This window comes from Pigmentiphaga litoralis (assembly GCF_013408655.1).
GTDB lineage: Bacteria > Pseudomonadota > Gammaproteobacteria > Burkholderiales > Burkholderiaceae_B > Pigmentiphaga > Pigmentiphaga litoralis_A.
In genome coordinates this window covers 634,388-691,837 of the sequence record NZ_JACCBP010000001.1, presented here as the reverse complement: position 1 = coordinate 691,837, position 57,450 = coordinate 634,388, and the positions used below count along the sequence as shown (strand labels likewise).

The following is a 57,450-nucleotide window of genomic DNA, read 5'->3' as shown; positions in this document are numbered from 1 at the left end:
GGACGCTGCCTTCGAGCAGTGGGTGGCGCAAGTGGTCGGAATGGTCGACGCACCCGGCCTGGGGCTGAACTTGCCGCTCGATGTTCGTGGGACGGCTTTCCAGGAACGGGTGTGGCGCGCGCTGCGCAAGATCCCGGCCGGCACAACGATCAGCTACACCGAACTGGCGTCGCGCATCGGGTCCCCGTCGTCGGTGCGTGCGGTGGCGCAGGCGTGTGGCGCGAATCGGCTGGCCGTGGCGATCCCTTGCCATCGGGTGGTTCGGATGGGCGGGGACCTTGCCGGCTATCGCTGGGGAATCGAGCGCAAGAAAGAGCTGCTGCGCAAGGAAGCGGTGGAAGGTAAACCGGAGATTTGACGCGGCGCTCGGGTACCCGGCGGCGGGGTCCGCGAACACGTTCCGTCATCAATTTGACGAGATCACCAATGTTATTATCCTACAAAGGAGACAAGCATGGCCTCGGCAGTTGATGTCCACCCCCGCAACGAACCTAACCTGACCGACCGCATTACCCAGCGGTTAATGGACGAGATCACCGGTGGGCAATACCACGTCGGGGATGTGCTGCCGCCCGAGCAGGCCATTGCGGACCGATTCGGCGTGTCGCGCACGGTGCTGCGCGAAGCCGTCTCGCGGTTGAAGTCCGAAGGAATCGTCTCGAGCAAGCAAGGCCGTGGTCTCCAGGTCATCGCCAATGCGCCCTTGTCTGTGCTGCGGATCCAGGCAGCCGGTCATGACACCGCACAGATTCTGGGGATAGTCGAACTGCGCCGCGGTGTGGAAATCGAAGCTGCCGCCCTCGCAGCTGAACGCCGCACTGCAACGGATCTGATCGACATTCGTGCAGCGCTCGATGCCATGGCAGAAGCGATCGCGACCGGCGACGTGACCTTGGGCGTCGAAGCCGATCTGGGCTTTCACCGTGCCATCGCGCGCGCGACGCGCAATGACAACTACATCCTCTTCTTTGACTTCATGGCTGTGCTGCTGCGCAAGAACATCGAAGTCTCGCGCCGCCGTTCGTCGAAGGTATCAGGCCGCGGCGCGCAGGCGCAAAAGGAACACGCCAAGGTGTTCGCGGCGATCGAAAAAGGTGACCCCGACATGGCTCGGCAGTTCGCTCGCATTCATATCGTGAACACCGAAGCCAGGCTGCGGTCTGCGGGGCAGGAATAACCGCAGTGATAAGGGGCTCTCTTTACACAGAAGGCCTGCGGGCGCACCCCTACTGGCCTCCTTGGCCAACAGTCAGGCATAGGCGAACACTGAAGAGCCGGGCGCAAAGCTTGCTGGCAAGAGGCCGAGCAGCGCGGCCCCATCGGTAGCCGCACGCCGGTGCAGCGCGCTGCGACGCTTATTGTCTTTCGCTCGCGAGGCGTCCGATGGCTTACCGATGAGTAGCGCTTCCCAACCTGATTCCTCTTCTCCCGGCTCGGACCCGGCCGGCATCACGCCTGGCCCAGTGGGTGGCTCGCCCGCTGGGGGCGGCCCGTCTGGCGCCACGCCGTCGGGTGGTCAGGGCGCGCCGACCGGGGCTGGTTCAACGAATGGGCCGGGCGCCCCACACGGCCCTGGCTCAGCCAACGGCTCCGGCTCGTCGGGCCCTCCTCAGCATCCCAGCCCGCTCATGCGCGCGAGCATGAACCGCGAGCTGCTGCGCGACTTGTGGGACGCCATCTGGAAATTTCGCTTCCAGACCCTGACGGCGACTGCCCTGATGGTGGCCGCGAAACTGGCGGGCGTGTCGGTTCCGCTGGTCTTGCGCAGCGTCATTGACGACCTGGCCCACCCTGCCCAGCTTGCGCTCTTCCCGGTATTCCTCGTGCTGGCCTACGCACTGCTGCGCTTCCTGTCGGATGCATTGAGCGAAGCGCGCGACGTTGTCTTCAGCATCGTGACGCAGCGAACGGTGGCGGCCTTTACGTCCCGCACCTTTACCCGACTGCATGCGCTGGGCGCACGATTTCATGCAAAGCGCGAGACGGGCGCGATCGTGCGCGACGTGCAGAAAGGGTCGGATGGCATTGCGTTCCTGCTTGGCGTGGCGCTGTTCACGATCCTGCCGGCACTTGTCGAGATCGGCAGCATCGTGGTCATCATGGCCAGCAACTACACGATGGGCTTCATCGCCGCGATCTTTGCGACCTTCGTCAGCTATGGCCTGTGGACCAACATCTTTACGCGGCGGCGCATGCTGGTGCAGCGCGAGGTCAACAGTCTGGAATCCCAGTCCGATAGTCGTATTGTCGACAGCCTGCTCAACCACGACACGGTCAAATACTTCGCATCCGAAGACACCGAAACGGCGCGACTGAACCAGGTGCTGGAAAAGTGGGTGGATGCCCGCCAGCGCAATCAACGCGCGCTGACGACGCTGCATGTCGGGCAAAGCGCGATCATTGCCGCAGGCATCACGGCGGTGATGCTGCTGGCGGTGCAGCACGTGGCGGTGGGCCGCATGACGGTGGGTGACCTGGTGCTGGTCAACGCCTATATCCTGCAGGTCTGCATGCCCCTGAACACGCTGGGTTTTGTCTTCCGCGAGACCAATGACGCGATCGTGAACGTCGAGCGGATGTTCGCGATCCTGCGGGCCGAAGGCAAGCCTGGCGAGGACGTGGATCAGCCCGATGCTCAACCCTTGCGCGCCGCGACGGGCGACATCGTGTTCGACCATGTGCACTTCGGCTATGAGCCGACCCGGCCCATCCTGCATGACGTCAGCTTCCGCGCGTATTCCGGCAAGACGATTGCGGTAGTTGGGGGCAGCGGGTCGGGCAAGTCGACCCTGGTCAAGCTGCTGTTCAGGCTGTATGAGCCGAGCAGCGGCACCGTCAGCATCGATGGGCAAGACCTGCGGGAGGTCACTCAGCGCAGCTTGCGGCAGGCGATCGGCATCGTGCCGCAGGACACGATTCTGTTCAACGACACCATCGCCTACAACATCGCCTACGGCACGCCTTCTGCGACGCGGGCCGACGTGGTGCGGGCTGCGCGCGCGGCGCAACTGGATGAATTCATCGAGCGCCTGCCGGACCATTACGACACCCGCGTCGGCGAACGGGGTGTGCGGCTGTCGGGCGGTGAACGGCAACGTATCGCCATCGCGCGCGCGATCCTGAAGGACCCGCGCGTGATCGTGTTCGATGAAGCCACGTCGGCACTCGACACCCGGTCGGAACGGGCGATCCAGAACGAGCTGCATCGGCTGGCGCATGGGCGCACGTCGATCGTGATTGCGCACCGCTTGTCGACTGTCGTGGACGCGGACTGGATCCTGGTCATGGAACATGGCCGGGTGGTCGAACAAGGCACGCATGACGAACTGATTGCCCAAGGCGGCGTGTACACGCAGATGTGGACCTTGCAACGTCAACAAGGCGAACTGGAGCATACGCAGCGCAAGCTGTCGGGCGAAGCCGTGGCGCTGGACGAGTTGACGCATGGCGTCGCCGAGGTACTGCAGGAACAGCTGGCCGACCGGCACGTGGATCTGCATACGGTGGTGACCGATCCGGAGCTAGGAACAACCGCCAACCGCGCCGATCTGCGCGACGCCATTGCCACGATCGCGCGCAGCGAGATCATGCAGGCGTCGCCCGGCGATCGCATCGAACTCCGGCTGGAACGGCAGGACAACAAGGCGCTGCTCAGCATTGTGGGATCGGGCACGGAGTTGCCGCGCTTGTCGGCCAAGGCCGCCGACGATGCGCAGGCCACCTTGGCGGCCTTTGGCGGCAGCCTGACACTGATGCAGATCGATGGCCGCGCGGCCTATGCCGCCGTGTTGCCGCTGCGGCCGGTCATGGATCCGCCGCCGCCCGTGGACATGGCGGCGTCCGCGCTATCCGAGTCCGAGCTGGACTTTCCGCTGGATGACAGCACGCCCGCGGCCGCTGCACCGGTCGTGAACCGCGAGCCTTTGCGGGGCTGTTCGCTGCTCATTGTTGATGACGAAGAAGAGTCGCGCGATGCACTCGAACTGCTGTTGGGCGACTTTGGCGCCGACGTGCACCTGGCGGCCTCGTCGCGCGAAACGCTCGACTTCCTTGATGCACGCCCGCATTCGAAATGGCCCACCACCCTGCTCTGCGACATCATGCTGGACGACGATGCCGACGGCTACGACGTCCTGCGGGAAATCCGGGAGCGCGAAACGGCGCTGGGCGTGCCACGCGAGGACCGGATGCAGGCGATTGCCATGACCGGCTTTGCCGACGCGGACCACCATGAACGTGCATTGGTGGCGGGCTTCAAGGCCAGTCTGACCAAACCCGCGCCGCTTGAGCGCATGATCGAAGAGATCCTTCGGACAACACCGCCCAGCCCCTACTTCACCGAGGGCCGCGCAAGACCGTCCAGTTGACGTCCGCAACCATACGGCACAGCCGCCGCGTGACGAACCCCTTTACAAGGGGCACCTTCACCGCGCCCACCTTCAACGTGCGCACCTTCACCGCGCACTGTCACAGCGCGCACATGGCCTTGGCTGTCCTGACCACGGCCTGCACGAACGGCGCGACCGTGGGCGGCAGTTCGCGGCCCTTGCGCACGATCCGGTAGAACGCCAGATCGACCAGCGGCGCCTGCAGGCGCGCCACCTCCACACCAAAACGCAAGGCGACGGGCAGCGCGAACGAAGGCACGATGCCGACCCCGAAACCCCTTGCGGCCATCGCGATGATCAGCTGCATGCTGTGATAGGTCGGCCGTTCTTCATTGGCGCGGCCGATCTGCGCCAATTGCGCATCGATCAACATTTGCGTCGTATCGGTGGCAGGGGCCGCCAGGATGGGCAGGTCTGGCAACTGCTTCCAGCGCGTGCGCGGCAATGCGTCCCCCGCGCGGTGCGTCAGTGTCAGGCGTCCGGGCTGGGCCACGCACAGCAGGTGGCAGTTGAACAGCGCAACGCGGTCGATACCGGCGGCCGGATTCAGAAAGGATCCGAAGCCCACGTCGACCTCGCCGCTCTCGATCATGGCGGGCATCTGCTCCTTGTTCACGTCATGCAGCTTGACCGTGACGTCGGGATGCTGGCTCGCAAAGTCCTCGCATACCTCGGGAAAGAAACTGGACGCCACCACCGGCGACACGGCGACCGACAGTTGCCGCTTCGCCGCTGCCGCCGTGTTGCCCATGCGCAGTGCCGCAAAGTTCAGTTCACTGAGCATCCGCTCGGCGCTGGGCACCAGTTGTGCGCCCTCGGGCGTCAGCGCGACCACGCGGGTGGTGCGGTCGAACAGGCGGCATCCGAACTGGGTTTCCAGGTCGCGCATCATGGCGCTCAGGCCCGCCTGGCTGATGTGCAATTGTTCGGCCGCCCGCGTAAAGCTGCGCAGCCGGGCAAGGGTCAGAAAACAGCGCAATTGGCGTGCTGAAACGTTCATAACTGCTGCTTGTGAATCCATAAGATAGTGTGACTTTACTTGTCACACTGCGGCTCGTCTAATCGCACGCATCTGAATGACGAAGTTGAGCCGCATGCCGACAACCCAACTTTCACCCGATGCTGCTGCGGCGTTTGTCTACGCCGAAGCGCTCTGCCTTGATGAGCAGCGCTGGCAGGACTGGCTGGCCTTGTACGCCGACGACGCCGTGTACTGGATTCCCAGCTGGAAAGACGATCACGTGACGACGGAAGATCCGGCCACCGAAGTGTCCTTCATGCACGCGGCCGGGCGTGGCCGTCTTGAAGAACGCGTCAAGCGCGCCAGTGGCACCAAGTCGGTTGCGTCGATGCCGCTGCCGCGCACCCTCCATTGCATCAGCAACGTCATCGTCAGCCCGGTTGCCGATACTGCCGATGCCGCCATTGCCGACACCACTGCCACCGGCACCACCGCCGGCACGGCTTCCGGCCCCGCCCGGTGGCGCGTGCAATCGAACTGCGTGACGCAGATCTACGACCTGCGCAACGACGGCCTGAAAGTGATGGCCTGCCGCTACGACCACCTGCTGACCGAGGTGGACGGCGCACTGCGCATTGCCCGCAAGAAGATTGTGTTGATCAACGATAACGTCCCGACCGTGCTGGACTTCTATTGCGTCTGACGCGCCAGGAAATACGATGACCGCCCCCTGTACTCCAGACTCTTCTGCCGCGATGAACGGCACGACCGATATCGACATCAACGACCTGCTGGATGACCGGCCCGCCGAGCAGGTGTTTCGTGTGCATCGCGACGCCTACACCGATCCCCACGTCTTCGAACGCGAACAGCAAGATATCTTCGAATCGACCTGGGTATTTGTCGGACTGGCAAACCAGTTGCCCAGGCCCCACGACTTTTTCACCGTCACCCTGGGGCGCCAACCGGTGATCGTCAGCCGCAATGGCGATGGCGAGATCCGCTGCCTGCTCAACTCGTGCCGGCACCGGGGCATGGTGGTCTGCCCGCAGCGCAGCGGCAATCGCAAGACGCACACCTGCCGGTACCACGGCTGGGTCTATGGCAGCGGTGGCGAAAACATGTTCGTGACCGACCAGGCCGAAGGCCGCTACCCGGCCTGGTTTGCGAAAGACAACCACGACCTCGTGCCGGTCGCGCGCTTCGGCAACTACCGTGGCTTTCTGTTCGCGAGCCTGTCGCCCGACGTGCCGCCGCTGGAAACGCATCTGGGGGACGCCAGGTTCTTTCTGGACCTGATTCTGGATCAGGCGCCCCAAGGCCTGGAATACGTGCCGGGCGACATCCGCTACACCTTCAATGCCAACTGGAAGCTGCAGATCGAGAACTCGCTGGACATGTACCACTTCGCGTCCACACACGCGTCGTATGTCGAGCTGCTGGCACGCCGCAAGCCCGACGCTTTTGCCGGGGGCATGCCGCCCTCGCCTGCCGATGCGGCTGAACAGGGCACCTTCAGCTTTGGACGCGGTCATGCCGTCATGTGGCGCGGCAAGAGCCGGGCATCCCCCGAATTGCTGGCGCGCCGCCGCGCAGGCTATGTCGCAGACATCTCGGAACTCCGCGCAAAATGGGCAGGATCCGCGCGCAATGTGACGATATTTCCGAATCTGCAGATCGTTGACAACGTCACCAGTGTGATGTTGCGGGTGCTCCATCCACTGGCCGTCGACAAGACCGAAATGCACACGCACTGCCTGGCGCCGGTGGGGGAAGACGCCGACCTGCGCGCCGCTCGCATCCGCGATTACGAAGACTTCTTCAACCCCAGCGGCCTGGCCACGCCCGACGACAACGTCATCTACGAACACAGCCAGGCCGGCTTCAAGGCGATGGCCGCCGGATGGACCGCCGGGCACCTGCGCGGCATCAATCCGGAAGGCGCACCGGCGGCGAACAAGTATGCGCAAGAGCTGGGCTTGACCAATGCGGACTGGAGTCTGGGGTCGCGCGCCCTGGGCGACGAGACGTGTTTTCACGATGCCTACCGCGAATGGCGCAGGTTGCTCACGCAACACCGCCCGGGCTAATCAAGCCGCGCAACGGTGCCAAGAACGACGACAACTACAACGACCCGCTTTCCACCGAGGAGACCTCGATGTCCACCATGACCTTCAAGACGCTGTTGCACCGGGCAAGCCCGCTTGCCTTCGTGGCCACCCTGGCCCTGACACTGACCAGCACCGCCTGTCTGGCCGCCAGCCCCGCGGGGCAGACCGCGCGCGACTATCCGCACGGCCCGGTATCCATGATCGTTCCCTTCCCCCCGGGCGGCCCGACCGACATCCTGGCGCGTATCGTCAGCCAGCAACTGTCGGAGACCTGGAAGGCGCCCGTGGTCGTCGACTACAAACCGGGTGCAAGCACCATGCTCGGCGTTGCCGCAACGGCCCGCGCCACGCCCGACGGGCAGACCCTGGGCATCATCAACTCGGCCTATGTGATCAACCCGAGCCTGCAGAAAAAGATGATGTACCGGAACGAAGACTTGGTCGCCATCACCCAGCTGATCCGCGTGCCGCTCGCCATCGCCGCCACGCCCAACGCCCCGTTCAACACCTTGTCGGAAATGATCGCGTACGCCAAACGCAATCCGGGCACCGTCACCTTTGCGAGCCCCGGGACCGGCGGCACGTCCCACCTGGCAGGCGAACTGCTCGCCCGCCGCGCCGGCGTCGAATTGACCCATGTGCCGTACAAAGGCAGCTCGCCTGCGCATACCGACGTGATCGGCGGCCGGGTCATGCTGATGATCGACCCCCTGTTCTCGCTTATGCCCAACGTCAAGGCCGGCCGCATGAAGCTTCTTGCCACGACCGGCGCCACGCGGTCGGCGCCCTACAAGGAATTTGAAGCGGTCGCCGAACAGTTTCCGGGTTTTGAGGTGCAGGCCTTCATCGGCATGATCGCCCCCGCCGGCACACCTGCCGACGTGGTTGCCAAGGTCCAGCGGGATGCCGCCGCCGTCATGGCCCAGCCCGCCGTGAAGCAGAAGGTGGAAGACCTGGGCATGGAAATCGTGGCGTCCGATCCCGCTGCCTTCCAGAAGCGCGTGACCGACGAAACCGCGCAATGGTCGAAGATCATTCGCGACGCGCGCATCGAATTGCAGGAATGACGCGCTGACAGCGCCCCGCGCCGCGATGGCCGATAATGGCGGCATTGCACTCCCGCCATCATCGCCCTACGAGCCGCCGCATGACCTACGAAGAATATCTGGACGAAGTCGCCACACTGCTGACCGAGAACCACGACCTGACCGAATCCGCCGCCATCAAGTGCGTCGTCCGCGCCCAGGCGGCGGATTACTTCATTCCCCACGACGACAACCCCGACCTGCGAACGGTAGCCAACGCCGTCAAGGACGCCGAGGCCCTGTTCGAGCAACGCGTTGCCGCGGCCGCCGCGGCCAAGGGCAAGCCGGGACGCGGCAAGCACTGAGGGGGCGTCACGACGCGCTCATCATCTGCTGCAACAACTCGATCAGACGCGACGCCGCCGGCGACAGGGATTGGCCGGGCAAGGTAACCACGGCCATTTCCCGCACCAGGGGCGGATCGACGATCCGCAGCTTCTGCACGGAAGGATCGAGTTGGGCGGGAATGACGATGTTCGGCAAGACCGCCGCTCCCAGGCCGGCCGACGCCATCGAAATCAAGGTCTGCGCCTGGATGAACTGGTAGCGCGTCTGCACCGTCAAGCCCTGTTCGGCCATCGCATCCTCCACGTTCTTGCGCAGCGCCGTCCCCTGCTCCAGCAGCAGCAACGGCATGGCCGACAGAGCCTTCAGGGTGATGGTCTTTCGATCGCGCGGGATGCGGCTGCGCGGCACCAACGCATACAGGGGGTCCGTCAGGATCCGCTGGAACCGGAATTCCGGACTGTCGATCACGACACTGATTCCGAAGTCCACCTCACGCTGGCGCACGCTTTCGAATAGCGCGGCGGCGGTAATTTCGCGCACCGACACGCGGATGCCTGGATAGTGCTGCTCGAACGCGGCAAGAACGCTGCCCAGGCGGGTACCCGCGACGGTGGGCGCGCAGGCCAGGGAGATGCGGCCACGCTGGATATCGGCCGATTCCTGGATCTGCTGCAACCCTTCTTCAATGTCGTGCAGGGCGCGACGCACGCACACCAGCAGTTGCTCGCCTTCCTGAGTCAGGCGAACCTGCCGTGTGGTCCGATGAAACAGGGCCACGCCAAGCTGGTCTTCAAGCTTGCGTATCTGGCTGCTGACCGCCGAGCCCGAACGATGCGCACGATCGGCAGCGCCGCGGAAACTCTGCGCCTCGCCCACCAGCAAGAAGGTATTCAACAGCTTGAGGTTGACGTGGGTGCGCCAATCGACCGGTCGTGTCATCGCCCATCCCCTTTTGAAAACCGACGGGCGATTGTACGGAAAACCTTCGTAATCGCTTCGATAATCGCGATTGTTGTGCTTGCAGACCGCTCCTACACTTTGTCTCATCAGGCCCTGGCAGACGCCGGCGACCTGAACGAACATGCCGGCGCGCCATGACCGTGACCGGCCAGACAGGAGACATTCCATGCCCCAGGCCTCGTCATTTCCATGGCGGTTTGCCGCCCCACGCACCGTTGTCCGACTCGCCATTGCCGCCCTGATGACGGTCAGTCCATTCATGGCGTCGGCTCAACCGGCGTACCCCAGCAAGCCTATCCGCATCGTCGCGCCGTTCCCGCCAGGTAACTCGTCCGACGTCGCAGCCCGCTTTTTATCGGAGCAGCTTTCCGAAAAGCTCGGACAGTCGGTGGTTGTTGAAAAAAAGGTCGGCGCGGCTGGGCAACTGGGCGCAAGCTACGTCGCCAAATCCGACCCTGACGGCTACACCTTGCTGATGACGTCGACGTCCGCGGCCATCAGCCCGGCCATCTACAAGTCGCTGCCCTTCGACATCGTGGAAGACTTCACCCCAATTGTTCAGGTGGCGGTCTCGCCCATGGTCCTGCTGACGCGCGCCGACTTCCCGCAGGGCAAGCTGGAAGATTTCGTCGCAGAGATCCGCAAGAATCCGAAGTCCTACAGCTACGCCACGGCAGGCACCGGAACCATCCAGCATCTGACCATGGCCGCGTTCCTGTCGCGGCTCGGTGTGGACGTGCTGGGCGTGCCCTACAAGGGCAGTCCCCAGGCCCTGACCGACCTGATCGGCGGACAGGTGCAGTTCATGTTCGACGCCGTGCTGTCGGCCAAGCCCCATTTCGAGTCTGGCCGACTGAAGCCGATTGCTGTGGCCAGCGCAGCCCCTACCCCGCAACTGCCAGGGATCCCCGCGGCGGCGCAGTCAGCGGTTCCGGAACTGAAGGACTTCGTCATCGAAGGGTGGGTGGGCCTGCTCGGGCCGAAGGGCATGCCGGCCGACATCGCCCGCCGTCTGAATCAGGAGATCGTGACGATCATCACTTCGCCCGCCATGCAGGACCGCCTCGCAAAAGCCAATATTGCCGTCGCACCGGCCAACAGCCCGCAACAGTTCGGGACCTTCCTGCGCACCGACGTGAAACGCTGGCAGGACATTGCATCGGCCGCTCGGATCCCGAAAGAATGAACAAGCTCAAGCCATTGGACGAAACCGAAGCGATGACACGTCCGGTCATGAGCCGGCTCGCGGATAGCCTCAGATCCGGATCGGCAGCCGCTGCCTACGAGGCCGCTGGCAAGCGGGGAGACGTGGCGCCCTGCATTCGAGCGATGGTGTCCAACGTGTTGTGTGTCGGCCCGGCATTCACCGTGCGGGCGCCGCCCGGCTATGGCGACGACATTACCGAGGCGACCGACACCGCCCCCCCTGGTTCCGTGATCGTCATCGACATTGGTGCCGCCCAGACGGCATGTACGTGGGGCGGAACTGGCACGGCCATCGCACAGCGCCGCGGCATTGCCGGCGTGGTCAGCAACGGGCATGTGCGCGACATTGTGGACATTCGCCAGCTCGGTTTTCCGGTGTTTGCCGCGGGCACGGTTGTCAGCGGATGGCGGCGCGGCCAGCGCGGCGCGCTGCAGGTGCCCGTTTGCATAGGCGGGCAAGTGGTGCACCCCGGCGACCTGGTGTGCGCCGACGACGACGGCGTGGTGATCCTTGCGCAAGGCGGGTTTGAGGCGGCCGATGCCGCCCTGGCGGCCAGGCTGCGGTTCGAACGCGAGGCTCACGCCATCGTGCAGGCAGGCGGATCGTATGCCGACATCATCCAGCGCAAGCCGGGCTGATCCCCCAAACGCTTTGTACGATTATTGGACGCAAAAGGCATGAACGCCCCTTTCCCTTCTCCCGCTCGCGCGCCCATGACGGCGGCTGAAAAAGTGCTGGCCGCGGCAAGCGGCGTCTTGTCCGTCCGCCCCGGCGACGTGGTGTCTCCCGATCCCGAACTGGTCATCATCCACGATGGATACGTCGAGTCCGCATACAACGAGCTCAGCCAGCTTGGCTACAAGCGGATCTGGCGGCCTGAGCGTGTGGTGTTCGTGACGGACCATGAAGTCGCCTACGCTAGTCCGGCCAGCGCGCTGCGGGGCACGCGCATCCGCCGCATCGCTCGTGAATGGGGGATCACCCAGTTCTACGACGCAGGCCGTGGCGGGCACGGGCACCTGTTTCCCCTTGAACAGGGCCTGGTCCGTCCCGGAATGTTCCTGTCCTGCTACGACATGCACTGCACCAATTTCGGCGCAGTTGGCGCGTTGGCCGTGGCAGCCGGAGCGGAAATCGTGTCCGTCCTGGCGACGGGCAGTGTGTGGGAACAGGTGCCGCATACCGTCAGAATCCTGCTTGAAGGACAGCAAGGTGCAGGCGTCATGGCGCGCGACGTCGGTTTCCACCTGAGCACGCTGTTCGCCGCAGGCAAGCTCCCGGCCGCGCACGATAATCGCATTATCGAATTTTCGGGCGACTACGTGGAGCGGCTGCCGCTGGCAGGCCGGGTCGCCCTGTGCAACTCCTTGACCGAAATTGGCGTTGCCAATGTCTGGTTCACGCCAACGGCCTCGGATCTTGGCAAAGGCGGGATTGGAGTGACTGGCGATGCCGACGCGCATTACGAAGCCACGCTGCACGTCGACATCTCGCATCTGGCGCCGCAAGTCGCCCTGCCCGGCGGACCGCAGTTCGGGGTCGACGTTGACGAGGTGGCTGGCACACATGTCGATCATGCCTACCTTGGCGCCTGTGGCTCGGGCATGTACGAGGATTTTGCCAGTGCCGCGGCGGTGCTTCGTGACCGCGCGGTGGCACGTCATGTTCGTTTCTTTGTGGTGCCAGGCACGGTCGCGACCGTGCAGCGACTTGCGAATGATGGCCTGCTGCAGGTGTTCCAGGCGGCAGGCGCCATCGTGCTGCCGCCGGGGTGCGGGCCGTGCGCAGGCGGAGTCATGGGCCCGCTGGCCGATGGCGAGACGTCGATCTCGACTGCTGCCACCAACCACGCTGGCCGCTTCGGATCGAAGACCGCGCAGGCCTATCTGGGCAGTCCGGTCACAGTCGCGGCATCGGCCATTGCCGGCTGCATTGCAGACAGCCGTTCGTTGACCTTATCTCCTAAGGGTGCACGATGACAGCGCGACTGCTGCGGCGCGGCCGCTGCCATGTCTTTGGCGACGATATTCCCCTGGACGAAGGGCTGATTCCATTCGATATGGCGATCCGCCGCATTGACGATCCGTCCATCCTGGTCCCGGAACTGTTCCGCCAGATCGATCCGGCCTTTCATGATCGAGTCCGGCCCGGCGACATCATTGTTGCGGGACGCAACTTCTGCTGTGGCAAACCGCATCTGCAAGGCTTTATCGCCATGGCATCGCTGGGTTTGTCGGTCATCTGCACAAGCATGCCCTACAAGGCGATGCGAGGTGCCGTGGCGAAAGGCGTCGCCGTCATGACGGGGGTCGACATTCAGGCGTTCCCCTTCAAGACGGGGGACGATGTCGAAGTCGACTACACGGACGGAACGGTCAGGAATGTAAGCCAGACGGTAACGCTTACCGGCGAGGCGCTTTCCGCCACGTTGACCGATATTGTTGCCGAGGGCGGGACGCGTGGCCAACTGCGGACCTGGCTTCGGGACCATCCCATCATGTCCACCGAATTGCCCCGGCCCGATTGACTCGCGCACTCCAGGACAAAAGGGAACACGGTGGGGGCGGCGCCGAGCGAGTCCAGCGCCCGATGCGGATGGCTCAACAGTCGGGAGCGGCGCTTGCTGAGTGTCAGGCACGCTTCGCATGAATGGCGCCCTGACGCGATTCAGCGAACCCCCTGATCACCGGCTGCCGCGGCACCCTCCGCTGCGCGCCACCCTTTCCTGGAGCTGCCATGTCTGATTGGACCCTGTCTGACCTGTCGAAGAAGATGCAAGGCATTGATTTCGCGATGCTCAATACCCGCGCCGAAGGCGGCGAGATTGCTGCCCGGCCCATGAGCAACAACGGCGATGTGGAATACGAAGGCGACTCCTACTACTTCACGTGGGAAAAGTCGCGGATGGTGGATGACATCAAGCGTGACCCGCAAGTCGGCCTGTCATTCAGCGGCAGCAAAGGATTGCTGGGCAAGCCGCCGATTTTCATCGGCGTGGAAGGCCAGGCCGAGCTGATCCGCGACAAGGCGGAATTCGAAGCTCACTGGACGAAGGAGCTGGATCGCTGGTTCGAGCAAGGCATCGACACCCCAGGGGTCGTGATGATCAAGGTCCACGCCTCGCGCATCCACTACTGGGATGGCGAGGACGATGGTGAGATCAAGGTCTGACCTGCGCCCTGCCTAGTCCAGTCTGACTCGGCGGATTGCGAGTCCGCCCAGCAATAGCATCAGCAGTCCCGATGCCGCGACGCGTGCCCAGCCGGGCACATCAGCCGTCGCGGCATTTTTTGCGTCGTTCCTACCCACTTCGACCCCCGGAGCATCGACGGTGGACAACGCCAACGGCGTGTCGACGGGTTCACCGAACCGGGGCAGCCTGGCCACGTCATGCCGGGTGAAACGAACGTCGTTGAACACGAACGGGTAGTAGAACGCCCGCAACCGATCGTGGAACGCCGTGACGCGGTCCTGATAGGCCAGTTGCGCCCGCAGATCTGTCTCGGCCAATCGCTGCAACGCAACTTGCACTGCCACGCCCGGCAATACCCATCCCAGGTGTTCCGACCACGTCTGACGCGTCAGCAGCCCGTCGCGGTAGGCCTGCGCATCGGCCGCGACGGCTTCATCACCGAGCTGATGGAAGGCGAAGTACCACTTCCAATGAAACTTTTCCGGCAGCGCCGCGGTGGCGGACCACTGCGGGTGCGTCTGGAAAAACGCCTGCATGGTTTCGTCGCGCGGCCGGTCCCAGGCGGCGTTGATGTGCTCGCGCTGGGTCAGGGTCAGGTCGACCCCTTGGCCGACGGGCGCGGCGCGCGACGAGGCAAGATTTGCCAGACCCGGTAAGACCAGGGTCAGCACCGCCCACACGCCCATCAGCGCAATGGCGTGCGTGGCGGCGCGCCAGGGGCGCGCGCCCACGATCAGGGCGAGGCCGACCCAGAACGCGAGATAGGCCGCGACGACGGTCAGCACCTCTGCCACCGCAGGCAACGGCAGGCCCTGTACCCCGCTGCCGACGATGACGGGCATGGCCACGCACGCGAACAAGGCCAGGTAACGTAGCGCCGCGCGCCGCCACCACAACGCGGCGACGGGTCCGGGCAAGGTCAGCAACAGCCGCAAGCGCCCCGACTGGCGTTCGTCGGATACCAGGTCGTGCAGCAAGGCGATGACGAACAGGGGCGCAAGATAGGTCAACACAAATGCCAGGTCGAACCGGCCAAGCACCGTGACTTCCGGGTTCAGGGTCTCGCCATCGTGCAACTGGCTTTGCAAGGCCAGCGCCCGCACGCGCAGCACATAGGGCGATACGTCGCGCATGCCAGCAGCCAGGAAGCTGGCGGCCGACGGTGATTGCCAGGTCGGAAAGAAGGTGTAGTACGCCACGTAGCCTGCGTCCCCACCGTGCGTGGGGTCGCGGGCAGTGGACGCGGCCGTGTCGTGCATCGCCGTGAGCCGCGCGATGGTGGCGGCTTCGGTTCTGACCTGGGCAATGCCGGCGCCGACGGCCAACGCGGTCAGCACGAGCAACAGCAGCAATGCCGCGACGGTCAGCCGTGACCGCATCAGCAAGCGCCATTCATGTTTGAGCATGCTCATGATGCAGCCTCCGTGGAACGGGTGTCTGGCACTCGGGCGCGGCGCATCGCGGATGACACGCGACCGTCCAACGTCCTGGCGGCTGCCGCCAGCGCGCCGCCCGCTAGCAGCAGCCAGACCAGCAGCACCATTGCCGGCTGCCCTGCCCGCGCAATCACCGTTTGCGGTGCTTCGGCGTCGAACACGAAGTCGGGGATGCTTTCCCAGTTGGACTGCGCAATACGCGTCGGCCCGGCGCCTTTGCGTTCGTTGACGTAGTCCACTTTCTCGGCCTGCATCTGGTTCAGCGATTGCACCAGGCGATAGCGATAGGCCTCGGCCTGTTCGACAAATCGGCGATAGCTCGGCAGGTCCGTTTGCGTCAGCGTCATCGACAGGCGCCGCACGGCGAGGGTTGGCGCCAGCCACGCCAGGGAATCGACCGTGGCGCTCTGCGCCGCCTGCCGCTCGAACGAGGCCGTCGCGTAACGGTTGAACAGCGCACTGGTCAGCCGCTCGCCCTCGATGGCGACCAGTCCCCGGTAGTTGACCGGCAGGTCTTCCAGCCGGGTGACCCCATGGCGCTTGAGCACATCGGCCTTGAAGCGGGCAAAGTGCGGATCGTCCGGACGATGGCTGTCGCCAATGGCGGCCAGGTCACGTGCAATGGCAATGTCGGTTTCGAAGCGTGTCGTCAACGGAGCACGCGCGTCGGCCCATGCCGCGCCCAGGCGCGGCAGCAGGATCACGACCGTGACCCATACCGCCAACAGCGCCATCAGGCCATCACGTGGCCGGGCGCACAACGTCGACACGGCCACGATTCCGAGCGCCCATATCGCCAGCCACAAGGTATATCCCGCTGTCAGCAGGCTTGCCGACACCATGGCCTGCACATCACCGAAGGCAAGAAAGAACAACGCCATGGCGGCCGGCAGCAGCACCGCAGCCGCTGCGCCCAGCAAGGCCAGCGCCTTGCCGGCGGCGATCTGACGGCCACTGACACCCTGGGTGATCAGGATGCGCAGGGTGCCCGCCGCCCGCTCGCGCGCGACCAGGCCAAAGCCCAGAAACACCAGCAGCAGCGGCGCCAGCGTTTGCATGACGAATGCAGGCGTCAGTTGCCCGAAGCGTAGCAAGGACGACGATTGCCTTGCATCCCCGAAGTTCGCGGTGTTCTGCCGGTGACCTTCCAGGAAGATCATGGTGCCCGTGTAGGCGTCGATGCCGCTGTCGAATGCGGCAAGCGGGCTCAGCGGCCGGAAGACGAATTGTCCGTAGTGCACCATACGATGCGGATGCCGGTCGGGCTGTGCATCGAACTGCTGATCGACATCCGCCTGGTAGCGCTCGCGCTGCGCCATCGCGTCGCGCTGGCGTTCATGCGAGGTGGCCGCGGCGATGACCGTCAGCACCAGCAACAGCAGCGCGCCGACCACGGCGACGCGGTCGCGCAGCATGTGCCGCCACGCGTCGCGGGCGATCAGGAAGATGACGCGCATGGCTCGCTCCCGGCGGTGTAGCGGCGATACAGCGCACGGACGTCGAATCGTTCGGCGCCTGCCGAACTCACGACTTCGGACAGGCAGCCTTTGGAAAGAAACCCGATGCGGTCCGCCACGTCGGCCGCGCTGAGCAAGTCGTGGGTCACCATCAGGATCGCCACGCCCCGTTCGCGCAGCACCTGGAGGGCGGTATGGAATTCGGCCGTGGCCTGCGGATCCAGGCCGGAGGTGGGCTCGTCCAGCAGCAAGGCGGGCACGCGCCGGGCCAATGCCAGCGCGATCGCCACCTTTTGCCGCATGCCTTTGGAAAAGCCCGCAACGCGGCGGTCCCAGGCTGATTCGGCCAGCCCGGCCGCCGTCAAGGCAGGCCCGATGGCAGCGTGTGCACCCTCCTGCCTTGCCAGGTCCAGCAGGTAGGCCAGGTTTTCCCGGGCCGTCAGGTGCTCGTACAGCGCGACGTTTTCCGGGATGTAGGCCAGGTGGCGGCGCGCCAGTCCCGGCTCGGCGGACGGGTCGATCCCGTTGACGTTCAGGGAGCCCGAGTACGGGGCGATCAGACCAAGCAGCAAGCTTAGCGTGGTGGTCTTGCCTGCACCGTTGCCCCCCAGCAGCGCATAGATTTCGCCGGCATGGACGGCCAGATCCAGGCCATGAAGAATGGTCTTGTCCCGATAGCCCGCGGTGACGGCCCGGGCTTCGAGCACGGGCTCTTTCTGGCGAGGCGCGACGGCGTGAAGCAGTGCGTTCATGGGGTCTCCTTAAAAATTTGCATGGAGGCCGACGATGACCGTGCGCGACGCGCCCGGAGCCACCCACAGACGGTTGTAGGAACTGACGTAGGTGGTCTTATCGAACAGGTTATGAACGTCAACCGACAGCTTCATCTTGGGATTGACGCGCCAGTAGGCGCTGAGCCGCGCCACGGTATAGGCAGGCAGCATGAAGGCTGGCGCGCCTTCGTTGGCCTGCGCCTGCGTGCGGGCTTCACCCAGCCGCTTGCCCACGTGGGTCACGCCCCCACCCAGGCCATAGCGGTCGCCGTTGCCCAGCACGTTTTCGTACATCGTCAGCACACTGGCGGTGATGGCGGGCGTGTTCAGCAGACGGCCGCCGACTTCCAGCGAGTTGTCCTTGCGCACTTCGACCTCGTTGACCGTCAGGCTGGCGTTGACCCGCCAGTGGCGCGAGACCTGGCCGTTCGCCTCGGCCTCGACGCCTCGGCTGCGCACTTCACCGGCCGAGATCGAAAAGCCGGGATTGAGCGGATCGCCGGTCAGCACATTGCGTTTGCGGATGTCGAACAAGGATGCCGTCGCGCCCAGCGTCTGGTCGGCGTTTTCCCACTTGGTGCCAAGTTCGACCGCGCGGCCTTCTTCGGGCGCGAAGCTGCGCGTGGCAACGTCGGCGCCCGCATTGGGCCGGAATGACGTGCCGGCATTCGCATACACCGTCCACTGGCGATCGGGCAGCCAGCTGATGCCCAGCTTGGGCGAGGTGGCCGTCGGGTCCTGCGACGTCGTCACGCCAGTCCGGCGATTGAGCAGCGACTGGCGCGTCGTGTCTACGCGCATGCCGCCCAACAATCGCCACTGCGGCGCCAGCTCGATGGCGTCCTGCAGGTAGAGCGCCGTGCCGCGCTGGCGTTCCAGCGTCGCCGTGTTCGGGAGCAACGCGGGTTGCGGCTGGCCATAGACAGGCTGGTAGATGTCGATGGCATACGGTGCGGCCGTGGTCGGGTTGGCCCGCAGCGCCAGCGTGTCCATGTTGTAGTGGAAGGTTTCGACGCCGATCAGCAGGTCATGCTTGATGCTGCCCGTGCTGAAGTTGCCCTGCACTTCGGCCTGCAGGCCGACATCATGCGACTGGTAATTCCGGAAGCGCCGTTGGCGGTTCAGGATGCCATTGGCCGACAGACTGCTGGCTTCGGTTGAAAACCCGTCGAGCGACGTGTCCCGATACGACAGGCCCACGCGGCTGCGCCACGTGTCGTTCCACTGATGCGAGAGCACGAGCTGGTGGCTTTGGTTCTTGATCGTCATCCGGCCGTCGGATGGTTCGCCCAGGAACCGTGACCGCGGAATCGTGCCCAGACGGTTGTTGATCGCAACGACCCCGCGATCCAGGTTGGCGGAATGACGGAGCACTTCGCCCACGTATTCCAGCATCGTGTCATTGCTGAGCTTCCACGTCAGCGCGGGCGCAAACACCTGACGGTTGCTGTTCACGTGGTCGCGAAAGGTATTGCCCCCTTCGGCCGCGACGTTGAGGCGATAGGCCACCGAACTGCTGAGCGGCCCTGTGCTGTCGATTGCGCCGCGCGCAAAGCCCTGGCTGCTGATCTGTGTGTCGAGCACGTTGGCGGCGGTCCATCGTGGCCGCTTGGAAACGATATTGAGCGTGCCGCCCGGCTCGCTGCTGCCGTACAAGGCGGCGGCCGGTCCCTTCAGGAATTCGATCCGTTCCACCCCCGCCAGGTCACGCGGCGCATTGAAGCCGCGGTTGCCGGCAAATCCATTCAGCAAGGTGGCGGACCCGGTGTTTTCATTGCCAGGCAGGCCGCGGATCGCCACGTTGTCCCACAGGCCGCCAAAGTTGTGCTGCCTTGATACGCCCGCCACCGTGTCGATCACATCGTCCAGGCGTGTCGCGCCCAGGTCGTCCAGCGTCTCGCGCGACATGATCCGCACCGATTGCGGCAGCTCGCGCAGCGGCAGATCCGTCTTGGCCGCGCGCACGTCGTCCGGCTGGTAGGCGCCTCCGGGGGCTCCGCCACCGATGACGTCGACTGTCGGCAGCAGCACGCCCACCGGCGCGTCGGAAGTCTGTGCGGCCGACGGGCCGGGAGGCGTTTGGGCGGCGGCGGGAGGGAATGCCCAGAGGGCGCTCAGGGCGAGTGCGAGCGGAACCGGCGCGAAGAACGCCGGAGAGGGGGACGTGGACATGGCAAGGCTCGAGAATGCGGCCCCGCGCCGGCGTCGGGCGACGGTCAGGGGCGTGGCAAGGAAAGGTCCGCACGACGCATCAGCGCCGTCATGGCGTCATGACGTCATGACGTCATGACGAGAGCGGGTGAGTCGTGCAGGCGGGAAGACGCGGTGCGTGGCCAGGGCCAGCACGCAGGAAGATCAGGCGCGCGGAGGATCGCGGGCAGCAAAGGGCCGGTGCCCTGCCGCGGCTATTTCCGGGGAAACGTAGGAAGGAAGGTCGCACAGCGATGCCGGGGCGGCAGGCGGCGCGGCCGGCCAGATGACATAGGCCGTGGCGTGCAGGTGATGCGCTGCGCAGACCGCGCAGGATTCGGCGGCGGTATGCGGATCCGGCCGGGTGTCGGGGGCGCTGCGGCCAGACGCCAGTGACGATTCCTGCGCCTGGTCGAACAGCCCGCCAAGGTTGGACGGACGGTTCGGGCTGCTGCCGTTCAAGCCGCCGCCGCTGCCGCTGCCGTTTAAGCCGCTGCCGCCGGAGCCGCTGCCGCCGTCAAGGCTGCCTGCTCGTGCCAACCCCTGCCCCGCCCCGTTTCCGCTCTTCAAGTGTTCCGCCGCGTGCAGGGGCACGCCGATCGCGGTGTTGAAGAACACGGCGATCATCACATAGGCGATGAACTGGCGGAAAAACGGCATGAAGGACCTGCAAAACCGAAGGTGCAACTATATTGCATTTTCAGCTTAACGCAATCCGGTTGCAGCTTGTTGACAGGGCTTTTTTTGGCATCAGAAACGACAAAGCCGCCTTGCGGCGGCCTTGTCTTACCTGATCACAGACCGATGCGTCTTATTTGACGGCGTCGATCGTGGCGTTCAAGGTGGTGCTGGGGCGCATGGCCTTTTCGGTCAGCGCGGTGTCCGGACGGTAGTAACCGCCGATCTGCACCGGCTTGCCCTGGGCAGCCGTCAGCTCTTCCAGGATCTTCGCTTCGTTGCCTTCCAGCTCCCTGGCGACGCTCGTGAATTGCTGCTGCAGTTCCTTGTCTTCCGTCTGTGCGGCCAGTGCCTGCGCCCAGTACAAGCCCAGGTAGAAGTGGCTGCCACGGTTGTCCAGACCGCCAACCTTGCGCGAAGGCGACTTGTCTTCGTCCAGGAACTTGCCGGTTGCCTGGTCCAGCGTCTTGGCCAGCACGTTGGCCTTGGGGTTGCCGTACGTGTTGCCCAGATGTTCCAGCGACGCGGCCAGGGCCAGGAATTCACCCAGCGAATCCCAACGCAGGAAGCCTTCTTCAACGAACTGCTGAACGTGCTTGGGGGCCGAGCCGCCCGCGCCGGTTTCGAACAGGCCGCCGCCGGCCATCAGCGGAACGATGGACAGCATCTTGGCGCTGGTACCGACTTCCAGGATCGGGAACAGGTCGGTCAGGTAGTCGCGCAGCACGTTGCCGGTGACCGAGATCGTGTCCTTGCCCTGACGGATACGGTCGATCGAGAACTGCGTGGCTTCGACCGGCGACATGATCTGGATGTCCAGACCGTTGGTGTCGTGGTCCTTCAGGTAATGGTTGACCTTGGCAATGATCTGCGCGTCGTGGGCGCGGTTCTTGTCCAGCCAGAAGATGGCAGGAACGCCGGTCGCGCGGGCGCGGTTGACAGCCAGCTTGACCCAGTCTTGGACCGGCGCGTCCTTGGTCTGGCACATGCGCCAGAGGTCGCCTTCCTGTACTTTCTGTTCCAGCAGGACCTTGCCCGACGTGTCGGTCACGGTGACGGTGCCGGCGGTCGGGATCTGGAAGGTCTTGTCGTGCGAACCGTATTCTTCGGCGGCCTGAGCCATCAGGCCCACGTTCGGCACCGAACCCATCGTGACCGGATCGAACGGACCGTTCTTTTTGCAGTCGTCGATGGTGGTCTGGTAGACGCCGGCATAGCAGCGATCGGGGATCACGGCCTTGGCGTCCTGCAGCTTGCCTTCGGCGTCCCACATCTTGCCCGACTCGCGGATCATGGCAGGCATGGACGCGTCGACGATCACGTCGCTGGGCACATGCAGGCTGGTGATGCCCTTGTCGGAGTTGACCATGGCCAGTTGCGGACGGCTTTCGTACAGCGCCTTCATGTCGGCTTCGATCGCGGCTTGCGTATCGGCTGGCAGCGACTTGAGCTTGGCGTACAGGTCACCGATCCCGTTGTTGGGGTCGAAACCGGCCTGCTTGAGCGCGTCGGCGTACTTGGTCAGCACGTCCTTGTAGAACACCGAGACGACCGTACCGAAGATGATCGGGTCGGAGACCTTCATCATGGTGGCCTTCAGGTGGACCGAGAACAGCACGTTCTTGGCCTTGGCGTCGGCGATCTGGGCTTCGATGAAGCTGGTCAGGGCCTGCTTGCTCATGACGGACGCGTCGATGATCTCGCCTGCCTTGACGGCGGTCTTTTCCTTCAGCACGGTCTTGGTGCCGTCGGCGGCGGTCAGTTCGATCTTGACGGCGCCGGCATCGGCGATCAGGGCCGACTTTTCGCTACCGTAGAAATCGCCCTGGTCCATGTGCGCGACGTGGGCCTTCGAATCGGCGCTCCAGGCACCCATCTTGTGCGGGTGCTTGCGGGCGTAGTTCTTGACCGACAGCGGCGCGCGGCGGTCGGAGTTGCCTTCACGCAGCACGGGGTTGACCGCGCTGCCCTTGATCTTGTCGTAGCGGGACTTGACGTCCTTGTCGGCGTCGGTCTTGGCTTCGTCGGGGTAGTTCGGGAGCTTGTAGCCCTGGTCCTGCAGTTCCTTGATCGCGGCCTTGAGCTGCGGAATCGAGGCGCTGATGTTGGGCAGCTTGATGATGTTGGCTTCGGGCTTCGTGGCCAGTTCACCGAGTTCGGCCAGCGCCGCGCCGATCTTTTGCGAGTCGTCCAGGAAATCCGGGAAGGCGGAGATGATGCGGCCGGCGAGCGAGATGTCGCGCGTTTCCACGTCGATGCCCGACGAGCGGGTGAACGCCTTGACGATCGGCAACAGCGAATAGGTCGCCAGTGCGGGAGCCTCGTCGGTAAGCGTATAAATGATTTTGGATGTAGTAGCCACTGTCTCTAACCTCGCTGCATTTCAGGGATAGCAAAACTTGTCTGGCTTCGCGCGCTTCAAGCGCCGCACGAAAACGCACCGCCTTCGATATTAGACGATATGGGGCTTCCAACAGAAGCACCCGCTTGGGTCGCCCGCCAAATCAGGCGTCGCCCAGCAGGTCGCGGGCGTTCAGCAGCGCATAGACGATCTCGGGATTTTTTTCCAGGGACCGGCGGATCGCGGCGGGAATCGTCTGCCGCGTCTTGCGGCAAAGGCCGGGGCGCGCTTCGACTTCAATGGCGATGCCGCGGGCCGTCCGCACCTCGCGCGCGCCAGGCTCGACCCGAATGACGATGCCCAGCTGGGCCCGGATCCGTTCTTCGAAACGCCGCAACTCGGCCAGGTCGGCCAGGTTTTCCAGCCGCGCCACCAGCTTCTTTTCCTCTTCCTTGGTCAGCATCAGCACGCGCAGGTCGGCTTCGGGATCGGCCAGCAGGCGTTCCCGGTCGCACTCGCAGGCGCCGGGCGGACATTCGGTCCGGATCGGAAAGCTGGGACTCATGCGGCCGCCTGATCCCGCAACACGATCAGCGCGTTGCGGCGCGCAAGCGTGCCGTCCGCCAGCAGGTCATCGATGCCGGCGGCCAGCAGCTTGCGCAGCGGCGCGCTGGTCGACTTGAAGCCCAGCAGCCGCGCCACGGCCAACACGATCTCTTCATCCGCGGCGCCCAGGTGGTCGCCCACGACCTGGACGATGCCCGCCGCGATCTCGGCCGGCGCGATCATTTCGGGCTTGCGCAGTCCGGCCGACAGCGCGTTGCGCCGATCGCGCAGCACCGGCGTCTTGCCGGGCTGCAGCAGGAAATCGCCGTTGCGTTCGATTGCGCCGTCGGCCAGGGCCTGCTGCACGCCCTGCCCCACGGCCGCTTCGATGCGCGCCCCGGCCCGTTGCAGGCCCCATGCCCCGCGGATCCGTACGATGACCTCATCAATGTGTACCGGCGATTCGACCGCAACCACCTGTCGGACCAGATCGGCCATCACCCGCGCCGGGGTGTCATGCAATTCATAGGCGCCGGGGCGATCCAGGGTGGCTTCAACGTAGAACGCGTCGGGCGACGTTGCGTCAAGCGAATCGACCAGTCCGATGGCGGTCATGTCCCCCCGGTCCACCGTCACGATGTCGACGGGAACGGCACGGCGCGCCGTGGCAGGCTGCGCGGGCGCGTGGCCTTCCTGGCCTGCGGTCCCGGTCGACGCGCGGCGTGCCGCCTCGTCCGCCAGTTCCGCCTTGGCAGCCTCGATCGCGGCAACCACCTGGTCCAGCTGTTCCTGCGGTCGCTGGAACCAGTCCACGCTCCAGACACGATGCACCCGCCAGCCATGGTCTTCGAGCACCGATTGCCGCAAGCGGTCGCGATCCCGTGCCGACCGCGCCGACCGGTAGGCCGTCCCGTCGCATTCGATGCCCAGCAGATAGCGGCCGGGATACGCCGGATCGGCCACGGCCAGGTCGATGAAAATGCCGGCGATACCGACGCGCGGGTACACCTGATAGCCCTTGGCCTGCAAGGCGGTCGCCACCTGCGCTTCGAACACGTGCTGCGCATCGCGGGCGGTGTTCTGCCCCAGATCGAGCCTGCCCGTGCGCGCGTAGTGCAAGAACAGCTTGAAGGCAAAGACCCCCTTGCCCTTGGCGCGTTCCAGGTCGATGTCTTCATCAGTGATCGACGCAAAGACTTCGCACCGACGCTTGGCCCGGCTGATCAGCACGTTCAGCCGGCGTTCGCCGCCTTCCGCGCCCAACGGGCCGAAGCGCATGGTCAGGTTGCCCTGCGTGTTCCGCGCGTAGCCGACCGAGATCATGATCACGTCGCGTTCGTCGCCCTGGACGTTTTCCAGGTTCTTCACAAAGAACGGTTCGCTTGGGTGCGCGCCGAAAAAGCCTTCGGTCGCCGGATGCGCGCGCCGCAAGGCTTCCAGCTCATCCGTAATCGCCTTGCGCTGCGACACCGAAAACGTCGCCACGCCCAAGGACAGCTCGGGCGACTGCTGCGCATGCGCCAGGATGGCCGCGGCGACCCCCTTTGCTTCGATGAGATTGGCGCCCGTGCCGCCCGAATCGAACACGCCGTCGGGCACATGATGGAAGCGCAAGCCCATCCCGGCTTCCTGCGTGTACGGGCTCGGGACGATGTACAGCTTGTTTTCGTAGAACTGCGTGTTCGAGATCGCAATCAATGATTGATGCCGGCTGCGGTAATGCCAGCGCAGCATGCGCTGCGGCAGCCCCCGCGCGGTGAACAGGCCCAGGATGCTTTCGATGTCGGACACCTGCGTGTCGTCGTCTTCGTCATCCGCCTGCGACTCGGTAATCTTGGAAAAGAACTTGGTGGGCGGCAACTGGCGTTCGTCGCCCACGACGACCACCTGCTTGCAGCGAGCAATTGCGCCCATCGCGTCCACGGGCTGGATCTGGCTGGCCTCATCCATGACCAGCAGATCGAAGGTCAGGCTGCCCGGTGACAGGAATTGCGCCACCGACAAGGGGCTCATCATCATGACGGGCTTGATCGCCTGGATCGCCGGACCGGCCTTCAACACCAGTTGGCGAATCGGCAAGTGCGCGCGGCGTTTGGCCATCTCGGCCCGCAAAACGCCCACGGCGCCGATGCCGCCATCGCGCGGCGGAATGCGGCGGTAATGCGCGCTGGCCACCTGAATGCGGGCGCCGGCGATGCGTTCGCGATCCAGGTTGGCGAACTCCTGCACATGGCGGCTGTGCAGCGCGCCATCGAAGCGGCCCAGTTCCGGGGCCTGCGCGATCATCTCGCCCAGAATGGCTTCGTGATAGGCCATGTCAAAGGTCGTGCCGGCGTCGTCTGGCGCCAGGCCGCCATCGGCCAGACGGTCCGCCAAGGACGCCAGACCAGCCTTGCGGGCCGTGTCCGCCCGTTCGCGATAGGCCACCCATTTGGACAGCTGCTCGGTGTTCGGGAGCCAGCTCGTCAGCTTGGCCGAGACGCTGTCCAGCGCAGCCTGGCGGGTTTGCGCCGCATGCAACACCACTGCGGGCTCGGCTTTCAGTTCGGCCAGGATGGCGTCGATCGCGTCAGCCAGCGCGGCAGCAATCGCGCTTTCCGCTTTCGCATCACGGACCAATCCCTTGCGATCAGGCTGCGCCGCCGCGACGTGGCGCAGATCGCCATGCGCCGTGATCCAGTCGTAGCCGCTGACCAATTGCGGCCAATCGGACGCCTGCGCGAGCCAGGCGCCGCTGAAGGCGGCCGCACCCAGTTCCGACTGCGCGGCCACGGCGGCATGCGCCGCGTGCAGGGTGGCCAATTGACTGACCTGCGTGACGCGGGCGCTCAAGTCCAGCGGAGGATCCACGAACCACTGCCTTGTCAGGTCATCGATCTGGACCAAGGCCGCCGCGCGCTGGCCGACCACCGCCAGGCTGGCATGGTCCAGCGTGGCGGCGCCGTCGAAAGCGTCGGCCACATTGGCGGCATAGGCCTGGCCCAACTGCTGCATGGCAGGCCGCGCCTGGTCGATCAGCTGGCGCAACTGCGCGGCCCGCGCGCCCACGGCCGATCGTTCGGCCAGCCGGCCCGCGAGCAAGCGCGGTTCGTCGCCGAGGCCCTGCAAGGTACGCATCCATTCGACCAGCGCCAGCAGCGGCGCGCTCGTGGAGCGTTCACCGCGCCAATCGCCGCCGAACGCCGACAAGCCAAAGCTGTGATCGGCGCGGATGCGTGCTGCCGCGGCTTGCCCGCGCAGCAGAATGTCGAACAAGGCAACGATGTCTTCCACCGGCAATTGCGGGTCGCGAACCAGGGACCGGGCCAGCGCACGCGCCTTGCGCCAGTCACCGTTGAGCATCTTGAACATGCCGGTGTGGGTTGCAAGCGCCTGGCGGGCAGCGGCCACGTCGGCGGTCCAGGCGGACTCCAGCAATTGTTCGCCGATGGCCGCGCGGCTCTGCTCCAGCGTGGCAACGGCCTGCGCCAGGTCGTTGGCCTGCTCGACACCGTGGCTCCAGACCGTCGCGGCAAACGCTTCGGGACTGGCATCCGGCGCATTGGCGACCCGTTCGGCGGTCGTGGCCAGGCGCGCAATGGCGGCAAACGTATCGGTATGCGCGGTGCTGCCCAGCTCGGCGGCCAGCCGCTGCGCCTCGAGGGTCAGGCGCGGCAACGCGGCCAGCAGGTCGCGCGCAGCGGCAATGGCAGGCAGAGGAAACCCGGCCGGCAAGCTCGCCAACGCTGCCTGCAAGGGGTGCAGGTCGTTGCGGGTGATCGCGTCAGCCTGAAGCATCGGGCGCAGCGCGGCTTCCTGTCCGGCATAGGCCAGGCCCTGGTCCAGCAGGGCCCGGATGTCGGCCGCCCGCTCGTCCCAGACAGGCGATGACAAGGCCTCGGCGGACAGGAAGGCAGGCACGGTTGCAAGCAACTCGGCCTTGTCGGTCAACCGCTGCACGTCGTCGAAGGACGCGACCGCCGGGTCCAGCGCCAGCGCGGTTTCCAATGCGTGGACCTTGGCCTGCAATTGGCCCATGCGGTCGGACAGGTCCTGCAGCCGCGGCGTCAGCCGTTCGACAAAAGTCGGCAAGACCATGTCCAGGCCGATGCCGTACCACGGGTGCGCGGCCGGGCGGCCAATGTCATCGATGCGCTGGCTCAGTTCATGGACCAGCCGCGCGCGGTCCCGCACATCGTCGGGCGTCCAGGCCGTCGCGCCTTCCAGTTGCAGGTCCACGGGGCGCTGGCCCTCGCGGCGCAAGCGCACCATCTGCCCGACCACATCGAACGGCGACAGCACCGACGGTTCCAGCGGCGTATGCATCCGCGTCACGTGGCCGTTCAAGCCGTCGCGCGCGGCCTGCAGGCGCGTCACCACATTGCTCGGAAAGTCGGCGCGCGGCGCGCCCAGTTCCCACGTGCGCCGCAGTTCCTGCAGCAAGGCGCGCTTGTTGGCCTTGTTGCTGTGCAGTTCCAGGCAGGCATCGCCCACCCCTGCACTGTCGAGCCGGCGCTTCACGACTTCGAGCGCGGCCATTTTTTCGGCCACGAACAACACGGTCTTGCCATCGGCCACGGCAGCTGCAATCACGTTGGCGATGGTCTGCGACTTGCCTGTGCCGGGCGGCCCCTGGATCACCAGGTTGCGGCCCTTGCGCACGTCGTGGATCGCCAGCGTCTGCGAGCTGTCGGCATCGACAATATGCAGCATGTCGGCCGGCGCGATCAGATCGTCGATGGCGACGTCATCCGACACGGACTCGCCATCGCTCTCGAAACCCTCGCCCAGCAGCGACCGCACGACGGGCTGGTTCAAGATGCCCTGATCAGGCCAGTTGGCCGGATCCAGGTCGCGGTACATCAGGAATTTGGCGAACGAAAAAAAGCCCAGCACGATGTCATCAGGCTCGACCTGCCAGCCGGCCTTGGTCGAGATGGCCTGGCTCACGGCCGCCAGATAAACGACCGGATCGAAGTCGTCGGTGGCATCGAAGGGCGGCATGGCCAGCCCATGTTCGCGGTCCAGCCAGGCTTCCAGAGACAGGTTCGACGTGATTTCTTCCTGCCGGGCCCGCAGCGTGAAACGCTCGCCCGCCTTGGCCCGGTCCAGCGTGACAGGCACCAGCAGCAGGGGCGCATGGCGCGCGTTGTCCTTGTTCTTGGGGTCGATCCACTTGAGGGTGCCGAGCGCCAGGAACAGGATGTTGACGCCCTGCTCTTCTTCCAATGTGCGCGCATCGTGGTACAGGTCCAGCAGGCGCTTTTGCAGGCCCTTGGGCGTCATGCGCGTCTGCAGGCGCGTGTCCGCATGGCGGCGCATCACCCCGCGAGCGTCCAGCTCAGCGTCTTCCGGCGTCACGTCTTAGTCGGCGGACCACTGGCCTTCCTCATCCGTGCCTTCGCCTTCCTGCGCTTCGCCCCGTTCCGGCCGGTCGGGCCGACCCGCCACAAATCCGAAGGACTTGGATTCGCGTACCAGCAGGCGGAACACCTCGGCCGTCTTTTCCCCCACCACGTCCACGGTCTTGGCCGTCTTGGAAAACTTCGGCACGTTCAGCAGGCGGTTGCGGGCGGACAGGTCCAGCAGTTCCAGGCGCGCGCGCTCGAGCTTGAGCTCGGGCGTCAGGCTGCTCTGGAACAAGGAGGGAGGAGTGGCGGACATGGATGACCTTCGATGGAGACTTCGCCCCGGGGCAAACGTGGATTCTGCCAGCATCGGGAACGGCGCCCAGTGTATCGCGAGCCATCCTGCGGATACCGTCCGCGGACGAACTACACCCGGGAGGTCTTAAGGACACTTACGGATGATCGCGCGACCCAGATTCGGGCATCATCCGTCGGTCATCCGCCCAGGCGAACCCAGCATGGCTCTGCAACGGTACGACTCATGGCCCGATTTTCTTGGACGCCGCCTGGTGGTCAAGATCGGCACAGACTGGTTCCAGGGCGTGATGCACGGCCTGCAGCCGGTGTCCGACAAATGGCCGCTGCTGCGCCACACCGATCACCCTTGGGCACTGACGACCGCGGACGGCATCGTGCTGTTCGATCCCGACAACCCCGGCGTGGAGATCTACACCGCCGATGTGATCGGCACCCTGCCCCGCTTCCGGCCCCTGTTCGAGCAACCCACCCGCAACCCCAATCGCGGCTAGGCTTGCGCGCTGACATTGCGTAACGCGCGTAACGCCATCGACGGACCCTTACATGGTTGCTCAAGGGGAAACCTGCTGTAATGGAACGCCCCGCCCCCATCGAGCCGCCACCATGAAGCGACTGTTCTCCCTTCTCATGCTTTCCTTGTTTGCCGCGACCCTGACAGGTTGCGGCTACAACGCCATGCAGGCTTCCGACGAAAAGGTCAAAGCCGCCTGGTCCGAAGTGCTTAACCAGTATCAGCGCCGCGCCGACCTGATCCCCAATCTCGTCAGTACAGTGAAGGGTTACGCCAGCCACGAAGAAGCCGTGCTGACCCGCGTGACCGAAGCCCGGGCACGGGTCGGCTCGACCAACATCACGGCCGATCAGCTGGATGATCCGGCTCAGGTGCAGCGGTTCCAGCAAGCCCAGGGCGAACTGAGTTCCGCGCTGTCGCGCCTGCTGGTGGTGACCGAAAACTATCCGCAACTGAAGGCCGACGGCCTGTTCCGCGACCTGCAGTCGCAGCTGGAAGGGACCGAAAACCGCATCGCGGTCGCCCGCAATCGCTACGTGACATCGGTTGAGGAATACAACGTCATGATCCGCCAGTTCCCTGGCGCAATCACCGCCAAGGTCATGGGCTACAAGCCCAAGGCCAACTTCGCGGTCGAAAACGAAGCCGCCATTTCGCGGCCACCCGCGGTCGACTTCGGTGGCGGCGCACGGCCTGCGCCCGCTCCTGCGCGATGACTTCGTCACGCCTCTGGCACGGGCTCTGCCTGTGCATGACGCTGCTGGTGGGTAGCTTGGTCGCGCCTGGCCTGGCGCTTGCCGCCGAGACGGCTGTGCCCAAGCTCGAGCGGCGCGTGACCGACCAGACCGGCACGCTGGACGCCGCGTCCATCGTGCGGCTGGAAGCCGACATCCAGGCGCTGGAAACCGAGAAAGGCGCGCAGATCGCCGTGCTGATGGTGCCGACAACCGACGGCGAACCCATCGAGCAATACGCGGTACGCGTCTTCGAGGCCTGGAAGCTGGGCCGGCAGAAAACCGATGACGGCGTGCTGTTCGTGATCGCCAAGAACGACCGCACCCTGCGCATCGAGGTCGGTTACGGGCTGGAAGGCGCCGTGACCGACGCCCAGGCCAGCCGCATCATCCGCGAACAGGTCACTCCGCGTTTCCGGGAAGGCGACTTTACGGGCGGTGTCGAAGCTGGCGTGAATGCGCTGATCGGGCTGGTGAAAGGTGAAGCTTTGCCACCGGTAGAAAAGGCCAAGGCCAACGCAGCTGAAACGGTTCGCGGCATTCCGACCGGCATTCTGTTTGGCGCCGGCCTGGTGCTGGTCATCCTGCCCGTCTGGGCCGCGGCCCTGCTCGGTGCGGTCGCCGGATTCATGTTTACCGGATCGCTGCTGTTCGTGCTGCTGGGCGGCGTGCTGGGCGTGATCTGCAGCGTCGTCGGCAAGGGCTTCCTGCCCGGCGGCGCGGCACGCACGATGTCCCGCCGCGGCCTGGGCCGCGGTGGTTTCGGCGGCGGCTTTGGCGGCGGCTTTGGGGGTGGGGGCGGCGGCTTCGGCGGCGGTGGTGGTGGTGGATTCTCGGGCGGCGGTGGCCGCAGTGGAGGCGGCGGTGCATCCGGCAGTTGGTAAGTTCGCCCGCGCATGCGGCTGGCCGTTGATCAGTGGCCATTGGCGCCGGTCCCGGCATTTCAATGCGGCAGCGCTCGACCGGCTGGCGGCGGCCATCGCCGAAAGCGAGACCCATCATCCTGGCGAATTGCTGGTGGTGCTGGAAACGCATCTGCCCGATCACGTGCCGGACGGCGTCACGCGCGCGCTGGAAGTGTTCGGACGCCAACGGGTGTGGGACACGCCCGAACGCACCGGCATGCTGCTGTACATCGCGCTGGGCAACCGGTGCATCGAGCTGATTGCCGACCGGGGTATCGACGTGCCCGACGCCACCTGGGACGGCGTCTGCCGGAAGATCCAGGAAGGTTTCCGGCGCGGCGATTACCTCGGCACGCTGGAAACGGGCATCGACACGATCGAAGGCGAATTGAAGGCCGCGTTGCCGGTGGCGGACGGCGCCGATGCCGCAGCCGACCCCAACCGGTTGCCTGACCGGCCGGTGTTCATCTAGGTCCGCTCACGCTCGCGGCAGTAAAAAAGGGGATGCCATCGGTGATGGCATCCCCTTCTTGCATGGCGCTTCGTGTACGGATGCGCTGTGCGGCCTTTACATCAACTTGGCCTTGGCCGCTTCGATCCCCGCGGCGCCGCACTCGCCATCAATGACGCCCGACGGCGCGCCGGCCACGCCGACCGCGCCGACCACTTCATTGCCGACACGGATCGGCACGCCGCCGCCCAGCAGCAGAAAGCCGGGGATGTCCGTCAGTTGCTGCGCGACCGGATTCTTCTGGGCGTTCTCTTGCATGGCCAGGGTTGGCGCGCGCGACGACGATGACGTGTAGGCCTTCATGCGGGCGCCGTCCACCGTGTGCGGGCCGGCATTGTCCGCACGGACCAGCACACGCAACACGCCAGCGCGATCCACGACGGCAGCGCTGACATTGAAGCCGCGCTGGGCGCAGGCGTTCAGGGCGGCATGCGCGATGTCGGTGGCGATGGTGGCAGGCACATTGCGCTCTTGCAGCAGCTGCGCGGACGCGAACAGTGGCGTGGCGGCAAGGGTGACGGCGGCGATAAGGTGGGTTGCTTTCATGGTGGTCTCCGGGGGTTGCGTGACCGGTCATCCGGCCATGGGAGAACTGTACCGACGGCCCCTTTGCGCGCACAGCCGGTGCGCTACCCAGGCGACTGGGTAGAACTACGCCGTTGCCAGCACCAGGCGGACCATGTCCGCCACCGACGTCGTGCCGAGTTTGGTGGCGATGCCGGCCCGGTGTTTTTCGACCGTGCGCGGCGACAGGTCCAGCGCCCGTGCAATCTCCTTGGTAGCCAGCCCCTGCGCGATCAGCCCGATGATCTCGCGTTCGCGTTGACTCAGCACGGACAGGGCGCGTGCCGCGTCGTCCCGCTCACGGTTGCGGCCCAGGTCCCCCTGCCCTCGCGCCAGGCCCGCATCGATGGCTTCGAGCAAGGCATGCTCGTCGATCGGTTTGGTCAGGAAGTCCACCGCGCCGCCTCGCAGCGCGCGGCGGCATGCGGCGACGTCACCGTGCCCGGTAATCACCACCACGGGCAGGCCCGAGGCGTCCGCCTGCAGGCGCTCCAACAGATGCAGGCCGGACATGCCCGCCATGCGGACGTCGGTGACCACGCAGCCAAAGCGTTCCGGGCTGGGACGCGCCAGAAACGACGCCGCGTCGGCATAGGCTTCGACATCCAGGCCCATCGTCTTGAGCAGGAGCGCCAGCGCGTCGCGCACGTCTTCGTCGTCATCGATCAGGAACACCAGGGAGCGGGTCATGCGGCAGCCTTCAATGTGAGGGTGAAGCGGGTGCCTTGGCCCACTACGCTATCGGCCGCGATGTGTCCGCCCATGGCTTCCATCAGCCGTTCGCACAAGGGCAAGCCCAATCCCATGCCGCCTTCCTTGGTGGTGTAGAACGGCGTAAAGATCTGTTCGAGCTGGTCGGCAGGAATGCCTGGACCGTTGTCTTCCACAACGATCGTGATGGCACGATCGTTGTCGCTGGCAACGACCCGGACCCAATGGGCCGGCTCGACTTGCAGTCCTTGGGCGTTGACGGTTGCCGAGGCTGACGCGCCTGACCGATCCGACCCGCCTGCCGCATTTGCCACCATCGCCTCGGCGGCATTGCGCACCAGGTTGTGGAGCACTTGCTCCAACGACACGGCATCGGCCACGGCGTGCACGGCTTCCCCCGGCTCCCACTGCAGCACCACGCCACGCGAAGCCAGGTCGGCCTCGGTCAGGTCCACAACGCTTTGCACGACGGCGTTGACGTCCGTGTCGGCCAACGGCAGTTCGCGCCGGCTGACGAACGCGCGCATGCGTTCCAGGATTGCCCCTGCCCGATTGACCAGCCGGATATTGGTGCGGATCACCGGCGCCAGGTCACTGGCCGTTGCACCTCCATCGATCAGACGCAAGGCCGCCTGGTTCTGGCTCAGCAAGGCTGTCATGGGTTGCGTCAGTTCATGCGCGATTCCCGACGCCATCTCCCCCAACCCATCGACACGCATGGCGTGCGCCAGCCGCAGCGCCTGGTCCTGCAGCCGCGCATCCCGACGCGCGCGCCGCAAGCGCTGGCCGCTTCGCAATGCACCCAGCAGCACGGCCGCCAGCACCGCGCAGGCCAGCACGGCGGGCAGCGGCAGCAGTTCCGACCACCGGGCGTCGCGCTGCAAGGTCACCGCCAGCGGCTGGCTTGGGCTGTCGAGCTGCGATGTCAGGATCATGGCGGGGAGGCGCCAGCGCGAGGGTCGCAGCGGCCTGGCATCGGTCGCACCCTGCAAGGTCGCCACCGTGGTGGCGCCATCGGGAATGTTCAGGGTCCATGCGATGGGCCGGGACCCGGCGTCGGCCGCCACCAGCTGGCCGGCATCGATGCTGAAGACCAGCACGGTGTAGGGCTCGCGGGGAATGTGTTTGATCAGGCGGAAGGTGCCTGGCACCCGGCCGGGTGCCAGCCGCGTCCTGCCCACCGCAATCCCCGCCGAAGCCTGCGTCATGGCCGGGCTCCATCCTGCATCAGGCAGGGCCTGGGGCGCGCTGACCGCCAGCACCCGCGGCACAGTCGACGCCGACGGTTCGGGCGCCAGTTCGACCAGCACGATTTCGGTAATCCGAGGGTAGTACTGGCGCACCGACGCCGACACGCCCAGGAAGTTGGGAAAGCCGGCGTCATCGAAACGGGCGACCGCCGCCAGGCTGGTCAGATGCGCATCATGCTGATCGACCCGCTGCGCAATCTGCCGGACGAGCGTGCTCGCGTCGTCATTGAACTGCCCCCGCGCGTCCGCGTACCGGAAGCCCAGCAGCGCCGCGCAGGCAAGCGCCGTCAGGCCCAGCCACAGGGCAAGCCAGACAAGAACCGGACGAAACGGGGGCAAGGGTCGAGACATGCGCGGCATTATCGCCGCATTCATGCAGTGCGTCCCGCCGCCCGCCGCAGCCTGCCCCGGCTCCCTGCCTGCCGGCGGAACGATCCCACACTGACCTGCATGCCTTGCCGCACGGCGTCGATCGACCGGTTGTCGTCATCGTTCTTGCGGGTCACCATCGAAAACTGCAACACCGGTGCGCCTCGCCCCAGTCGGATCACACGCACCGGATACACCTGCAGCACGGCGGGATCGGGTTCCTGCAGCAGCGACACGCCCAGTCCCGCGCTGACCATGGCAACGATGGCGGGCGAGCTGTCGAATTCCAGGGCGCCGCGAATGTCGGGAAAATGTTCGTTGGCGTATTGCACGGCCATCGCACCGGTGACCGTGTTCCGGTCATAGCGGATCCAGTCGTGCTGCCGGAACAAGGTGCCCAGTGCGGTGTCATCGGCATCGGGCGGCGCGATCACCACCAGTTCCCGGGTGAACATCGGCGTCCAGCGCAGCCGGGCCGATCCGCCGGACAGCGGCTGAGCCACCAGCGCCGCGTCCAGGTCGCCGGCCTTGACAGCCGCCGTCAGCGTGCTGCTGCGGCCGCGCGCGGGGCGCAGTTCCAGCCGCGGGTGGCGTTCCCGCAAGAAGGCCATGATGCCCGGCAGCACGGCCGCCTGCAGGGACTCGATGATGCCCAGGCGCACCTGCCCTTCCACCGCCAGGCTGCTGCCGGCCCGCAAGGACTCCAGGCCCTGCAACGCCGCGCGCAGGGTGTCGGCCACATCATGGGCCAGCTGGGTGGGCCGCGCCTGCAGGCCCGATCGGTCGAACAGCGGCTTGCCCAGATAAAGTTCCAGCTGCTTCATCTGCATGCTGACGGCGCTGGGCGTGACGTTGGTGGCGCGGGCCGCAGCGGCGAACGTGCCGGTCTGCAGCACGGCTTCCAGCGTTGCAAACGTCTCGATCTTCATCAAATTTCCTTATGAAGAAGCTCAAATACCTTCGCTATTCTAATGAAGCGCCCTGGCCTAGACTAGCGTCAAACGCATAACAGCAGGAGCACGCGATGCAAGCCACTTCGACCCCCTTCCCCCAGGCACGGCCGGCCGCCACCCGCCCGATGGCATGGACTGCCGACCAGGTCAGGCAGGATGAATCCTGGATCATCCGCCTGACGGGGGACCAGATCGATGGCATGCACGCCGCCCTCGCCCACGCAAAGCACACGGGCAAGTCCATGCTGGAGATGACGCAGGAAGACTTTCCCCTGAATGCCGCCGCCATCACGGTGCTGCAACAAGCCATCGCGACGACGCAGGGCCGCTGGGGTATGTGCCTGGTCAAGGGCTTTCCGGTCGATGTCTGGTCCGAAGACGACTCGCGCCTGGCCTTCTGGGGCATGGCGCTGTACATGGGTGTGGGCCGCACGCAGAACCGCGCCAGCCAGATCATGAACGACGTTCGCAACGAGGGCGGCGAATACAAGGTCAAGGGGGGCCGTGGCTACAACACCAATGCCGGCCTGGATTTCCACCAGGATTCCTGCGATGTGGTCGGCCTGCTGTGCCGCCGCACGGCCAAGTCGGGCGGCACCAGCAAGGTGATCAGTTCCATCGCGCTTCGGGATGAAGTCAGGCGCCTGCGGCCCGATCTGATTCCGGTGCTCGAATCGCCGTTCTTCCACAGCTACCAGGGCACGCAGGATCCGTCGCAGCCGGCCTACTATCGCCTGCCCATCTTCGGCAATCACCCAGAATACTTTTCGGCCCGCGCCAACCGGAAGAACACCGACGCCGCCCAGCGCGACTTTCCGGAAGTCCCACGCCTGACGCCCCAACAGGTGGAAGCGCTGGACCTGCTTGAAGAACTGATGCCCAGCGACACGCTCTGCTACACGATGGAACTGGAGCAAGGCGACGTGCAGTTGCTGAACAACTACGTCACCCTGCATTCGCGCACGCCGTTCGAAGACTTTGACGAACCCGACCGCAAGCGCCACCTGTTCCGGCTGTGGCTGGCCATTCCCGGCTCGCAACCGCTGCCTGACGCGTGGGCCGAGTATTACGGCGATGCGCGGGCGGGCGCCGTGCGTGGCGGGGTCCGGGGCACCGCCATCACCCAGGAATTCCTGGCCTATGAAAAACGGCAGGCCGACACCCTGGGGATGCAATTCGAAACCTGGAAACCGCGCATGCTCAAGGAAGATATGGATACGCTGCTGGGCAAGGAGGCCGTCAAGGCAGACAGCCACGCCGAGGCCTGATCGTTCCAGCGCATGATTGCAACGCGGTCGCCACCCTTGATTGGGTCGCGGCCGCGCACCCACATCCCGCCACGCGGATGGACTGACATAACAAGCTCGGGGAAGACCCGGCACACAAGGAGATATGCCATGCAGAGACGAACCTTTCTGAGCGCCATGAGCGCAGCGGGCATGCTGGCCGCAACGGGAATGGCGCGGGCCCAGAGCGGCGCAACACGCATCGTGGTGGGCGCCTCGCCCGGCGGCGGCACCGACACCGTCGCACGACTCATGGCACAGGAACTGGGCCGCCTGCTGGGCGGCACCTTCGTGGTCGACAACAAACCCGGCGCAGGCGGCAACATCGCCGCGCAACAGGTCGCCAACGCCGAGCCCGATGGCCGCACGCTGCTCATGTGCTACACCAGCCACGCGATCAACGCCACGCTGTACCCCAAGCTGCCGTTCGATCCGATCAAGGATTTCTCGCCGATCGCCTGTGTGGCCAACGCGCCGTCCATTTTGCTGGCGCGCCCTGGCATCAAGGCCAATACCATCCGCGAATTGATCGCCCTGGCCAAGGCCGAACCCGGCACGCTGAACATGGCCTTGCCCGGCATCGGATCGTCAGGCCACCTGGCGTCCGAAGTGCTCAAGACCCGGGCCGGCGTGGACATCACGCTCATCCCCTACAAGGGCACGGCGCCCGCCATGAACGATCTGCTTGGCGGACAGGTCGACCTGATGTTCGCCACGGCGGCCCTGGCCAAGGCGCAGATGGACAACAAGACGCTCAAGCCCCTGGGGGTCAGCAGCGCGCAGCGTATGGTCTCGGCGCCGAACGTGGCCCCGATTGCCGATGTGCTGCCAGGCTACGACTTCAGCGCCTGGTACGGTCTGCTCGGACCTGCCGGCATCAAGCCGGAACTGGCGCAGCAGATTTCGGCAGCGGTCGAGAAAACCCTTGCGCAAGAGCCCATTCGCCGCCGGCTGCTGGACGAAGGCCTGATCGCGCAGAGCAGTTCGCCCGACGCGTTCGGCGCGTTTGTGAAGTCGGAAGTGGAACGGTGGGGCGCCGTGGTCAAGGCAACAGGCGCCAAGGTGACCTGATTGTCGCGGATGGCATATCGTTTGCTGATGGGCATCGGGGAGTGAGTCCCCGGACCGCCATCAGGAGCAAGGCATGCCATTACCCGCGGACTGCACGTTTGTGCTGGGCGCCCAGGATCCCGAAATGCGCGAGATCGAACGCGTGGTGCAGGGCGCCGGCTATGCATGCGTCGTCGCCGCGCAGGGCCGCCAGCGTGTATCGCCGCGCACGGCCTATGACGCCGACAGCGTGCTGCACAACGGGCCGGGCGGCTTGCGGCCGGCTGTCCTGCTGCCCAAGGCGCCCATCGTGACAGTCGAATGCCGGCTTCGGGGCTACACGCCTATCGTTGCGGTTGACCACCACAATCCCGGTGACATCGGGTACGAGATCGGACCCGACCGCTACATGGAAGGCGCATCATTGGGCCAGGTGCTGTCCCTGCTTGAACGCGAACCGACGGAAACACAACGCCTTCTGGCCGCGGGTGACCATTGCCTGACCGCCGCCTATCAAGGCGCGTGCGCAGGGGCGCCGCCGGATCGCCTGCTGGAATTGCGGGCGTCCTGGCAGGCACGCGTCAGCGGGCGCAGGTTGTCGGAGGTAATAGGCGGCATCCTGGATGCCGCGGTGCAAGTGCGAGCGAAGTACGACAGCGAACGGGGCGAATCCCGCTTCCTGGACCCGATCGGGGTGCCGCGCGACCTGCCTGAGGGCGCGGCCTACGCCGGACTGCCAGTGCGCTACCGGCAGTTGCTGCCCGATGGCGTGGTCAAGGAAATGTTCAAGGGCGGCAGCCCCGACGCCATCGAACGCTTCATGGAAGAACACCGTTCCGCTGGGCGGCTCGCCTATGGCAATCCGTATCGGGGCTACGCGGGCGCTTATTGGAGCGGATGAGTCGGGGGGCGGACAAGGCGGGGGCGCGTCACTTCAGCCCCGGCCCACGAACGGCATCTTCGTTGCCATCACCGTGTGGAACAGCACGTTGGCTTCCAGCGGCAGATTGGCCATGTACAGCACCGACTGGCCGACCACGTCCACGTCTATCATCGGCTCGATCTCGATCGCCCCATTGGCCTGCGGCACGCCCTTGGCCATGCGGGAGGCCAGCTCCGTCATCGCATTGCCCACATCGATCTGCCCGACCGCGATATTGAACGCTCGGCCGTCCAGCGCCGCCGTCTTGGTCAGCCCCATCACCGCATGTTTGGTGGCCGTATAGGCGATCGAATTGGGCCGGGGCGTATGGGCAGAGATCGAACCATTGTTGATGATGCGGCCACCCTGCGGCGACTGATCGCGCATGACCCGGAATGCCTGCTGCAGGCAATAGAACATGCCGTTCAGATTGACATCGACCACCTCGCGCCACTCGGCGGCGGTCCAGTCCAGGAACGACCCCGGCGGATTGCCCCGGCCCGCGTTGTTGAACAGCACATCCACGCGGCCAAAGTGCGCGACGGCTTTGGCGAACAGGTCTTCCACCGCCGCGGCATCGGCCACGTCGGTCGGCACGCACAATAACCGGTCCCCGGCCCCATGGCGCTGCCGGGCCTCGTCGCGCACGGCGTCCAGCATGGCTTCCCGCCGTCCGGCCAGCACCACCCGATAGCCTGCTTCGGCCAGCGCCAGCGTGACCGCCTTGCCGATGCCCGAGCCCGCCCCTGTCACGATCGCCACTTTTCCAAGGTTCACTGCTGTCTCCTGTCCGTCGGATGATTGCGGGTGTCAACGATAGCGGATATCGACGGAGACTTCGAGATCGAGCCTTGAACGCCATCGAACGATCCCTTCGAAACATTCGACTCGTGGCGGCCACGACCCGCTGACATAATCGCCGGCAGCAACACCGACAACACTCACAAGACCGGAGACAGCATGCTGCATGACGCTTTGCGCGGCGTTCGCGTCGTCGATCTGTCGCGGATTCTGGCCGGCCCGTGGTGCACGCAGAACCTGGCTGACATGGGCGCCGACGTACTGAAGATCGAGCATCCGCAGCGCGGCGACGACACCCGCGGGTGGGGGCCGCCCGACCTGACTTCGGCCAATGGCGAGGCGTCCATGTCGGCCTATTTCATGGCCTGCAACCGCGGCAAGCAATCCGTCACGCTCGATTTTTCCACGCCGCAAGGCGCGGCCCGCATCATCGAACTGGTCAGGGACGCCGATGTCTTTGTCGAAAATTACAAGGCAGGCGGCCTGCGCAAGCATGGCCTGGACTACGACAGCCTGAAGGCCATCAACCCACGCATGGTCTACCTGTCGATTACCGGCTTCGGCCAGACTGGCCCCATGGCGGACAAGCCCGGCTACGACTACGTGTTCCAGGGCATGGGCGGCTTGATGAGCTACACGGGGCAGCCGGATGGCATGCCCGGCGCCGGGCCCTTGCGGACCGGCGTGGCCGTTGTTGATCTGATGACGGGCATGTATGCGACGTCTGCCGTGCTGGCCGCGCTGCGGCAACGTGATCGAACGGGGCAAGGCGTGCATCTGGACCTCTGCCTGCTCGATGTCGCGGTCGCCCTGAACGCCAACCAGGGCGCGAACTATCTGGTGTCGGGCGACGCCCCGAAGCGCAGCGGGAACGCCCATCCCAACTGCGCGCCGTATGAAGTGTTTGCCGCACAGGACGGGCACCTGATCGTTGCGATCGGCAACGATGCCCAGTTTGCCCGCTTCAGCTCCGTGGTCGAGCAGGCGGCGTGGGCTGACGACGCCCGGTTTGCGACCAACAGCGCACGGCTGATGAACATGGCCACGCTTCGGCCCGCCATTGCCGACGTGCTGGCCCGGAAGCCGCGCCAGCACTGGACGGACGCCTTCGATGCCAACGGTGTGCCCTGGGGGCCGATCCACACCCTGGACGAGGTGTTCGCCCACCCGCAGGTGCAGCACCGCGAACTGGTGCAGACCGTGACGCATCCTGCGCTTGGACCGATGCGTCTGGTCCGGAATCCGCTGGTGGCGGGATCGCCGCCAGACAGCGTGGCAAGCGCGCCGCCGACGCTGGGGCAGCACGATGCCCTGCATGTGAAGACAACAACAACGACAACGACACCCTGATTTTCCCCGCACGAGGAGACACCCATGCGACTTTCCGTACTTTCCGGCCTCCTGACCTTGGCCCTGTGTTCCGCCGCCAGTGGCGCGTCCGCCCAGGCCTACCCCGACCGGCCGATCCGGCTGATCGTGCCGTACGCGGTCGGCGGGACCACCGACATCATTGCCCGCGTGGTCGGCAACAAGCTGGGCGCCGTGCTGGGCCAACCCATCGTCATTGAAAACAAGCCAGGCGCCGGCGGCAACATCGGCAGCGCGTACGCGGCCCGCCAGCCCGCCGACGGGTATACCCTGGTCATGGCCGTGGAAAGCTCGCACGCGGTCAACCCGAACGTATATGCCAAGTCACCCTACGACCCGATCAAGGACTTTTCTCCCATCAGCAACCTTGCCGATGTGCCCAATGTCCTTGTCGTGAATCCCGCCCTGCCCGCGCAAGACCTGAAGTCTTTCCTGGCCCTGCTCAAAAGCCAGCCCGGCAAGCTGGCTTTCGGATCCTCAGGCAACGGCGGACTGAGCCACATGAACGGCGAACTGTTCATGAGCGTGACCGGCACCCGCATGCTGCACGTTCCATACAAGGGCCTGGGCCCGGCCTTGAACGATCTGGTGGCAGGCCAACTGCAGGTAGTGTTCGACAACATTCCGTCGTCCAACCCCTTGATCCAGAGCCACCGGATCCGTCCGCTCGCGGTCGCCGCCAGGCAGCGTCTGAAGGTGTTGCCCGACGTACCCACCTATGCGGAAGCGGGCCTGCCCGCCATGAACACGCCATCCTGGTTCGGACTGGCAGCCCCGGCCGGTGTGCCCGAAGCCATCCTGGACCGCCTCAATGCCGCGGTGGTGCAGACCTTGCAAGACCCGCAGACCGTGGATGCCATCGAAAAACAGGGCGCCGTTCCCGCGCCAACGACACGCAAGGCATTTGCCGAGACGATCAGCCAGTCGTACGCCGGTTGGAAAAAGATTGTCGATGACATCAAGTTCGAGAAACTGCAATGACCTCGTCGCCCCCAGCCGCCACCGGCCACACCGTGCCCCTGCCTGATCTGTCGCACGCCACCGTCACCATCGACGATGCCGGCGTGACGACGGTATGCATCGCGCAAGCCGGCCCGCTCAACCTGCTCGGGTCGGCCGTTATCAACGACCTGACCGCCGCGTTTGCGGCCCTGCACAGCCGCAACGACGTGCGCGTGGTGATCCTTCGCGGCACCGGGGATCGCGCCTTCGTCGCCGGTGCGGACATCCAGGAAATGTCGTCGCTGGACCGCACGTCCGGAGAGGCCTTCATCACCCGGCTGCGCCATCTGTGCCATGCGGTGCACCACTTTCCGGTGCCGGTCATTGCCCGCATTCCAGGCTGGGCATTGGGCGGCGGGATGGAGTTGGCGATGGCCTGCGACATGCGTATCGCCGCGGACGACGCGCAGTTCGGCATGCCCGAGGTCAAGGTCGGCATCCCGTCGGTGATCCATGCCGCCTTGCTGCCCCGGCTGATTGGCGCCGGCAACGCGGCCTGGATGCTGCTGGCGGGCGAACTGATCGATGCGCATCGCGCCGCGGACTGGGGGCTGATCAACGAGGCCGTGCCCCAAGCGCAGCTGGATGCGCGCGTCATGCACCTGGCGGGCAATCTTGCGCGCATCGGGCCCGCCGTGCTGCGTCAACAGAAAGGGCTGCTGCGTCAGTGGGAGGCTCTGGACCTGGCGGGTGCGATCGACGCCAGCGTCAAGGCGTTTGGCGCGGCCTTCGACACCGGCGAGCCGCAATCCTTCATGAATGCCTTCCTGGAAGAAAAGCGGCGGCGCAAGGCGCGGTGATACCGCGTTGCGCGGCCAATGCGGGGCCTCAGCCTTTGGACAGGCGCGACGCCATCACCACCGGATCATCCAGCAGCAGGTCGACAACCGCCGAGACCAGCGGCGACAAGTCGCCTGCGCGGGTGACCAGCGACAATTCTCGATGCGCCCACGGGTCGGTCAGCCCCACCGCCCCTATCCTTCCCGCATCCAGCGCGGCCGATGCAATGCTGCGCGGGACCAATGCGACGCCAACGCCTGCCGCCACCATGTGCAGCACCGCGTCGAAGGTCTGCACATGGATGCGGATGCTCAGTCCCTTGCCGGTCTGATGCGCCATCTCTTTCAGGAATACCGTGTTGCTGCTCGCCTTGTCCATGCAGACAAAATCGCGGTCCAGCACGGTCGCGAACGGGACGGCCGCATGGGCCAGCAAAGGGTGGTCAAGCGGCGTGGCAATCACCAGCCGGTCCAGTGCGAACCGGCGGCTGGTCACGTCCGACGCCGTCGCGGCGACCGGCCCGGCCAGGATGCCGATGTCGGCTTCCTGATCGTTGATGGCAGCAAGTATGGTGGTGCTGGGCCGCTCTTCCACCACCATGTTGATGGTTGGGTGGGCAGACAGAAAGCGGCTGAGCGATGGCACGATAAAGCCGTTCAGGGAACTGCTGTTCGCAACGATGCGCACGCTGCCTTTGAGCCCCTTCGAAAAGCTGGCGATCTCGCCATGCATGGCCTCGATCCCGGCGAAGAGCCCGCGTACATGCTTGAGGACCGACGTGCCTGCAGCGGTCAGCTCCATCCCCCGTGCCGCCCGGGTGAACAAGGGCACGCCCAGGGCGAACTCTAGATTTTTCAGGCGATAACTTGCCGCCGACGCCGTCAGGTGGACTGCCGCCGCGCCCGCGGACAGACTGCCGGCCTCGGCAATGGCAAGGAACAAGCGCAGGTCGGTCAGTTCGTATCGCATGGGCCGGATGATTGCGGGTATCAACGATCGGATTATGCATGAGCCAGCCGGCCTCCCCCGCCGGGTTGCACTCCCTACATCGCCACTTTGATCACCACCTTGCCCCGCGCGTGCCCGTCCTCCACCGCCGCCAGCGCATCCGGTGCAGCGTCAAAAGGATAGGTGCCCACCACTTTCACCACCAGATCGCCTTCGTCCACCAGTGTGCAGATGGTGGCCAATTGCTGGCCATCGGGCTCGGCCAGAAAGCGCATGGCGCGGATGTCCCGCTTTGCGGCTTCTTCCTGCGACGGCTCGCCCAGGGTGGACACGAGCACGCCGCCCGGCTTGATCACGTCCCACGACCGCTGCTGCGTCTCGCCGCCCACCAGGTCGAACACCAGGTCGATGTCCTTGGCCACGTCTTCGAACTTTTCGGACGTGTAATCGATGGCGTGGTCGGCGCCCATCTCGCGCAGCAATGCAACGCCCTCACCCGACGCGGTGGCGAACACGTCCGCGCCCACCTGTTTGGCGAACTGCACGGCAAACAGCCCCACGCCGCCCGACGCGCCGTGGATCAATACGCGCTGCCCGGATTCCAGCGTCCCGTGGTCGAACAGCCCTTGCCACGCCGTCAACGCGGCAAGCGGGATCGCGCCCGCGTGCACCCAGTCAACCGACTCCGGACGGCGCGCGATGGCCTTGGCGTCGACGATCACATATTCGGCAAAGGCGCCGTCGCCTTGTCCCACGAAGGCGATGACCTCATCGCCCGCCTTCCATGGCAGCGCCTGATCCCCCACGCGCTCCACCACGCCTGCAACGTCGCGCCCAAGGATGTACGGCAGATCTTTGTCGCCGATCATGGGGTACTTGCCGCCACGCGTTTTGGCGTCGACCGGATTGACGCCGGCAGTCAGTACACGGATCAATACCTGGGCGCCCGACGGGTCGGGAATAACGACCGATTCAGGCTTGAATACTTCGGGGCCGCCGAATGCATGGATCCGGTAGGCAAGCATTTGACTCATCATTGCATCCTTCAAGTAGCGGTTCAGCGCACTGCACGCCGCAGAACGCACCGGGAGGCTCTGCAAGAGGCGTTCCCTGGCTGCTAGACTGAGCGGCCTGTTTCGCGCTTGCCCTTCCCTGCACAGCATCCTGTCATGGCATCGACGCCCTGCTCCCCATTGAACTCGTTGCTACGCACCGTGCCCCGTCGCTACCGGGTGCCGCCGCTGGGCGACCGGGATGCACGATCGGACGCGCCTTCTGCGGCAAGGAATCTTGCGGTGGCCATCGAGCTGGCGCGCGCAGCCCTTGCGCGTGGCGAGCAACCGGACGCGGCAGTCAAAGCCCGATTCTTGCAGGGCTTGGCAAGGCTGATTGCTGATGCCTTGCATCCGCAGACCGGCGACCCTGCATTCCAGGCGATGGTGCTGCGCCATCGACATGCATGGGTGCGTGAGTACGCGTCCTTGCAGGCGCAGGGGGACAAGGACGCTCGCCACATTCGAAGCCGCGTCGATGCCATTGCGCATCCGGGCAAGCTGCGGCAACAGGCTTCAGGTCCACTTCGCGACGGGTTGTCGCAGCTGTATGAGCAGGTATCGACGGGCGCGTGGACAGAAGCGGCGGACACGGGCCGATTCCTGTTGGCCGGTCTTGAAACCCGGTCAGATCCTCTGTTCGATCTGCAGTCCACCGCCGGGCTGGGACGCAGCCTTCAACACCTTCTGCAAGACCCCGCGCTGGCACGGCTGCAGCGGCTGTTGGCGCTGGCGCACGACACCGACGTGCAGCATTACCTTGCCTTATGGGCGTCCCATGGGCCCAGGTCAGGCAGCGCGGAAGCTGCGGCGCAAGGTGCCAGCGCGCAGCAGCGAGGCGCAGAGGTCGAGGCGACAGCAGCCCAGGCGCTGGATGCGCTGGCGGCACAACTGAATCGCGACGACAGCCAACAGTGGACCTACCGGGTCGTCACTGCCCTGCATGTTCCGGCGGTGCTGGTGGACAGCGCCGAGAGGGCCAAGACCGAGTGGGACGTCGCGGTGTTTCGGCGCCCGAAGATTGAGGACGCCAAGGAGACCGAAGGGGCCAAAAAGGCCGAAGCTGCCAAAAAGACCGATGCCGCCGCATCGCCGCCCTGGGACATCTGCCTGCTGGTCGAGGCCAAGGCATCGGCCGATGCCGCAACCACGGATTTTCCAAGGCTGCTGCGCGGCCTGCAGCTGCTGTCGAAAGCCGATGCACACGTCATCTATCCGTTTCTGACGAAGCAAGGCACCGTGCCTGTTCGCGGCAGATCGCTGCACGCGCTGCCCACGACAGACGCCCTGGCGACGTTTCAGGATGCGGTGCTCTATTGCTCGGATGCGCCTGCGGACCCGGCCCCGAAACCACTCGGCGCGGCCAGCCGGATGCAGTTGATATCGTCAACAAATACGCTTGATTACGCGAGCAGGCTGAGCGATGGCGAAGCTGTCAATGCGCAAGACCTGGAACCAGTGTGGCAGACCTTGCTGACCGATCCCCGTTGGCTTACCGTCCTGAACCAATACGCGACCCTGCGCCGCGTCAGGGAACTGATGGTGCACGTAGCAGACCTTCACGCACTTTCCCGCCGCACGATCTCGAATCCGATTTCCACCACCGACTCCGCCGGCCGCTGACCATTCGCGCACGCGGCGATCATCTCCGCGGCGCGCGCGCCGATCGCGGCGCCGTCCACATGCACCGACGTGATCGACGGCGACATCGACGACGCGATGTCCATGTCCCCGAACCCCACGACCGCAAGCTGCCCAGGCACTGACAGACCCTGCACCATGGCTTCGGTCAACACCCCGGCCGCCATCAGGTCCGACGTACAGAACACGCCGTCGATCTGCTTGTTGGCATCGAGCAAGGCCCGCAGTCCTTCCCGGCCCTGGGCATGCGTCGTCGGCGCGGACATGAATCGGACGACAGGTTGCGGCAGGCCCAGTTCCAGGGCAGTGCGCACGACGCTGTCGGCACGCAGGTGGGCACGTTCGTCGTCACCGGCCAGTACCGCCAGGTGCTTCTTGCCAGCGTCGAAAAGATACTTGCTGACGGCCGCGCCGATCTGTTCGTGCGACACGCTGAGCAGCATGTCGATAGGCGTTGACGTCGTGTCCCAGGTCTCGACGACCGGTATGCCCGATGCCTGCAACAGTTGCCGTCCTTGCGGCGAATGCATGACCCCGGTCAGGACAATGCCATCGGGCCGGCGGCCGATGATGGCGCGCAGCAGGGCGTCTTCGCGCGGGGTGGCATAGCCGCTTTGCCCCACCATCAACTGGAAGCCCTTGGCATCCAGCGATTCGGTCAATGCCGTCAGCATGCCGGCAAACAACGACCCCGCCACGGAGGGCACCAGCAACGTCACCAGGTTGCTGCGCGACAGCCGCAGTGCGCCAGCCATCAGGTTCGGCACATAGCCCAGCGCGTTGATGGCGGCGTTGACCTTTTCGAGCGTGGCGGGCGACACCTGCTGCGGGGTGTTGATCACCCGCGAAACCGTGATCATCGACACGCCCGCGGCGCGCGCGACTTCACGCACGGTGACCTTGCCCCGTTCGACGGGGCTGTGCGGAGGAACAACAGGCTTGCTGGACGTCGCGGGCATGGGCGGCAACGGGTGGCTTTCGCTGGGAGAAAGCTGAAGGCTAACCCGTTGCTCGGTGCAGGTCACTCTGCAACCCCTGGGTTTGCCCCAATGCCAGCCCGCGCAAACTCCCCCATACTCTCGCCAATTCCGACGTTAACGTTAACAAGTAAGATGTTAACGTTAACAAAACACTAAAAAGATGGAGACAACAATGAACGCCAATTCAAGCAAATGGGTGGTGGGTCTGACGCTGATGGCTGCCGCCGGCGTCGCCCAGGCATGGCCTGACAAGCCGGTGACGATGGTGGTGCCCTTTCCGCCAGGCGGCGCGACCGACTCTGTCGCGCGGTCCGTCGCCAACAAGCTGACCGAGCAGTTCAAGCAGACTTTCGTGATTGAGAACAAGGCGGGCGCGACCGGCACGATCGGGGCCGCGCAAGTGGCTCGGGCTGCACCGGACGGCTACACCCTGATGGTGACGTCGCTGGCACCGCTGGTGGTGGCGGAACACTTGATGAAGTCGCTGCCCTACTCCCCCGCCAAGGACTTTACCTACCTGACGGTGGCCGTGCAGGCGCCGAACGTGCTGGTCGTCAGCCCGGCGCTGGCCTCCAAGGTCAATAACGTGCAGGACGCACTGGCGCTGTTGAAAGCCAAGCCGGGTGGCATCAGCTTTGCGACGTCGGGCGCCGGTTCGTCCGACCACCTGACGGCCGAACTGTTCTGGCAAAAGACGGGCACCAAGGGCCTGCATGTGCCGTACAAAGGGGGCGCACCGGCCATCTCTGATCTTCTGGGTAACCAGGTGGACATGTCCTTCCAGAACGTAAACGCCGTGCTGCCGCACATCAAGGCAGGCAAGCTGAAGGCGATTGCCGTGACCGGCAACAAGCGTTCGCCCGTGCTGCCCGATGTGCCGACCTTTGCCGAAGCGTCGGTGCCTGGCCTGGTGGTCTATTCGTGGCAAGCCGTGGTCGCGCCCAAGGGCCTGCCGACGGACGTGCGCGACAAGCTGTCCGCCGCGCTGGTCAATGCCGTGAAGGACCCTGCCATCAGCAAGCCCTTCACTGACCAGGGCCTGGAAGTCGTCGCCAATTCGCCTGAAGAGTTCACCCGCTTCCAGCAGCAGGAAAGCGCGCGCTGGAAGGAAGTGATCCAGGCCGGCAACATCACGATCGAATAAACGCAGCGCGACCTGGTCGACTGCACAACGCATTTTTCTACCGAGCTACCATGCCCCACACTTCCCCAGCAGTCGGCCAGACGCCGACCATCACCCACATGCGTGTCGTCCCGGTTGCCGGACGCGATTCCATGCTGCTCAACCTGAGCGGCGCGCATGGCCCCTATTTCACCCGCAACCTCGTCATCCTGACCGACAGCGCCGGCCACACCGGCGTTGGCGAAGTGCCCGGCGGCGAGAAGATCCGTTCAACACTGGAAGACGCCGGCCAATTCATCATCGGTAGTTCCATAGGCAACTATCAGCACACGTTGAATCAGATGCGCGAAGCCTTCGCGAGCCGCGACAGCGGCGGCCGTGGCCAGCAGACGTTCGACCTGCGCGTGGCGATTCACGCGGTCACCGCAGCCGAATCCGCCTTGCTGGACCTGTTGGGCCAGTACCTGAACGTGCCCGTGGCCGCCTTGCTTGGCGAAGGCGTGCAACGCACGTCGGTGCAGATGCTCGGTTACCTGTTCTATGTGGGCGACCGGCACCAGACGCCGCTGGACTACGACAGCGCACCCGACGAAGCCGATGACTGGCTGCGCCTGCGCCACGAAAAAGCGCTCACGCCCGACGCTATCGTCAAGCTGGCCGAAGCCACCTACGCGCGCTACGGATTCCAGGACTTCAAGCTGAAAGGCGGCGTGCTTCGCGGCGAAGAAGAAGTCGAAGCCATTCGCGCGCTGCACGAACGTTTCCCGCAAGCCCGCATCACGCTGGACCCGAACGGTGGCTGGTTGCTGAAAGACGCGATCCGCCTGTGCCGCGACCTGCACGGTGTCATGGCCTATGCCGAAGATCCCTGCGGCGCGGAAGGCGTGTTCTCGGGCCGCGAAGTCATGGCCGAGTTCCGCCGCGCCACCGGCCTGCCGACCGCCACCAATATGGTCGCCACCGACTGGCGCGAAATGGCGCACGCCCTGTCGCTGCAATCCGTTGACATCCCGCTGGCCGATCCGCACTTCTGGACCATGCAAGGCTCGGTGCGCGTCGCGCAGACCTGCCAGGCGTTCGGACTGACCTGGGGATCGCATTCGAACAACCACTTCGACATTTCGCTGGCGATGTTCACGCATGTGGGCGCCGCCGCACCCGGCCGCGTCACGGCGCTGGACACGCATTGGATCTGGCAGGACGGCCAGCAACTGACCCGCAACCCGCTGCAGATCCGCAATGGCTATATCGACCTGCCCGACGCACCGGGGCTGGGCGTCGAGCTGGATATGGACGCGGTGGAACGCGCGCACCAGCTCTACAAGCAGCACGGCCTGGGCGCGCGCGACGACGCCATGGCCATGCAGCACCTGATTCCCGGCTGGGCATTCGACAACAAGATGCCTTGCATGGTGCGGTAAGCCAGCCCGGGAAGCAGAACCGGACCCCGGCAGGACAGGACACAGGACACAGACAGGACAGCACGACCGGACACCGCGGCACAGCGGTGCCATCCCAGGAAGGCCAGCAGGCCGCATCCACGCTTGGCGACAAGCAATCGAGGAGACAGCAAGGTGAATACAGCATCGAACTTCAAATGGAAAGTGCTGCCGGCGGTCATTGCCGCGGCATTCCTGGCAGGCTGCGGGGGCAGCGGTGATGACGACGCCGGCCCGACGGCGTCTGCGCCGGTCTTTCGTTCGGCAGGCCTGGTCCAGGCCGCGCCGACCGTCACGACCAACGCGACCGGCCAGCAAGTGGTGAACGTCAGTGTACTGACGCAAGGCGGCGTCAAGACGCTGACCACCACCGCTGTCACGCCGGCCAATGCCGCCGTCATCCAGGCCGCGCTGGCACCCGGCAATCTGGTCGACTGGCTGGCGTCCGACACCGGCGCCGTCACCGTTCCGACCGACCCCACGCAGACCTTCAACGTGGTGTTGGCCAAGGGCAAGTCCAGCGATGCGCAATTCAACTTGCAGAAGTACGGGGCATCCGTCGCCCGCCATGCCAACGCGCCCGGCCCCATGGTCGCGGCAGGCTGGATCTACAACAAGACAGGGTCCACCATTACCGTGGGCGACGGTAGCATCGTGACCGCGGACCAGGCCGGCCGCGCGTACACGACTCCCATCAAGCGTTACGAAGAAACCTATACCGTTGCGCCCGATGCGCAAGTCTTCAACGTCAACACCGACGACTACAGCAAGAGCACCGTATCGACCCTGGCCGCCGTGCCGGTCACCGCGAATTACAACTACGCGACCACCGCCCGGCAGGCGGCCTACCTGCTGTTCGACAACAACTATCAGAACGCCGCCAATGCCAAGGTCGTGGCCATCTGGTACTTCACGCCGCAGTCCAAGACCGACGGCAAGCCCGTGTGGGACGTGCCCACGCAAAGCCCGATGCTGGCCGACAAGGGCACGGATCCCGTATCGGGCCAGACCTATGTTGCGATCAACGCGACGGGCGTCTCGGCCGCGCCGTACACCCGCAGCACCGAACCGTTCGAGATGGTGAAGAACACCCTGTACTACGTCGGCGACAACGAGGTGGCCTCGTATGTGCTGAAGGCCGATATGGGGACGGCGGACACGTCGGACGACAAGGTCATCAAGATCGATGCAGGCTGGCCCAACAGCGGCTATCAGTACTTCAAGAACATGGAACTGATGGGCGTGGATCCACGATCGGTGACCGACCTGTGGCTGACCCACGGTCACGGCGACCATTACGGCACCGCGGTCGAACATCTGAAGATGATGGACAACGCCGGCAAGACCATGAATCTGTGGGCGTCCAAAGAAGACGTGATCGGCGTTAAGGGTGACCTGCAAGGCAACGTCTGGGACATTCCCGGCGCCCTGCCCGACACCGAGACCGTGCTGCGCGCCCGCACCAACAACTTCTACGAATACGACAAGTGGTACGACTATGGCAACGTGCAGATCATGGTGATCTGGGCGCCCGGCCATACCCCCGGCACCACCAACATGCTGTTCCGCGTCAAGAATCCGGCCGATGGCAAGTTCGTCATCTTTGGCTACCACGGCGGATATGGCGTGAACGGCCTGAACTCGCCAACGCCCGCCAATGGCTGGCGCCGCCTGTCGTTCCAGCACGGCTTCAGCTACCTGCAAAACACGGTGGACGTGGACTTCGTTGCGCCCCAGCACACCAACCAGTATCCGATCGTTGAAGTCTTCCAGGGCCTGAAGGCGTACAACCGCGACCCGGCCAATGCGAACAAGCCGTTGACGATGCTGGATGCGCTGACGACCAAGGTATTCGATTCGCCGGCCATTGGCGGGACGAAGGTCACCACGGAATTCGCGAACCAGCTGGAAAAGCGCCGGTCGGTCGTGTCCTACAAGGCCAGCGACGTGGCCAACCGGACCTACAAAAGTATCGAGACGTCGGGTCCGTTCAAGCCGGGTCGCGAGGCCGGCCTGACCGACATCCGCGCCACCTTGCTGGACAGCGGCAAGATCGTGCAGGGGTTCGTCGGTGCGCAGAACAAGAACCCGGCGATCCCGCTGCTGGCCAACGGCATCGTGGTGCCGACCGACAGCTACGTCGATGATCCCACCGGCTTTTTCGTGCAAGTGTCGATCGACGTGCAGGACACCGTCTACAAAGGCTACGTGCCACCCAGCTTCGCGCAGAACAGCCCGGGGCTTGGCGCGTCGATCACGTATGACGGCGGGCCGGTCGAATCCGTGCATGCGGCCAAGGGCACCTTCCATCCGCCCGAAGTGCTGCGCACGCAGCGCCTGAAGACCCTGGCCGAAGCGCAAGCCGTGCTGGCCAAGATCCAGAAAGGCCGCACCGTCACGATCTCGCTCAACCCTGGCAGCGAGATCGTCGTGCCGGCAGATGTCAACGCGACGTTCCGCTAAGGCCACGTTGCAATAACGCGGCGATCCGGCAACACGGCAACAGAGCAAGGCGGCGCACCTGCAGCCTTGCTCTGTTCTGCATGAAGCGAGCACCGATGCTTAGACAATTTTCACAACGATTACTGCCTGCCGCTGCGTTCGCGCTGACCCTGGCGACCGGCGCGCATGCAGTTACGCTTCAAGACATGGAGGCCCGGTCGCAGGCCGGCGATGCCGCGGGCACCTATGCGCTGGCGCGCTACTACAGCGGCGCAAGCGGGACGGCACTGGATCGGCAGAAGTCCTTTGACTATCTGCTCCAGGCTGCGTCACAGGGCCATACCCCCGCGCAGGTCGACCTGGCCTTCACGTACTACAACGGCAACGATCGGGTGCCGAAGGATGCGGCGCAAGCCTTTCAGTGGTTCAGCAAGGCCGCGGCCGGCGGGTCCGTCATTTCCCAATGCCTGCTGGGCGACTTCTATAAGAACGGCATGGGCGGCGCACCGAAGGATGGCAAGCAGGCGTTCGCGTGGTACAGCAAGACCGCCACGACCAACGATCGTTGCGCACCGAAGTCCCAGTACGAATTGTTCGAGGCCTATGCATCCGGCCGCGGCGTCCCGCGCAATATGCCCACCGCCATCACCTGGTTGAAACGCGCCGCCGACGCGGGCAACCCCGTGGCCCAGGCACGGCTGGGTCGAGCCTACCTGAAAGGGGAAGGCGTGCCGCTGGACGACGCGCTGGGCCGGACCTGGATCAGGAAGTCCCGCGAAGGCGTCGCCCCGCATGAAGACGAGGACGACGACGCCCATGATCCGGGGGCGAAGGCGGCGGGGCATGGGCATGCTGGGCACCGGCACTGACCTGTGCACACGCGTCAAGGGCGCGTTGCGGCGCGTTCATGTACCGGCGATATGCATCCGGTTCTTGCCCGACGCCTTGGCCTGGTACATCGCTTCATCCGCTGCTCGCATCAGACTCTGGACATCAGCCGGCGCGGCCGCCGATACGAACGTGACCCCGATGCTGGCGGACACGGCAACGCTGCGTTCGGTCAGCGCGATGGGTTCGCCCACGGCCTTCAATACGCGCTGCAGCACGCCGCCGCATTGCGCCTCGCCTTCCAGGTCCCGCATGACGATGACGAATTCATCGCCGCCTATCCGTGCGACCACATCGCATTCCCTGACCGCCCGCGTCAAGCGCTGCGCCACGATCCGAAGCACGACATCGCCTTGCGCATGGCCGAGGGCGTCATTGATCGGCTTGAAACCGTCCAGGTCCAGATAGGCCACTGCCGCAAGCGACGTGGCGGGCGTTGCCGGGAACAGCAAGGTATCGAGCCGCTCGTAAATGTAGCGGCGATTTGGCAGGCCGGTCAGCGCGTCGTGCAATGCTGACCACTCCAGTTCCCGACCTGTGCGCTTGAGCACGATCAACGCGTGCACCAGGCCGCCCATGCCGACGCTGCACACGCCGATCAGGATCAGTTCGAACAGATGGCGTGACCACGCCGACACCGCCTGCAGCGGGGACACACACAGTGTCCAGCTGACGCCTTCGATGTGGACGCCCTCGCACACGGGCTGCGCAACCGGCGCGTCCGACCTGGCAATCACGCGCCGGTGCCCGGCTTCCGGATCCATACCCGCCAGTTCATACGCATAGCCCTGCAGCGACATCGCATCCAGGTTGGCGTCCTCCAGCGCGTCAGGCAACAGCAACGTGACGACGGTGTAGCCCCAGAACCTGCTGGCGCCCTGGGCGTCGGGCAGGAAAATCGGCAGCATGCCGATCGCGCCGACGGGCCCTTGGATAAGCTGGAACGGGCCGGAAAACTCGATGACGGGGTGATCAGGGTTGATCGCCGCAATAACCTTGTCGCGATCGACGCCTTCCAGCACGTCGTGATCCCTGACCAGCAGATTGCGGTCCAGGGGTTCGATCTGCCGGATGATGCCACCGGGCGCAAGCGACAGCGCGTACGCGCCCTTGTACATGGGCAGCAGGAACAGCGCTAGCCGCTCGAAATTGTCGACCTTGCCGTTGCCCTGGTAGACCATGACCGCCAGGGACCGGGTGGCCGTCAGCGCCCGGCTCACCACCCGTTCCACGGCAGACGCAAAGGTTGCCGCCACCGCGCTGGTCTGCGCGGCTTCCACCGCGCGGGCGTCCTCGGTCAGCTTGGACAACACAAAGCCGCCGAATGCCAGAAAGGCCAGGCACGCCAGCACGGGCAGCAGGATCAGGAAGGACTTGCGGCCCCGGCGACCGGCTGCGCGCCGCCGCGGCAAGGAAGCGATCGCAAGGGGCATGGATGACTCAGGGGGCGGGATTGGAAGGGACACGTGGCGACGGGCTCGGGATGCAACAGGCCAGCCCTGCGTCGGCGCAAGCCGTGCGATCTTAGCGTGCCGTCGGGTCCGTGGATTCCGTAGTTCCCACAGGAAAATTCCGCAACGCCATTGCCCTGTCAGCCGCGCATCAACACTGCTGAGCCTTGACGATTACGGGCAGAATGGCGGACCTGCCTACCTTGTCACAAGCCACAGATGCCCCTATCCCCCCGCGCCGTGTCGTTGACGATCGCAACCACCTGCTTTCTGTTGACCTGGCCTGCCCACGCCCAGGTGCCCTCCCCCATCGGTCTGTGGACCACGGTCGATGAAACCACCAAGGAACCGAAGGCGCTGATCCGGATTGTTTCGGTCAATGGGCAGTTGCAGGGATCGATAGACAAGCTGATCCTGAAGTCCGGCGCGACCCGGCGCCGCGCTGCGCCAAGTGCGAAGGCACGCTGTACAACGCGCCGATTGTCGGCCTGAAGATCCTGGACGGCTTTCGGGACGAGGATGGGGCGTATGTTGGCGGGACCATCCTCGACCCCGAAAACGGCAAGACCTACCGCAGCCGGATGACGTTGACGAACGACGGCACTGCGCTGGAGGTGCGCGGGTACATCGGCGTGCCCGCCTTCGGGCGGACGCAGACGTGGACGCGGGTCAAGTAGAGGCGACCCCGCGCGCTGCCTGCGAACCGTGCAGGCGGCTCAGCTATCCGACCACGGCGTCGTCGTCCACAGCTTCTTGAACCCCTCGGTGGCCTTGTCCAGCCGGGTCTTCCAGGCGGCGCCCTCGACGTAGTCCATCTCGGTAAATTGCGACTGGGTCTGCTTGATGAATTCCGGGTCCTGGGCAATGTCGCGCAGCGCGCGGGTCAGGGTCTGCTTCACGTCGTCAGGAATGCCGGCCGGGGCAACAATGCCACGTTCCGATGCAAAGACCAGATTGACGCCCTGCTCCTTGAAGCTGCGGGCGTCTTCGGCAAGCGGGGATCGCCCATCGCTTGCCTGCCCGAGTACGGTGACCTTGTCCTTGAACGGCATGACTTCCCCGACGTTCATGCCGCCGACGTCCACCTGGCCGCCCAGCACCGCGATGCGCAGCGGACCGGCGCCGTTGAACGGAATGTGGTTCAGGTCCACGCCGGTCAGTTGTTCGAACTGGACGAGCGCCAGGTGATCATCCGTGCCGACGCCGGTAGACCCGTAGCTGATCTTGCCGGGGTTGGCCTTGGCATCGGCGACAAGGTCGGCAAGGCTCTTGTACTTGCTGGTATTCAGCACACTGAAGGCACTCGGATCCCGGACCAGATTGGCAATGTACGTGAAGTCGCTGGCCTGATAGCGCGATTTGCGTTCGATCGGAATCGACACCAGGCCCGGCATGTTGGTCATGCCAAGCACATAGCCATCGGGCTTCGCGCGCGCCACGTAGCTCAGTCCGATTTCGCCCGAAGCACCGGCCTTGTTCGACACAATCACCGGCACGTTCAGCTTCTTCGACAGGTGTTGTGCGATGGTGCGGGCCGTGATGTCGGTGCCGCCGCCCGCGGCAAAGCCGACGACGATTTCGATCGGGCCCGCTGGCCACTTCTCGGCATCCGCGGCCCAGGCCGCAGAGGCAGACGCCATGGCAAAAGAGGATGCGAGCAATATGGCGATCGTGCGACGCTTGAAGTCGGGGGTCATGGTTGTCTCCTGATGATTAGCCATCTTGGTTTTTTTAATGGGGTGCAGCCGGTGCGGGCAGCTTAGCGAGTGGCCGGATCCGGAACCGTCGGGCAGCCCCAGTCGGCCCACAGCTTCGCGACCGCGGCGTAGTCGTCACGTCCGTATCCCGCGGCGACGCCCATGTCATAGACACTGTGCGACCCTTGGATCGCAAACAGGGGCACCCCCAGCGTCTGCGCCAGTTGCAGGGCCAGCACGGAATCCTTGCGCGCCGCGTCCAGGGGCATGCCGCCGTCGTAATCGCCCTTCATGATGCGATCCGCATATCGGTAGGTCAGCGGACGATGCAGGCCCATCTGGGCGTCCGACAGCAGTGCGATCAGCTTGGCGGAATCCACCCCTGCCGCAGTGGCCAGGGCGCCTGCTTCGGCCACGACCACCATCACGGCATGCGCCACCGCGTTGTTGATGACCTTGGCCGCAGCGCCGGCCCCCAGCGGGCCGAAATTCGTCTGCTTGCTGGCGATGGCGTCCAGCACGGGTTGTGCCTTGGCGATAGCGTCGAGGTTGCCTCCCAGTGCCAACGATGCCGTCCCGGCCACCATCTGCCCCACGCCCGCCATGATCGACGCGTCGACCAGATGAATGCCTAAGTTTTCCAACACGGCCTGTTCGGCCACGATATGTTCGGGATTGACGGTACTGGTCTCGAGCACGACGGCGCCGGTTGGCAGGTGCGGCGCGATCTGCCGCAACACCGACAAGGACACGGCCGGCGTCGGCAGACACAGCACGACGATGGAGGTGTCGGCCAGCATCTCGGGCGACGCG

General features: G+C 65.2%; 50 protein-coding genes and 1 pseudogene (2 of these 51 only partly in view). 29 read left to right on the top strand and 22 right to left on the bottom strand.

The genetic code is table 11. The annotated features are described in order from the left end of the window. From ada to HD883_RS02905, 3 genes are all read left to right on the top strand, one after another. On the top strand, positions 1–358 hold the 3' end of the coding sequence (ada, locus tag HD883_RS02915) for a bifunctional DNA-binding transcriptional regulator/O6-methylguanine-DNA methyltransferase Ada (RefSeq protein ID WP_179587908.1). The gene continues 932 nt to the left of window position 1, outside the view; only the last 358 of its 1,290 coding nucleotides appear in the window; the start codon falls outside the window, past its left edge; it ends in the stop codon at positions 356–358. A 96-nt stretch (positions 359–454) separates the two neighbouring features. Then, the gene (locus HD883_RS02910) at positions 455–1,177 is read left to right on the top strand and encodes a FadR/GntR family transcriptional regulator (protein WP_179587909.1); all 723 of its coding nucleotides are present in this window, start codon (positions 455–457) and stop codon (positions 1,175–1,177) included. Positions 1,178–1,640: 463 nt separating this feature from the next. Then, entirely contained in the window at positions 1,641–4,367 is a 2,727-nt protein-coding gene (locus HD883_RS02905) for an ATP-binding cassette domain-containing protein (RefSeq protein ID WP_257021968.1), read from the top strand. Positions 4,368–4,467: 100 nt separating this feature from the next. Here HD883_RS02905 and HD883_RS02900 read toward each other — a convergent pair whose 3' ends face one another. Then, on the bottom strand, positions 4,468–5,388 hold the full coding sequence (locus HD883_RS02900; protein WP_179587911.1) for a LysR family transcriptional regulator: 921 nt from the start codon (positions 5,386–5,388) through the stop codon (positions 4,468–4,470). Between the two features lie 94 nt (positions 5,389–5,482). Here HD883_RS02900 and HD883_RS02895 point away from each other — a divergent pair, with 94 nt between their 5' ends. From HD883_RS02895 to HD883_RS02880, 4 genes are all read left to right on the top strand, one after another. Next, positions 5,483–6,052 carry an aromatic-ring-hydroxylating dioxygenase subunit beta gene (locus HD883_RS02895; protein ID WP_179587912.1) on the top strand — a complete coding sequence of 190 codons (570 nt, stop codon included), beginning with the start codon at positions 5,483–5,485 and terminating at the stop codon, positions 6,050–6,052. A 16-nt stretch (positions 6,053–6,068) separates the two neighbouring features. Then, on the top strand, positions 6,069–7,439 hold the full coding sequence (locus HD883_RS02890) for an aromatic ring-hydroxylating oxygenase subunit alpha (protein WP_218863270.1): 1,371 nt from the start codon (positions 6,069–6,071) through the stop codon (positions 7,437–7,439). Positions 7,440–7,507: 68 nt separating this feature from the next. After that, the gene (locus tag HD883_RS02885) at positions 7,508–8,527 is read left to right on the top strand and encodes a Bug family tripartite tricarboxylate transporter substrate binding protein (protein ID WP_257021967.1); all 1,020 of its coding nucleotides are present in this window, start codon (positions 7,508–7,510) and stop codon (positions 8,525–8,527) included. Between the two features lie 80 nt (positions 8,528–8,607). Then, a complete protein-coding gene (locus HD883_RS02880; protein WP_179587913.1) occupies positions 8,608–8,850 on the top strand; it encodes a hypothetical protein in 243 nt (80 codons plus the stop codon). A gap of 7 nt (positions 8,851–8,857) precedes the next feature. Here the strand turns inward: HD883_RS02880 and HD883_RS02875 are convergent, their stop codons facing one another. Next, positions 8,858–9,772: a LysR family transcriptional regulator gene (locus HD883_RS02875; protein ID WP_179587914.1), complete on the bottom strand. Its 915-nt coding sequence runs from the start codon at positions 9,770–9,772 to the stop codon at positions 8,858–8,860. A 187-nt stretch (positions 9,773–9,959) separates the two neighbouring features. Between HD883_RS02875 and HD883_RS02870 the strand changes: the two genes are divergently transcribed. The 5 genes from HD883_RS02870 (at position 9,960) to HD883_RS02850 (ending at position 14,171) form a co-directional block, all read left to right on the top strand. Then, on the top strand, positions 9,960–10,979 hold the full coding sequence (locus HD883_RS02870) for a Bug family tripartite tricarboxylate transporter substrate binding protein (RefSeq protein WP_179587915.1): 1,020 nt from the start codon (positions 9,960–9,962) through the stop codon (positions 10,977–10,979). Further along, positions 10,976–11,638 carry an RraA family protein gene (locus HD883_RS02865; protein WP_179587916.1) on the top strand — a complete coding sequence of 221 codons (663 nt, stop codon included), beginning with the start codon at positions 10,976–10,978 and terminating at the stop codon, positions 11,636–11,638. Before HD883_RS02870 ends, HD883_RS02865 begins: the two co-directional genes overlap by 4 nt. A 39-nt stretch (positions 11,639–11,677) precedes the next feature. After that, positions 11,678–12,979 carry an aconitase family protein gene (locus HD883_RS02860; RefSeq protein ID WP_179587917.1) on the top strand — a complete coding sequence of 434 codons (1,302 nt, stop codon included), beginning with the start codon at positions 11,678–11,680 and terminating at the stop codon, positions 12,977–12,979. Continuing rightward, positions 12,976–13,527 (top strand): hypothetical protein, encoded by a 552-nt coding sequence (locus HD883_RS02855; protein ID WP_179587918.1) that lies wholly within the window; start codon positions 12,976–12,978, stop codon positions 13,525–13,527. The genes HD883_RS02860 and HD883_RS02855 overlap by 4 nt, the downstream gene beginning before the upstream one ends. Positions 13,528–13,736: 209 nt before the next feature. Further along, positions 13,737–14,171, top strand: a complete 435-nt coding sequence (locus tag HD883_RS02850; RefSeq protein ID WP_179587919.1) for a pyridoxamine 5'-phosphate oxidase family protein — start codon at positions 13,737–13,739, stop codon at positions 14,169–14,171. A gap of 12 nt (positions 14,172–14,183) precedes the next feature. Here HD883_RS02850 and HD883_RS02845 read toward each other — a convergent pair whose 3' ends face one another. The 9 genes and pseudogenes from HD883_RS02845 to HD883_RS27990 all read right to left on the bottom strand — a co-directional run. Continuing rightward, positions 14,184–15,605 (bottom strand): ABC transporter permease, encoded by a 1,422-nt coding sequence (locus tag HD883_RS02845; RefSeq protein WP_179587920.1) that lies wholly within the window; start codon positions 15,603–15,605, stop codon positions 14,184–14,186. Further along, positions 15,602–17,086: a DUF3526 domain-containing protein gene (locus tag HD883_RS02840; protein WP_179587921.1), complete on the bottom strand. Its 1,485-nt coding sequence runs from the start codon at positions 17,084–17,086 to the stop codon at positions 15,602–15,604. Before HD883_RS02840 ends, HD883_RS02845 begins: the two co-directional genes overlap by 4 nt. Then, positions 17,068–17,838: an ABC transporter ATP-binding protein gene (locus HD883_RS02835; protein WP_179587922.1), complete on the bottom strand. Its 771-nt coding sequence runs from the start codon at positions 17,836–17,838 to the stop codon at positions 17,068–17,070. The genes HD883_RS02840 and HD883_RS02835 overlap by 19 nt, the downstream gene beginning before the upstream one ends. Before the next feature lie 9 nt (positions 17,839–17,847). After that, entirely contained in the window at positions 17,848–20,031 is a 2,184-nt protein-coding gene (locus tag HD883_RS02830; RefSeq protein ID WP_179587923.1) for a TonB-dependent siderophore receptor, read from the bottom strand. A gap of 183 nt (positions 20,032–20,214) precedes the next feature. Next, on the bottom strand, positions 20,215–20,709 hold the full coding sequence (locus HD883_RS02825; protein WP_179587924.1) for a hypothetical protein: 495 nt from the start codon (positions 20,707–20,709) through the stop codon (positions 20,215–20,217). Positions 20,710–20,860: 151 nt separating this feature from the next. Next, positions 20,861–23,089 (bottom strand): NADP-dependent isocitrate dehydrogenase, encoded by a 2,229-nt coding sequence (locus HD883_RS02820; RefSeq protein WP_179587925.1) that lies wholly within the window; start codon positions 23,087–23,089, stop codon positions 20,861–20,863. 142 nt (positions 23,090–23,231) lie between these two features. Further along, a complete protein-coding gene (locus HD883_RS02815) occupies positions 23,232–23,633 on the bottom strand; it encodes a hypothetical protein (protein ID WP_179587926.1) in 402 nt (133 codons plus the stop codon). After that, complete coding sequence (locus HD883_RS27995; protein ID WP_373563417.1) at positions 23,630–25,627, bottom strand: DUF3320 domain-containing protein; 1,998 nt, start codon at positions 25,625–25,627, stop codon at positions 23,630–23,632. Before HD883_RS27995 ends, HD883_RS02815 begins: the two co-directional genes overlap by 4 nt. A 2,478-nt stretch (positions 25,628–28,105) precedes the next feature. Next, positions 28,106–29,257: pseudogene (locus HD883_RS27990) on the bottom strand (DUF4011 domain-containing protein); the annotation flags it as partial. A gap of 202 nt (positions 29,258–29,459) precedes the next feature. Here HD883_RS27990 and HD883_RS02805 point away from each other — a divergent pair. From HD883_RS02805 to HD883_RS02790, 4 genes are all read left to right on the top strand, one after another. Beyond that, complete coding sequence (locus tag HD883_RS02805; RefSeq protein ID WP_179587927.1) at positions 29,460–29,750, top strand: hypothetical protein; 291 nt, start codon at positions 29,460–29,462, stop codon at positions 29,748–29,750. A 112-nt stretch (positions 29,751–29,862) separates the two neighbouring features. Next, a complete protein-coding gene (locus HD883_RS02800; RefSeq protein ID WP_179587928.1) occupies positions 29,863–30,486 on the top strand; it encodes a LemA family protein in 624 nt (207 codons plus the stop codon). Continuing rightward, the gene (locus tag HD883_RS02795) at positions 30,483–31,388 is read left to right on the top strand and encodes a TPM domain-containing protein (RefSeq protein WP_257021966.1); all 906 of its coding nucleotides are present in this window, start codon (positions 30,483–30,485) and stop codon (positions 31,386–31,388) included. The genes HD883_RS02800 and HD883_RS02795 overlap by 4 nt, the downstream gene beginning before the upstream one ends. Further along, positions 31,369–31,881 (top strand): TPM domain-containing protein, encoded by a 513-nt coding sequence (locus HD883_RS02790; protein ID WP_179587929.1) that lies wholly within the window; start codon positions 31,369–31,371, stop codon positions 31,879–31,881. The genes HD883_RS02795 and HD883_RS02790 overlap by 20 nt, the downstream gene beginning before the upstream one ends. A 96-nt stretch (positions 31,882–31,977) precedes the next feature. Here HD883_RS02790 and HD883_RS02785 read toward each other — a convergent pair whose 3' ends face one another. The 4 genes from HD883_RS02785 to HD883_RS02770 form a co-directional block, all read right to left on the bottom strand. Then, positions 31,978–32,466, bottom strand: coding sequence for a GlcG/HbpS family heme-binding protein (locus HD883_RS02785; RefSeq protein WP_179587930.1), 489 nt, complete (start codon positions 32,464–32,466; stop codon positions 31,978–31,980). A gap of 105 nt (positions 32,467–32,571) precedes the next feature. Next, positions 32,572–33,174, bottom strand: coding sequence for a response regulator transcription factor (locus HD883_RS02780; protein ID WP_179587931.1), 603 nt, complete (start codon positions 33,172–33,174; stop codon positions 32,572–32,574). Further along, a complete protein-coding gene (locus HD883_RS02775; RefSeq protein ID WP_179587932.1) occupies positions 33,171–34,796 on the bottom strand; it encodes a sensor histidine kinase in 1,626 nt (541 codons plus the stop codon). Before HD883_RS02775 ends, HD883_RS02780 begins: the two co-directional genes overlap by 4 nt. Positions 34,797–34,816: 20 nt before the next feature. Next, positions 34,817–35,743 (bottom strand): LysR family transcriptional regulator, encoded by a 927-nt coding sequence (locus tag HD883_RS02770; protein WP_179587933.1) that lies wholly within the window; start codon positions 35,741–35,743, stop codon positions 34,817–34,819. A 95-nt stretch (positions 35,744–35,838) separates the two neighbouring features. Between HD883_RS02770 and HD883_RS02765 the strand changes: the two genes are divergently transcribed. The 3 genes from HD883_RS02765 (at position 35,839) to HD883_RS02755 (ending at position 39,004) form a co-directional block, all read left to right on the top strand. Further along, positions 35,839–37,035, top strand: coding sequence for a TauD/TfdA family dioxygenase (locus tag HD883_RS02765; protein WP_179587934.1), 1,197 nt, complete (start codon positions 35,839–35,841; stop codon positions 37,033–37,035). Positions 37,036–37,164: 129 nt separating this feature from the next. Further along, complete coding sequence (locus HD883_RS02760) at positions 37,165–38,124, top strand: tripartite tricarboxylate transporter substrate binding protein (RefSeq protein ID WP_179587935.1); 960 nt, start codon at positions 37,165–37,167, stop codon at positions 38,122–38,124. A gap of 73 nt (positions 38,125–38,197) precedes the next feature. Continuing rightward, positions 38,198–39,004 (top strand): TetR family transcriptional regulator, encoded by an 807-nt coding sequence (locus HD883_RS02755; protein WP_179587936.1) that lies wholly within the window; start codon positions 38,198–38,200, stop codon positions 39,002–39,004. Between the two features lie 33 nt (positions 39,005–39,037). Here the strand turns inward: HD883_RS02755 and HD883_RS02750 are convergent, their stop codons facing one another. After that, positions 39,038–39,802 carry an SDR family oxidoreductase gene (locus HD883_RS02750; protein ID WP_179587937.1) on the bottom strand — a complete coding sequence of 255 codons (765 nt, stop codon included), beginning with the start codon at positions 39,800–39,802 and terminating at the stop codon, positions 39,038–39,040. 183 nt (positions 39,803–39,985) lie between these two features. Between HD883_RS02750 and HD883_RS02745 the strand changes: the two genes are divergently transcribed. The 3 genes from HD883_RS02745 to HD883_RS02735 are packed head-to-tail and all read left to right on the top strand — an operon-like array spanning position 39,986 to position 42,996. Continuing rightward, positions 39,986–41,176, top strand: coding sequence for a CaiB/BaiF CoA transferase family protein (locus tag HD883_RS02745; protein WP_179587938.1), 1,191 nt, complete (start codon positions 39,986–39,988; stop codon positions 41,174–41,176). 24 nt (positions 41,177–41,200) lie between these two features. Next, entirely contained in the window at positions 41,201–42,175 is a 975-nt protein-coding gene (locus HD883_RS02740) for a Bug family tripartite tricarboxylate transporter substrate binding protein (protein ID WP_179587939.1), read from the top strand. Then, a complete protein-coding gene (locus HD883_RS02735; RefSeq protein ID WP_179587940.1) occupies positions 42,172–42,996 on the top strand; it encodes an enoyl-CoA hydratase in 825 nt (274 codons plus the stop codon). Before HD883_RS02740 ends, HD883_RS02735 begins: the two co-directional genes overlap by 4 nt. 28 nt (positions 42,997–43,024) lie before the next feature. Here HD883_RS02735 and HD883_RS02730 read toward each other — a convergent pair whose 3' ends face one another. Together HD883_RS02730 and HD883_RS02725 are read right to left on the bottom strand one after the other, a co-directional pair. Beyond that, complete coding sequence (locus HD883_RS02730; protein WP_179587941.1) at positions 43,025–43,945, bottom strand: LysR family transcriptional regulator; 921 nt, start codon at positions 43,943–43,945, stop codon at positions 43,025–43,027. Between the two features lie 74 nt (positions 43,946–44,019). Further along, on the bottom strand, positions 44,020–44,958 hold the full coding sequence (locus tag HD883_RS02725) for an NADP-dependent oxidoreductase (protein WP_179587942.1): 939 nt from the start codon (positions 44,956–44,958) through the stop codon (positions 44,020–44,022). 135 nt (positions 44,959–45,093) lie between these two features. Here HD883_RS02725 and HD883_RS02720 point away from each other — a divergent pair, with 135 nt between their 5' ends. Next, positions 45,094–46,599: a 3-deoxy-D-arabino-heptulosonate 7-phosphate synthase gene (locus HD883_RS02720; RefSeq protein WP_179587943.1), complete on the top strand. Its 1,506-nt coding sequence runs from the start codon at positions 45,094–45,096 to the stop codon at positions 46,597–46,599. Here HD883_RS02720 and HD883_RS02715 read toward each other — a convergent pair. After that, positions 46,536–47,576, bottom strand: coding sequence for a LacI family DNA-binding transcriptional regulator (locus HD883_RS02715; protein ID WP_179587944.1), 1,041 nt, complete (start codon positions 47,574–47,576; stop codon positions 46,536–46,538). The genes HD883_RS02720 and HD883_RS02715 overlap by 64 nt on opposite strands. A 193-nt stretch (positions 47,577–47,769) precedes the next feature. On the opposite strand from HD883_RS02715, the gene HD883_RS02710 reads away from it, so the two are divergent. The 4 genes from HD883_RS02710 (at position 47,770) to HD883_RS02695 (ending at position 53,470) form a co-directional block, all read left to right on the top strand. Beyond that, positions 47,770–48,741 carry a Bug family tripartite tricarboxylate transporter substrate binding protein gene (locus HD883_RS02710; protein ID WP_179587945.1) on the top strand — a complete coding sequence of 324 codons (972 nt, stop codon included), beginning with the start codon at positions 47,770–47,772 and terminating at the stop codon, positions 48,739–48,741. Between the two features lie 50 nt (positions 48,742–48,791). Beyond that, positions 48,792–50,141: a glucarate dehydratase gene (gene gudD / locus HD883_RS02705; protein WP_179587946.1), complete on the top strand. Its 1,350-nt coding sequence runs from the start codon at positions 48,792–48,794 to the stop codon at positions 50,139–50,141. A 153-nt stretch (positions 50,142–50,294) separates the two neighbouring features. Next, entirely contained in the window at positions 50,295–52,622 is a 2,328-nt protein-coding gene (locus HD883_RS27575) for an MBL fold metallo-hydrolase (protein WP_179587947.1), read from the top strand. A gap of 95 nt (positions 52,623–52,717) precedes the next feature. Then, positions 52,718–53,470: a tetratricopeptide repeat protein gene (locus tag HD883_RS02695; RefSeq protein ID WP_179587948.1), complete on the top strand. Its 753-nt coding sequence runs from the start codon at positions 52,718–52,720 to the stop codon at positions 53,468–53,470. A gap of 36 nt (positions 53,471–53,506) precedes the next feature. Here the strand turns inward: HD883_RS02695 and HD883_RS02690 are convergent, their stop codons facing one another. Beyond that, positions 53,507–54,922, bottom strand: a complete 1,416-nt coding sequence (locus tag HD883_RS02690) for a sensor domain-containing diguanylate cyclase (RefSeq protein ID WP_179587949.1) — start codon at positions 54,920–54,922, stop codon at positions 53,507–53,509. A gap of 237 nt (positions 54,923–55,159) precedes the next feature. On the opposite strand from HD883_RS02690, the gene HD883_RS27570 reads away from it, so the two are divergent. Further along, positions 55,160–55,432 carry a hypothetical protein gene (locus HD883_RS27570; protein WP_257021965.1) on the top strand — a complete coding sequence of 91 codons (273 nt, stop codon included), beginning with the start codon at positions 55,160–55,162 and terminating at the stop codon, positions 55,430–55,432. Next, positions 55,336–55,617, top strand: a complete 282-nt coding sequence (locus HD883_RS27565; RefSeq protein ID WP_373563416.1) for a DUF2147 domain-containing protein — start codon at positions 55,336–55,338, stop codon at positions 55,615–55,617. The genes HD883_RS27570 and HD883_RS27565 overlap by 97 nt, the downstream gene beginning before the upstream one ends. 39 nt (positions 55,618–55,656) lie before the next feature. On the opposite strand, the gene HD883_RS02680 is transcribed toward HD883_RS27565, so the two are convergent. Next, complete coding sequence (locus HD883_RS02680; protein WP_257021964.1) at positions 55,657–56,637, bottom strand: tripartite tricarboxylate transporter substrate binding protein; 981 nt, start codon at positions 56,635–56,637, stop codon at positions 55,657–55,659. Positions 56,638–56,699: 62 nt separating this feature from the next. After that, positions 56,700–57,450 carry the 3' portion of an NAD(P)-dependent oxidoreductase gene (locus HD883_RS02675; RefSeq protein WP_179587950.1) on the bottom strand. The gene runs 149 nt beyond the window's last position, so the window shows 751 of its 900 coding nt (coding positions 150–900); its start codon lies off the right edge, out of view; the stop codon is at positions 56,700–56,702.

Coding starts and splice junctions, on each gene's coding strand:
- HD883_RS02795 (WP_257021966.1), top strand. CDS start 30,483: ATGACTTCGTCACGCCTCTGGCACGGGCTCTGCCTGTGCATGACGCTG.
- HD883_RS02825 (WP_179587924.1), bottom strand. CDS start 20,709: ATGCCGTTTTTCCGCCAGTTCATCGCCTATGTGATGATCGCCGTGTTC.
- HD883_RS02730 (WP_179587941.1), bottom strand. CDS start 43,945: ATGCGATACGAACTGACCGACCTGCGCTTGTTCCTTGCCATTGCCGAG.
- HD883_RS02755 (WP_179587936.1), top strand. CDS start 38,198: ATGCCATTACCCGCGGACTGCACGTTTGTGCTGGGCGCCCAGGATCCC.
- HD883_RS02805 (WP_179587927.1), top strand. CDS start 29,460: ATGGCTCTGCAACGGTACGACTCATGGCCCGATTTTCTTGGACGCCGC.
- HD883_RS02890 (WP_218863270.1), top strand. CDS start 6,069: ATGACCGCCCCCTGTACTCCAGACTCTTCTGCCGCGATGAACGGCACG.
- HD883_RS02775 (WP_179587932.1), bottom strand. CDS start 34,796: ATGTCTCGACCCTTGCCCCCGTTTCGTCCGGTTCTTGTCTGGCTTGCC.
- HD883_RS02830 (WP_179587923.1), bottom strand. CDS start 20,031: ATGTCCACGTCCCCCTCTCCGGCGTTCTTCGCGCCGGTTCCGCTCGCA.
- HD883_RS02765 (WP_179587934.1), top strand. CDS start 35,839: ATGCAAGCCACTTCGACCCCCTTCCCCCAGGCACGGCCGGCCGCCACC.
- HD883_RS02715 (WP_179587944.1), bottom strand. CDS start 47,576: ATGCCCGCGACGTCCAGCAAGCCTGTTGTTCCTCCGCACAGCCCCGTC.
- HD883_RS02880 (WP_179587913.1), top strand. CDS start 8,608: ATGACCTACGAAGAATATCTGGACGAAGTCGCCACACTGCTGACCGAG.
- HD883_RS02855 (WP_179587918.1), top strand. CDS start 12,976: ATGACAGCGCGACTGCTGCGGCGCGGCCGCTGCCATGTCTTTGGCGAC.
- HD883_RS02835 (WP_179587922.1), bottom strand. CDS start 17,838: ATGAACGCACTGCTTCACGCCGTCGCGCCTCGCCAGAAAGAGCCCGTG.
- HD883_RS02695 (WP_179587948.1), top strand. CDS start 52,718: ATGCTTAGACAATTTTCACAACGATTACTGCCTGCCGCTGCGTTCGCG.
- HD883_RS02720 (WP_179587943.1), top strand. CDS start 45,094: ATGGCATCGACGCCCTGCTCCCCATTGAACTCGTTGCTACGCACCGTG.
- HD883_RS27570 (WP_257021965.1), top strand. CDS start 55,160: ATGCCCCTATCCCCCCGCGCCGTGTCGTTGACGATCGCAACCACCTGC.
- HD883_RS02885 (WP_257021967.1), top strand. CDS start 7,508: ATGTCCACCATGACCTTCAAGACGCTGTTGCACCGGGCAAGCCCGCTT.
- HD883_RS02865 (WP_179587916.1), top strand. CDS start 10,976: ATGAACAAGCTCAAGCCATTGGACGAAACCGAAGCGATGACACGTCCG.
- HD883_RS02740 (WP_179587939.1), top strand. CDS start 41,201: ATGCGACTTTCCGTACTTTCCGGCCTCCTGACCTTGGCCCTGTGTTCC.
- HD883_RS02785 (WP_179587930.1), bottom strand. CDS start 32,466: ATGAAAGCAACCCACCTTATCGCCGCCGTCACCCTTGCCGCCACGCCA.
- HD883_RS02900 (WP_179587911.1), bottom strand. CDS start 5,388: ATGAACGTTTCAGCACGCCAATTGCGCTGTTTTCTGACCCTTGCCCGG.
- HD883_RS02690 (WP_179587949.1), bottom strand. CDS start 54,922: ATGCCCCTTGCGATCGCTTCCTTGCCGCGGCGGCGCGCAGCCGGTCGC.
- HD883_RS02760 (WP_179587935.1), top strand. CDS start 37,165: ATGCAGAGACGAACCTTTCTGAGCGCCATGAGCGCAGCGGGCATGCTG.
- HD883_RS02710 (WP_179587945.1), top strand. CDS start 47,770: ATGAACGCCAATTCAAGCAAATGGGTGGTGGGTCTGACGCTGATGGCT.
- HD883_RS02800 (WP_179587928.1), top strand. CDS start 29,863: ATGAAGCGACTGTTCTCCCTTCTCATGCTTTCCTTGTTTGCCGCGACC.
- HD883_RS02770 (WP_179587933.1), bottom strand. CDS start 35,743: ATGAAGATCGAGACGTTTGCAACGCTGGAAGCCGTGCTGCAGACCGGC.
- HD883_RS02845 (WP_179587920.1), bottom strand. CDS start 15,605: ATGAGCATGCTCAAACATGAATGGCGCTTGCTGATGCGGTCACGGCTG.
- HD883_RS02910 (WP_179587909.1), top strand. CDS start 455: ATGGCCTCGGCAGTTGATGTCCACCCCCGCAACGAACCTAACCTGACC.
- HD883_RS02840 (WP_179587921.1), bottom strand. CDS start 17,086: ATGCGCGTCATCTTCCTGATCGCCCGCGACGCGTGGCGGCACATGCTG.
- HD883_RS02905 (WP_257021968.1), top strand. CDS start 1,641: ATGAACCGCGAGCTGCTGCGCGACTTGTGGGACGCCATCTGGAAATTT.
- HD883_RS02860 (WP_179587917.1), top strand. CDS start 11,678: ATGAACGCCCCTTTCCCTTCTCCCGCTCGCGCGCCCATGACGGCGGCT.
- HD883_RS27995 (WP_373563417.1), bottom strand. CDS start 25,627: ATGAGCCCCTTGTCGGTGGCGCAATTCCTGTCACCGGGCAGCCTGACC.
- gudD (WP_179587946.1), top strand. CDS start 48,792: ATGCCCCACACTTCCCCAGCAGTCGGCCAGACGCCGACCATCACCCAC.
- HD883_RS02850 (WP_179587919.1), top strand. CDS start 13,737: ATGTCTGATTGGACCCTGTCTGACCTGTCGAAGAAGATGCAAGGCATT.
- HD883_RS02815 (WP_179587926.1), bottom strand. CDS start 23,633: ATGAGTCCCAGCTTTCCGATCCGGACCGAATGTCCGCCCGGCGCCTGC.
- HD883_RS02745 (WP_179587938.1), top strand. CDS start 39,986: ATGCTGCATGACGCTTTGCGCGGCGTTCGCGTCGTCGATCTGTCGCGG.
- HD883_RS02870 (WP_179587915.1), top strand. CDS start 9,960: ATGCCCCAGGCCTCGTCATTTCCATGGCGGTTTGCCGCCCCACGCACC.
- HD883_RS02875 (WP_179587914.1), bottom strand. CDS start 9,772: ATGACACGACCGGTCGATTGGCGCACCCACGTCAACCTCAAGCTGTTG.
- HD883_RS02780 (WP_179587931.1), bottom strand. CDS start 33,174: ATGACCCGCTCCCTGGTGTTCCTGATCGATGACGACGAAGACGTGCGC.
- HD883_RS02725 (WP_179587942.1), bottom strand. CDS start 44,958: ATGAGTCAAATGCTTGCCTACCGGATCCATGCATTCGGCGGCCCCGAA.
- HD883_RS02680 (WP_257021964.1), bottom strand. CDS start 56,637: ATGACCCCCGACTTCAAGCGTCGCACGATCGCCATATTGCTCGCATCC.
- HD883_RS02895 (WP_179587912.1), top strand. CDS start 5,483: ATGCCGACAACCCAACTTTCACCCGATGCTGCTGCGGCGTTTGTCTAC.
- HD883_RS02735 (WP_179587940.1), top strand. CDS start 42,172: ATGACCTCGTCGCCCCCAGCCGCCACCGGCCACACCGTGCCCCTGCCT.